Annotated in this window: 37 protein-coding genes, 2 tRNA genes and 1 pseudogene; 16 read left to right on the forward strand and 24 right to left on the reverse strand. The window is 35.8% G+C overall.

The annotated features are described in order from the left end of the window. Nucleotides 1–164: 164 nt before the first annotated feature. A complete protein-coding gene (locus CY0110_RS31455) occupies nucleotides 165–299 on the forward strand; it encodes a hypothetical protein (RefSeq protein ID WP_008277444.1) in 135 nt (44 codons plus the stop codon). A 176-nt stretch (nucleotides 300–475) separates the two neighbouring features. Here the strand turns inward: CY0110_RS31455 and CY0110_RS31460 are convergent, their stop codons facing one another. From CY0110_RS31460 to CY0110_RS20430, 3 genes are all read right to left on the reverse strand, one after another. Then, nucleotides 476–607: a hypothetical protein gene (locus tag CY0110_RS31460; RefSeq protein WP_008277445.1), complete on the reverse strand. Its 132-nt coding sequence runs from the start codon at nucleotides 605–607 to the stop codon at nucleotides 476–478. A gap of 345 nt (nucleotides 608–952) precedes the next feature. Beyond that, nucleotides 953–1,822, reverse strand: a complete 870-nt coding sequence (locus tag CY0110_RS20425; RefSeq protein ID WP_008277446.1) for an alpha/beta fold hydrolase — start codon at nucleotides 1,820–1,822, stop codon at nucleotides 953–955. Nucleotides 1,823–1,910: 88 nt separating this feature from the next. Further along, nucleotides 1,911–2,804, reverse strand: coding sequence for a sigma-70 family RNA polymerase sigma factor (locus CY0110_RS20430; protein WP_008277447.1), 894 nt, complete (start codon nucleotides 2,802–2,804; stop codon nucleotides 1,911–1,913). 330 nt (nucleotides 2,805–3,134) lie between these two features. On the opposite strand from CY0110_RS20430, the gene CY0110_RS20435 reads away from it, so the two are divergent. After that, nucleotides 3,135–6,047 carry a DEAD/DEAH box helicase gene (locus tag CY0110_RS20435; RefSeq protein ID WP_008277448.1) on the forward strand — a complete coding sequence of 971 codons (2,913 nt, stop codon included), beginning with the start codon at nucleotides 3,135–3,137 and terminating at the stop codon, nucleotides 6,045–6,047. A gap of 160 nt (nucleotides 6,048–6,207) precedes the next feature. Further along, nucleotides 6,208–7,035 carry a hypothetical protein gene (locus CY0110_RS20440; protein ID WP_008277449.1) on the forward strand — a complete coding sequence of 276 codons (828 nt, stop codon included), beginning with the start codon at nucleotides 6,208–6,210 and terminating at the stop codon, nucleotides 7,033–7,035. Between the two features lie 13 nt (nucleotides 7,036–7,048). Here CY0110_RS20440 and CY0110_RS30060 read toward each other — a convergent pair. The 3 genes and pseudogenes from CY0110_RS30060 to mtnA form a co-directional block, all read right to left on the reverse strand. Beyond that, nucleotides 7,049–7,215 (reverse strand): annotated as a pseudogene (locus CY0110_RS30060) (S-methyl-5-thioribose-1-phosphate isomerase); the annotation flags it as partial. Nucleotides 7,216–7,325: 110 nt separating this feature from the next. Next, a complete protein-coding gene (locus tag CY0110_RS20445; RefSeq protein WP_008277450.1) occupies nucleotides 7,326–7,898 on the reverse strand; it encodes a Uma2 family endonuclease in 573 nt (190 codons plus the stop codon). Nucleotides 7,899–7,926: 28 nt separating this feature from the next. Next, nucleotides 7,927–8,979, reverse strand: coding sequence for an S-methyl-5-thioribose-1-phosphate isomerase (gene mtnA, locus CY0110_RS20450; RefSeq protein WP_008277451.1), 1,053 nt, complete (start codon nucleotides 8,977–8,979; stop codon nucleotides 7,927–7,929). 507 nt (nucleotides 8,980–9,486) lie between these two features. Here mtnA and CY0110_RS20455 point away from each other — a divergent pair. The 3 genes from CY0110_RS20455 (at nucleotide 9,487) to CY0110_RS20465 (ending at nucleotide 13,536) form a co-directional block, all read left to right on the forward strand. Further along, a complete protein-coding gene (locus CY0110_RS20455; protein ID WP_008277453.1) occupies nucleotides 9,487–9,987 on the forward strand; it encodes a hypothetical protein in 501 nt (166 codons plus the stop codon). Between the two features lie 224 nt (nucleotides 9,988–10,211). Next, on the forward strand, nucleotides 10,212–11,660 hold the full coding sequence (gene cysS, locus CY0110_RS20460) for a cysteine--tRNA ligase (protein ID WP_008277454.1): 1,449 nt from the start codon (nucleotides 10,212–10,214) through the stop codon (nucleotides 11,658–11,660). A 370-nt stretch (nucleotides 11,661–12,030) separates the two neighbouring features. Beyond that, nucleotides 12,031–13,536, forward strand: a complete 1,506-nt coding sequence (locus CY0110_RS20465; protein ID WP_008277455.1) for a peroxidase family protein — start codon at nucleotides 12,031–12,033, stop codon at nucleotides 13,534–13,536. 174 nt (nucleotides 13,537–13,710) lie between these two features. On the opposite strand, the gene CY0110_RS20470 is transcribed toward CY0110_RS20465, so the two are convergent. The 5 genes from CY0110_RS20470 to CY0110_RS20490 form a co-directional block, all read right to left on the reverse strand. Further along, the gene (locus CY0110_RS20470) at nucleotides 13,711–14,373 is read right to left on the reverse strand and encodes a class I SAM-dependent methyltransferase (RefSeq protein WP_008277456.1); all 663 of its coding nucleotides are present in this window, start codon (nucleotides 14,371–14,373) and stop codon (nucleotides 13,711–13,713) included. 19 nt (nucleotides 14,374–14,392) lie between these two features. Next, nucleotides 14,393–14,611 carry a sulfur carrier protein ThiS gene (gene thiS / locus CY0110_RS20475; RefSeq protein WP_008277457.1) on the reverse strand — a complete coding sequence of 73 codons (219 nt, stop codon included), beginning with the start codon at nucleotides 14,609–14,611 and terminating at the stop codon, nucleotides 14,393–14,395. Between the two features lie 3 nt (nucleotides 14,612–14,614). Further along, nucleotides 14,615–15,634: a thiamine phosphate synthase gene (locus CY0110_RS20480; protein WP_008277458.1), complete on the reverse strand. Its 1,020-nt coding sequence runs from the start codon at nucleotides 15,632–15,634 to the stop codon at nucleotides 14,615–14,617. 93 nt (nucleotides 15,635–15,727) lie between these two features. After that, the gene (locus CY0110_RS20485; protein ID WP_008277459.1) at nucleotides 15,728–16,900 is read right to left on the reverse strand and encodes a transaldolase; all 1,173 of its coding nucleotides are present in this window, start codon (nucleotides 16,898–16,900) and stop codon (nucleotides 15,728–15,730) included. A 318-nt stretch (nucleotides 16,901–17,218) separates the two neighbouring features. Beyond that, entirely contained in the window at nucleotides 17,219–17,605 is a 387-nt protein-coding gene (locus CY0110_RS20490; protein WP_008277460.1) for a hypothetical protein, read from the reverse strand. A gap of 113 nt (nucleotides 17,606–17,718) precedes the next feature. Here CY0110_RS20490 and CY0110_RS31050 point away from each other — a divergent pair, with 113 nt between their 5' ends. The 3 genes from CY0110_RS31050 to ppsA all read left to right on the forward strand — a co-directional run bounded on the left by CY0110_RS31050 (nucleotide 17,719) and on the right by ppsA (nucleotide 21,310). Beyond that, a complete protein-coding gene (locus CY0110_RS31050) occupies nucleotides 17,719–18,033 on the forward strand; it encodes a hypothetical protein (protein WP_008277461.1) in 315 nt (104 codons plus the stop codon). A gap of 10 nt (nucleotides 18,034–18,043) precedes the next feature. Next, nucleotides 18,044–18,529, forward strand: a complete 486-nt coding sequence (locus tag CY0110_RS31055; protein ID WP_008277462.1) for a hypothetical protein — start codon at nucleotides 18,044–18,046, stop codon at nucleotides 18,527–18,529. Nucleotides 18,530–18,823: 294 nt separating this feature from the next. After that, complete coding sequence (gene ppsA / locus CY0110_RS20500) at nucleotides 18,824–21,310, forward strand: phosphoenolpyruvate synthase (RefSeq protein ID WP_008277463.1); 2,487 nt, start codon at nucleotides 18,824–18,826, stop codon at nucleotides 21,308–21,310. Nucleotides 21,311–21,580: 270 nt separating this feature from the next. Here ppsA and CY0110_RS20505 read toward each other — a convergent pair whose 3' ends face one another. Continuing rightward, complete coding sequence (locus CY0110_RS20505; RefSeq protein WP_035800194.1) at nucleotides 21,581–21,946, reverse strand: hypothetical protein; 366 nt, start codon at nucleotides 21,944–21,946, stop codon at nucleotides 21,581–21,583. Here CY0110_RS20505 and CY0110_RS30065 point away from each other — a divergent pair. The 3 genes from CY0110_RS30065 (at nucleotide 21,935) to CY0110_RS20515 (ending at nucleotide 23,125) form a co-directional block, all read left to right on the forward strand. Then, entirely contained in the window at nucleotides 21,935–22,099 is a 165-nt protein-coding gene (locus CY0110_RS30065; RefSeq protein WP_008277464.1) for a hypothetical protein, read from the forward strand. The two genes, CY0110_RS20505 and CY0110_RS30065, sit on opposite strands and share 12 nt — an antisense overlap. A 123-nt stretch (nucleotides 22,100–22,222) precedes the next feature. After that, nucleotides 22,223–22,408 carry a hypothetical protein gene (locus CY0110_RS20510; RefSeq protein WP_008277465.1) on the forward strand — a complete coding sequence of 62 codons (186 nt, stop codon included), beginning with the start codon at nucleotides 22,223–22,225 and terminating at the stop codon, nucleotides 22,406–22,408. 441 nt (nucleotides 22,409–22,849) lie between these two features. Continuing rightward, nucleotides 22,850–23,125 carry a hypothetical protein gene (locus tag CY0110_RS20515; RefSeq protein WP_157464618.1) on the forward strand — a complete coding sequence of 92 codons (276 nt, stop codon included), beginning with the start codon at nucleotides 22,850–22,852 and terminating at the stop codon, nucleotides 23,123–23,125. 13 nt (nucleotides 23,126–23,138) lie between these two features. On the opposite strand, the gene CY0110_RS20520 is transcribed toward CY0110_RS20515, so the two are convergent. Both CY0110_RS20520 and CY0110_RS20525 read right to left on the reverse strand, forming a co-directional pair. Then, nucleotides 23,139–23,210 (reverse strand) — tRNA-Thr (locus CY0110_RS20520). Nucleotides 23,211–23,223: 13 nt separating this feature from the next. Further along, nucleotides 23,224–23,308, reverse strand: a tRNA-Tyr gene (locus CY0110_RS20525). A gap of 242 nt (nucleotides 23,309–23,550) precedes the next feature. Here CY0110_RS20525 and nblS point away from each other — a divergent pair. Beyond that, complete coding sequence (nblS, locus tag CY0110_RS20530; RefSeq protein WP_408605585.1) at nucleotides 23,551–25,512, forward strand: two-component system sensor histidine kinase NblS; 1,962 nt, start codon at nucleotides 23,551–23,553, stop codon at nucleotides 25,510–25,512. Here the strand turns inward: nblS and CY0110_RS20535 are convergent. Continuing rightward, nucleotides 25,509–25,874, reverse strand: coding sequence for a hypothetical protein (locus tag CY0110_RS20535; RefSeq protein ID WP_008277469.1), 366 nt, complete (start codon nucleotides 25,872–25,874; stop codon nucleotides 25,509–25,511). The two genes, nblS and CY0110_RS20535, sit on opposite strands and share 4 nt — an antisense overlap. A gap of 87 nt (nucleotides 25,875–25,961) precedes the next feature. Here CY0110_RS20535 and CY0110_RS20540 point away from each other — a divergent pair, with 87 nt between their 5' ends. Then, the gene (locus CY0110_RS20540) at nucleotides 25,962–26,432 is read left to right on the forward strand and encodes a Mov34/MPN/PAD-1 family protein (protein WP_008277470.1); all 471 of its coding nucleotides are present in this window, start codon (nucleotides 25,962–25,964) and stop codon (nucleotides 26,430–26,432) included. Nucleotides 26,433–26,470: 38 nt separating this feature from the next. Here the strand turns inward: CY0110_RS20540 and CY0110_RS20545 are convergent, their stop codons facing one another. From CY0110_RS20545 to CY0110_RS20555, 3 genes are all read right to left on the reverse strand, one after another. Beyond that, nucleotides 26,471–27,871 (reverse strand): MFS transporter, encoded by a 1,401-nt coding sequence (locus CY0110_RS20545; protein WP_008277471.1) that lies wholly within the window; start codon nucleotides 27,869–27,871, stop codon nucleotides 26,471–26,473. A 91-nt stretch (nucleotides 27,872–27,962) separates the two neighbouring features. Beyond that, complete coding sequence (sigC, locus tag CY0110_RS20550) at nucleotides 27,963–29,219, reverse strand: RNA polymerase sigma factor SigC (RefSeq protein ID WP_008277472.1); 1,257 nt, start codon at nucleotides 29,217–29,219, stop codon at nucleotides 27,963–27,965. A 237-nt stretch (nucleotides 29,220–29,456) separates the two neighbouring features. Continuing rightward, nucleotides 29,457–30,881: a c-type cytochrome gene (locus CY0110_RS20555; protein ID WP_232285766.1), complete on the reverse strand. Its 1,425-nt coding sequence runs from the start codon at nucleotides 30,879–30,881 to the stop codon at nucleotides 29,457–29,459. Between the two features lie 565 nt (nucleotides 30,882–31,446). On the opposite strand from CY0110_RS20555, the gene miaA reads away from it, so the two are divergent. Further along, a complete protein-coding gene (gene miaA / locus CY0110_RS20560; RefSeq protein ID WP_008277474.1) occupies nucleotides 31,447–32,352 on the forward strand; it encodes a tRNA (adenosine(37)-N6)-dimethylallyltransferase MiaA in 906 nt (301 codons plus the stop codon). On the opposite strand, the gene CY0110_RS20565 is transcribed toward miaA, so the two are convergent. From CY0110_RS20565 to CY0110_RS20585, 5 genes are all read right to left on the reverse strand, one after another. Then, the gene (locus tag CY0110_RS20565) at nucleotides 32,349–33,074 is read right to left on the reverse strand and encodes a cyanoexosortase A system-associated protein (protein ID WP_008277475.1); all 726 of its coding nucleotides are present in this window, start codon (nucleotides 33,072–33,074) and stop codon (nucleotides 32,349–32,351) included. The genes miaA and CY0110_RS20565 overlap by 4 nt on opposite strands. Before the next feature lie 33 nt (nucleotides 33,075–33,107). Further along, the gene (gene crtA / locus CY0110_RS20570) at nucleotides 33,108–33,947 is read right to left on the reverse strand and encodes a cyanoexosortase A (protein WP_008277476.1); all 840 of its coding nucleotides are present in this window, start codon (nucleotides 33,945–33,947) and stop codon (nucleotides 33,108–33,110) included. A 266-nt stretch (nucleotides 33,948–34,213) separates the two neighbouring features. Then, nucleotides 34,214–34,918, reverse strand: a complete 705-nt coding sequence (locus CY0110_RS20575; protein WP_008277477.1) for a lysophospholipid acyltransferase family protein — start codon at nucleotides 34,916–34,918, stop codon at nucleotides 34,214–34,216. A 148-nt stretch (nucleotides 34,919–35,066) separates the two neighbouring features. Then, nucleotides 35,067–38,132 carry a plasmid replication protein, CyRepA1 family gene (locus CY0110_RS20580; protein WP_008277478.1) on the reverse strand — a complete coding sequence of 1,022 codons (3,066 nt, stop codon included), beginning with the start codon at nucleotides 38,130–38,132 and terminating at the stop codon, nucleotides 35,067–35,069. A gap of 685 nt (nucleotides 38,133–38,817) precedes the next feature. Further along, nucleotides 38,818–39,534, reverse strand: a complete 717-nt coding sequence (locus CY0110_RS20585) for a Cif family virulence factor (RefSeq protein ID WP_232285767.1) — start codon at nucleotides 39,532–39,534, stop codon at nucleotides 38,818–38,820. A gap of 74 nt (nucleotides 39,535–39,608) precedes the next feature. On the opposite strand from CY0110_RS20585, the gene murG reads away from it, so the two are divergent. Further along, the gene (murG, locus tag CY0110_RS20590; protein WP_008277480.1) at nucleotides 39,609–40,655 is read left to right on the forward strand and encodes an undecaprenyldiphospho-muramoylpentapeptide beta-N-acetylglucosaminyltransferase; all 1,047 of its coding nucleotides are present in this window, start codon (nucleotides 39,609–39,611) and stop codon (nucleotides 40,653–40,655) included. A 9-nt stretch (nucleotides 40,656–40,664) separates the two neighbouring features. Here murG and CY0110_RS20595 read toward each other — a convergent pair. After that, a partial coding sequence (locus CY0110_RS20595) for a YihY/virulence factor BrkB family protein (protein ID WP_008277481.1) occupies nucleotides 40,665–41,494 on the reverse strand: 830 nt, incomplete at its 5' end.

Genomic DNA, 41,494 nt, shown 5'->3' on the forward strand with positions numbered 1-41,494 from the left:
TCACGATCATCCATTCAGCATCTGTTAAATCACTTTTATAGGGTTTTCTTGGCATTCAAATAAAGCAAAAGCGGTTTGATAACTTTATTTCACTATCTTTATTCGTTTTCTAGCGTCTTTTTTATATTTACTTTATGAATGCTCTCTAATAAAAAAATTTATCAATGACTGAAACCAGACTAAGAGAAGTAGTCATCGCTTATAAAGCACTGCTCCCTGTTCTCCTTAATGATGAAACTAAAAAAGGAAAAGGGGTTAAACGTTTCCATCATTCGGTTTCTTATGGCAAAATAACCTAAATAAACTAACCTTCTTTTTGGGGTGAGGATTTTACCTTTTCATAGATATAAACCCATCCATTTACCTTGGGAAAAGTCTAGTTTCATTTCAATCAAATCAGTGACTTATTCATCCTGCTCAACCTTGCTTATATAACGTTTTAATGCTTGGCGAACGTAGCGTAGTCATGGAAACCCTACCCTAACAAGACAAAACGACTCCACAATAATAGAATAATAGCTGCACTGAGTCCAAAAGGTGTGGCTAAAAATTCTACAAAGTCTAGGATAACTAAAAAATATTTTAAAATTGTTAACGAGCTTTCCATGGGTTGACCCCCAAAAATTTAGTAAATGGATATCGTATTTTCAGGATAAGTCCAATTTTCGTCTATAGTTCTAGTTTCTCCCTTGCTTTAGTGTTAGTTCCTCATCCGTTACAAATTTTAACATAAAATTTTAAACTAAGTGTGCCAGACGAAAAAAATTATCTATAAGTTTCCTCAACTCCATACTATAAGCTAGGTTTCTACGATTCCGTATCAATAGATATCATTTAAACATTACAAAAAAATGCTTAAATAAAGTCATAAGACAGAGAAAATTATCATATTAATTTTTAAAAGTGATTAGAAGCTGAATTAATGAATTTCTTTAAATAAGATTTTTCTTTACTAATTAAGGATTGCTTCTGCTGTCAATTGTGCTTTTTCTAAATGGGGAACATGGCCACATTTTGGAATCCAAATTAATTTACTGTTAGGAATCAATGCTTTAAACTTATCGGCATCTTTTGTTCCTAAAATTTTGTCATTCTCTCCCCAGATAATAGTCGTTTCGTGTTGAAGATTAACAAGTTCTTGCTTAAAAGAACCATAACCTCCACTTTTAGTAAACGAAATTAATCCTTGACTCCATCTCTCACAGTTAAGATGTAAAGCAGCACAAAGTTGAGCATCTTTGCTAGCAAAGCTTTTATCATAATAAGCAGATTCACTAATCTTTTGTCTCACTGTAAGATTGCGTAAAAATGCCGTTGATAAATAGTCTAGAGGAGGAAACATAAATTTTCCTATCTTTGGTGGTGCAGCTAAACCAGCACTATCTATTAACACTAATTTTTTAACAGCTTCCGGGTAGGTTAACGTAAAATCAATAGCGGTTGCACCTCCCATAGAAGCACCAACCAAAATAATAGGTTGCTCAATTAAAATTTTCCACGTATAGTATAAATGAGTTTTGATATTCTCAGCACTAAATAATAAGTCACTATTTCTCTTCGTAAAACCAAACCCCAATAAGTCAATTGCCCAAGTTTGATGATGTTGCGATAAAATAGGCAAGAGACGACGATATTCTAATAAAGAACTATCAAACCCATGAATTAGTAATATGGGTGTATTTTCTTCTCCTTTACACACATAACTGGTGGTAATAGATTGACTAGATAAAGGTGTTTGAATATCTTCAAATTGAATAGAATTAACGATATCAAGGGATGTTTTTTCTGTTAATCTTTGGGCTTCAAAGGGAAGGAAAACCATAGGGAATGTCTAGGGAGAAAATAACCTTGATGGATTATATCATATTAATTATTTCTCTCCCTGAAATGACCTTCAGACATTTTAATTCTTAACCCGCTAGTCTTTCAACATGACTACTTTGTTTACGTAAAATTCTTAACGCACGACTATAAATTTGACGGGCTCTTTCATGACTAATACCACATTGTTCACCAATGGCTTTGTAACTTAGTTGTTTACCATCTCGCAAACCAAAACGTAGAATAATCACTTCCTTTTGTCGAGGAGATAAATTCTCTAACATACGGTTAATTTGAGAAATTTTCTCTTGTTGTTTCACAAAATCACTCGGAGAAACTCCCTCTTCATCAGGTAATAATTGCCCTAACTCTGTGTTATTTTCATCGATAACAATATTCAAACTTCGAGACTTTGTTTTGAACGCTGCTTGCTGTAAAAATCGTAATTTATCAACAGTGATATCCATGTTTTCAGCAATCTCTTGCTGAGTGGGTTTTCTACCCAATTTCAAAGTTAACTCTCGGATAGATTTGCGATATTTATTGAGGTTTTCATTAATATGAATGGGTAAACGAATGGTACGACTTTGTTCTGCGATCGCCCTTGTTATTCCTTGTCGTATCCACCAATAGGCATAGGTAGAAAACTTATAACCACGAGAGGGATCAAACTTCTCTACCCCGCGAATTAATCCTAAGCTTCCTTCTTGAATTAAATCTAATAAAGATAGGCCAGAATTTAGGTATTTCTTAGCGATGGATACCACCAGACGTAAATTTGCCTGGATCATTTTATCCCTAGCTCTTTGCCCTATTACGACAATTTTCTTTTCTTCTTTGTTTAACTCTTCTTTTTCTAATAGAGGTAACATTGCCTGAATTTCTTCGGCTAGTTTAATTTCTTCAGCCCCAGAGAGTAAGGGAGTTTTACCAATAGACTGAAGGTAATGACGGACGGTATCAACTTTTTTCTTGGTTGGCATTTTTAGTTAACTCTTAATTATTCGTGTTTACAGGTACAGTGATGGAAATATACGCGGACAATTATCACCTAAATCTCAATCGCAATTTCTTCTTTTCTTAGCACAATGTCACTCAGTATTGATAGGACTTATCTATACTCTAATTGTAAAGGAAAATTAATTTTTTTGCAAGTTATCACCCTGTACTAACTAAAAAATTGTTATCATTAATGTCCCAACTAAATAGTGGAACAGGAAAAAGAGAATAAATTCAACAGTTAGTAATCGGTAGCTTTTTCCTTTAAAATAGAAATAAGGCATAACCTTTGATAGCTTAATGTGTGACTTTGAGTGAAACAATCATTAACCTCTGATGAACTAAATATTCAAGACCTATTCCCTTTTCAACTTGACCGCTTTCAAGTAGAAGCGATTGCAGCGTTAAATAAAGGAAAATCTGTCGTAGTCTGCGCTCCAACTGGTTCAGGAAAGACAGTAATTGGAGAATTTGCCACGTATCGGGCTTTACATTTAAGTAAACGGGTTTTTTATACCACCCCCCTCAAAGCTCTATCAAATCAAAAATTTCGTGACTTCCAGGAAAAATTTGCCACCACAGAAGAAGGAATTGAAGAAGACAAAGTCGGATTAATCACAGGGGATATGGTCATCAATCCCAACGCGGACATTGTAATTATGACCACAGAAATTTTTCGCAATATGCTCTATGAGACCCCCATTGGTCAAGTAGGAACTTCTTTAGAAAACGTGGCCACCGTAATATTAGACGAATGTCATTATATTAGTAATCGCGGACGGGGTACAGTATGGGAAGAATCCATTATTTATTGTCCCCCCACCATTCAATTAGTTGCCCTCTCTGCAACCATCGGCAACCCAGAAGAATTAACGGACTGGATCAATGAAGTACGAAAAACCGCCCCCCACGTTGAGGCAGAAGAAACCGCTATCAGTTTATGTGAACTGATTAATTCCGATTTTCGCCCCGTTCCCCTTCGCTTCTACTTCAGTCAAAAAAACGGCCTCTACCCCCTCCTCAATCAACAACAAACAGCCCTTAACCCTCGTCTCAAACCCAAAGGCAACCGCAAAAAACGCAGACGCATCAAACGGAGTGAATGTCCCACCCCAATGATGGTGGTCACACAACTCTACGAAAAAGACCTCTTACCCGCCATTTACGTCATCTTTAGCCGTCGAGAATGCGATCGCGCTGTACAAAAACTAGAAGGCGTGGTTTTAGTCTCTCCTGAAGAGGCACACGCCCTACAATATAATCTCCTCACCTTCTTTTTAGCCGAAAACCCCAACCTACAAGAAACCCTCCTCAAAGCAGTCGCCACAGAAAATCCCCCATTACACGACCCCTTAAAAGATTTTCTCAACACCCTTTCAGCCCAGTCCCGTTTATTTCCTTATCTAGCAGAAGATGAAGACAGTAAAATACACTTATTTGGGATTTTAGCCGATCTCTGCCAGTTAGTCAGAGGCGAACAACTTGAACCCCTAACCAGAGGCATTGCAGCCCACCATGCAGGGATTTTACCCCTATGGAAAGAATTAGTCGAACAACTCTTTGAAGTTGGGTTAGTTAAAGTGGTCTTTGCCACCGCTACCCTGTCGGCCGGCATCAATATGCCAGCCCGAACTACCGTAATCTCAGCCCTGTCCAAACGAAACGACACTGGACACAGTATGTTAACTCCCTCAGAATTCCTGCAAATTGCCGGTCGGGCAGGACGAAGAGGCATGGATGAGGTAGGTCACGTCGTCGCCATTCAAACCCCCTTTGAAGGGGCAACAGAGGCCGCCTACTTAGCCACCGCAGAGTCAGAACCCCTCAGAAGTTGTTTTACCCCCTCCTATGGCATGGTGTTAAACCTTCTACAAAAACACACCATCAAAGAAGCGAAAGACCTTCTAGAAAGAAGTTTCGCCGAATATTTAGCTCAATTAAAACTAGAACCCGAACAACAAGCGATCGCTAATTTAAGTACAGAATTAGCTAAACTCGACATCGAATTAGGAGGACTACAAGAAAAAGATATCATAGAATACGAAAAATTAAACGCTCGTTTAAAAGAAGAAAAAAGACTCCTCAAGATTCTTGAAGATCAAGCAGAAGAAAAGCGCAAAAAAGAAATTTCAGGTCAGCTAGGTCAGTTAAATATAGGAGACTTAGTTTATTTAAAAGGCAAACGCTTAAGAACCTCAACTCCTCAATTAGCGGTTATTGTAGCGATGGTTCCGGGATCAGGACAAAGTTTTGACTTGCTTTGTTTAGGAGATAATAACTACTGGTATTTAGTAAAACGAGGGGATATTGTTGATTTTTATGGAGCTTCTTTACCCCTGTCTCTCATTGATCCTTTAGTCTTACCTGACTTAAGAAGATTATCCCTAGGAAGAGGGCCAAAAGGAGATGAAACCTCCAAAGAAATTACCAAACAAATTAGTGATCGCGCCTTTGGAAGAATTACTCCCCCAGAAGTCATAGAACAACAAAAACGAATTGATCAAGTCCAAGACTTATTAAACAATCATCCTCTCACTAAAGGTAGAGATTTTAAACGGTTATTGAAGTCCCATCATCGACGCTTAGAATTACGCGAACAACTCCATAACCGACAAATTAAATTTCAAAAATTACAATCCAATCAATCTTATTATTGGCAAGAATTTCTGAATTTAATTGAGATTTTACGAGAATTTAATGCCCTAGATCATTACACTCCTACCAACCTCGGCAAAGCAGCTGCAACTATGCGCGGAGAAAATGAGTTATGGTTAGGATTAGTCTTTATGTCAGGAATTTTAAATCATTTAGAACCCCATCAATTAGCGGCCGCCGTCAGTGCCATTATTACCGAAACCCTAAGGCCCGATACTTGGACTAATTATTTACCCTCTCCAGAAGTCTTAAAGTTATTTAGAGAGTCCCCAGAACAAGGGGTAAGCATTGGCGAAATGCGTCGTTTATTGAACCAAACCCAACGACGTTATCAAATTACCATTCCTGTTTGGTTAGAGTTAGAATTAATTGGCTTAGTCGAACAATGGGCGTTAGGAGGAGACTGGCAAGAACTGTGTGAAAATACCAGTTTAGACGAAGGAGATTTAGTCCGTTTGCTAAGGCGTACTATTGATCTACTTTGGCAAATTCCCCAAACTCCTGGCATCTCTAATTATTTGGCCGGCACTGCTAAAGAAGCGATCGTTTTATTAAAACGATTTCCTATTTAATATAAGTTTAATATAAGAAAATTTATGTCTAAAGTTGATTGTTTTCTCCTCACAAAACTAATTCTCTAGATAGATATAATGTAATCGAAAAATTATTATATTAAAACACAGAATAATCAAAAATCACGCAATTTTTGCTATTGAACAGGAAAAAAATTATATGTTTAAACAAAATTATCATAGTTTTCAATGGACAAGAAAAACTGCAGCTTGTCTAGGTGCGATCGCTTTGTCTTCTTCTATAATGGTTGTGTCTGGATGTACTCAACCCGAAACCACCGCACCCAATAATGTGACAAGCGAAGCAGTTGTAGAAGAAACTGAACAACTGATCGGACAAACGGTTACTATCAGAAGTGAAATAGAAGAAAAACTCGGAAATGAGGGTTATGTAGTCGAGTCTAATGAGTTTTTTGGTGGAGAAGAAATTTTAATTATTGATGCCACTGGTACACCAATGAGTCTCTCTGAGGCAGAAGATGTTCCCATACAAGTCACTGGAGAAGTAGCACAATTTGTCATTGCTGATATTGAGAGAGAGTATGGTATTGGCTTAGATCCTAATCTTTATGCTGAGTATGAACAGCAACCTGCTATTATTGCCCAGTCTATCGCATTAGCCCCTGATCCTGAAGAGTTGGCAGAGAACCCAGAAGCTTATTACAATCGAGTTGTTGCCGTAGAAGCCGAAGTAGCTGAGGTTTATTCTCCTAGTGCTTATACGGTAGGAGAAGAAGGTTGGTTTAGCGATGGTGAACTATTAGTGGTTGGTGTTACGCCAAACTCTGAACTGATGACTGAAAATGAGCCAGAAGACCGATATGTTACTGTAACTGGTGTGTTGCGCCCTTATATTACCAGTGAATTTGAGCGAGATTACGACTTGACCTGGGATTTAGATTTACAACAAGAAATAGAAGCAGAATTTCAAGAAAAACCTGTCTTAGTTGCTAGTGATGTTTATCCTTCAGCCAAAGAAGAATACTAATGTCATATTATTTTTAGGGATTTAAGGTTCTTTCTTCTGTAATAATCCCTGTAATTAAATGAGCAGGAGTAACATCGAAGGCGAGGTTATAATAATCGTCGTTCCGATTTGATAAAGTTCGGAGGGATCTCGTTCTTCGATGGGAATTCAATCTCCTGCTTCTAAACTAAAATCTACCGTTTTGGTTAGAGTTAGAATTTTTTTTTACCATTTTTAGTTAAAGTTTTCAAACCGGAAAAAGTACATTAATCAAAATATTTAGAATAGGATAAAGTACACTCATTATAGTGCTACATAAAAAAAGGCTTTAAAACAAAGGAAATATTAGTAAAATGAGGAATATTAATAATGTCATCAGGTAAATAAATTTGTTGCGATCGATAATTATATTTTCCCTTTGATAGTTGATAAGGTTGAGTATAGGTTTCTAGTTGTTTATCTCTGAGGTTAACTATCCAAAAGTCCATAATTCCGGCTTCAGCATAAAGTGGTAATTTAACATCTCGATCAAATATTAAAGTAGAATCTGCAATTTCGATTAGTAATAAAATCTCAGACGGAAAAGGATGAGATGATAAATAATTATCTTCTCTCTTTTGAGCAATAACAACATCTGGTTCTGGTTCGCTATTAGGAGGAATAAGAATGGGTTCTTGTCCCCTAACAACGGCTTTATCTTTCAGTAAAACATATAATTCTCCAAATAATAAGGAATTACAAACCGAATGAGCAGTTCTTTTCGGTGACATCGTAATAATATCCCCTCGAATTAATTCTAAACGTTCATCCGCCGTGAAAAATCCTAATTCAATGAGACGGTGATATTCTTCAATTGTGAATTGTTTGCGAGTTGTTATTATCATTGTTATAAGTCAAATTATTTTTTGTTTTCTAATGATAAGATAAATCTGATTTTAAAGTGATCAACTCTTCAGGTTTGACTGTTTTTTGTTCAGTAATAATTCCTGTAATTAAATGAGCTGGAGTGACATCAAAAGCAGGGTTATAATAGTCAACTCCATCGGGATAAATAATCGTCGTTCCAATTTGATAAAGTTCCGAAGGATCTCGTTCTTCGATGGGAATTAAATCTCCTGTTTCTAAATTAAAATCTACCGTAGAAAGGGGCGCAGCAACATAAAAAGGAACGTTGTGCATTTTGGCAATAACGGCTAATCCATAAGTGCCTATTTTATTAGCAGTATCTCCATTAGCAGCGATCCTATCAGCTCCCACAACTACCATATCAATTAGTCTTTTTTGCATACAATGGGCTGCCATATTATCGCTAATTACAGTAACAGGAATTTTTTCTTGAACACATTCCCAAGCCGTTAATTTTGCCCCTTGTAAACGAGGTCTAGTTTCATCAGCAAACACCCTTTTTAATCTTCCCTCTGTCCATGCAGCACGAATAACTCCCAATGCTGTACCATAACCTGCTGTCGCTAATGCCCCTGCGTTACAATGAGTTAATATTGTTAATTTTTCTGTTTTTTTTGGTAATATTGATAAACTATTTTGACCGATCGCTTGACAAGTTTTTACATCTTCTTCTTGAATTTGTTGCGCTGTTTGTAATAAAATTTGTTTAATTTCTTCTACCGTACCAATGCTTTCATAAGCTGTTTTTAACATTCGAGAAATTGCCCAAAAAAGATTAACCGCAGTGGGACGAGTTTGACGTAATATTTCAGCCACTTTTTCTAACTGTTTCAAGAAGATTTCTCTCTCTTTTGTTTGAATATCTCTTGCCCCTAAATACATACCATAAGCTGCTGCGACTCCAATGGCAGGCGCACCTCGAACAATCATAGTTTTAATCGCTTTTGCCATGTCTTCATAGCGACTAATTTCTACTAAAGTGTATCGACTGGGTAAAGCAGTTTGATCGATCAATAAAACTTTATTATTAGACCAAACAACGGGATAAATTGTATTCATAATAGTAGCTAGAATTAATCATTAATCTCTATCAGTTATTTTGTCATATTTTAGTATTTTTGGAAAGTTACTCTAATTCATTATTTTAATTTTTAACTCTATTTAAACTGACTCGTTATTTATCTCTATTTTTTGTGATTGATTGTTACACAAAGAAAAATTTTTTATTGTTGGCAGATTTCCCCATGTTGATGGTTATTTTCCACAGCTTTTTCAACAATACACAAAATCATTGATTCTTGTTCAAAGGATTTTAAAATCATAGGTTCAGTTATTTTCCCTATTAAAATATTAATCAACTTGGGGAAAATAAACGCTATTTTGTCCTTAATTTTACAAAATCAACCTCTTGATTTTTATGTTACAATGAGCTAAAGTAGTAAGTCCTAAAACAATAAAAATGTCTAGAAACAGATTCACGGCCTTTAAGCCAGTCAAAAAACTTAAGAAAGCATAAGTTCTTTTCTTATCTTGTGCAAAATCATTAAATTGTAAAGATTATCAGGAATGAGTAACTCTATAAATTCTCTCGAAAGATTCAAAAGTAACAGACAAAAAAGAAATCGAAATAATATTATTAATAAAACAGTTAAAACCAGAAGCAAAAATAAACAAAAAATAAGTGTTATTGATGAAATTAGGGAGCGTCGTCCAGTGCCTAATCCTTGGCGAGTGGGAGAAGTTGCCCAAATTGTTGTGAAAAAAAATCCTGATCTTAAAGGAAGAAGCGGTCAATGGTGTATTATTGAAGAAGTTTTAAATTTCTCCTGTTTAGTAAAAACTTGGGACGGAACTATTCAAGTTAAGATTGAGAACTTAAAAGATGTTTATTATTCATCGAAACAACAACAAGAAATGAAAAAAATAAGCGATCGCCTTGAACAAATTACTCAAAATCAATTAGAAGATTCTATCAAAAAGTTTTTAGAAGGATTAGGACAAATTGATCGTCCCTTTTTAACTGCCCTCGAAGATAAAATCTTAACGGTACTAGAAACAGAAAGTTAAAACAGTGTTTAGTTATTAGTTATCAGTGGGGTATTCTGAATTTTATTTTATCAATTCTCAAAATATTGTTACGATAATCAAGAAACTGTTAAGTGATCGCCTAAGATACAAAAAAGACGACCGTTATGCAACCTTATTGTAGGCAGTAATCAGTAATAATAAAAAACTGATACTTCGACAAACTCAGTAAAAGTGACTGACAAATGATAACTGATAACTGAATTATGACATTAACTGTATACAACACCTTAACTCGCAAAAAAGAACCCTTTACTACTATAGAAGAAGGCAAAGTAAAGATGTATTGCTGTGGTATTACGGTGTACGATTATTGTCATTTAGGTCATGCGAGAACTTGTATTATTTGGGATGTAGTACGACGTTATTTACAATGGCATGGCTATAATGTCACCTATATTCAGAACTTTACCGATATTGACGATAAAATACTAAACCGCGCTAGAAAAGAAAAGACAACCATGGAAGCCGTTTCAGAACGGTTTATCGAGGCGTATTTTGAAGATATGGAACGCCTGGGAGTGCAAAAAGCAGACGCTTACCCTCGCGCGACTCACACCCTCAATGGTATTCAACGGTTAGTCTCAGAGTTAGAAGCTAAGGGATATGCTTATGCTTCAAACGGTGATGTTTATTACAATGTGCATCAGTTTAAACCTTATGGTAAACTCTCTGGTCGTAAATTAGAAGACTTACAAGCAGGGGCTAGTGGTAGAGTAAATTTAGAAGATTCTGAAGCCAGTAAGAAAAAAGATCCGGCCGATTTTGCCGTGTGGAAATCTGCTAAACCAGGAGAACCCGCTTGGGACTCTCCTTGGGGAAAAGGTCGGCCAGGATGGCATATTGAATGTTCTGCTATGGTACGAGAGAGACTGGGAGAAACGATTGATATTCATGTCGGTGGCAGCGACTTGATTTTTCCTCATCACGAAAATGAGATAGCCCAGTCAGAAGCAGCAACCGGTCAACCTTTAGCCAGATATTGGTTACATAATGGCATGGTTAAGGTGGGTGGGGAAAAAATGTCGAAGTCTTTGGGGAATTTTACAACGATTCGGGAATTATTAGAGAAAATTGACCCCATGGCCGTGAGATTATTTATTTTACAGGCACATTATCGTAAACCCGTCGATTTTACCGATGAAGCCCTTGCAGCAGCTACTAATGGCTGGCAGACGTTATCAGAAGGGTTATTATTTGGCTTTCAACATGGCACGACGTTAGGCTTTAAGGGAGATATGCTTGAGTTATTACCTAAGTTTGTAAAACGGTTTAATAATGCAGTTGACGATGATTTTAACTTTGCTGGTGGGTTAGCCGTTTTGTTTGAAATAGCTAAAGAATTACGCAAAGAAGGTAATTTATTAGTGCATCAAGGCAATACAGAAACTAACTCAGAAATTTTAGAAAAACAATGGTACACTTTAAGAACTTTAGCTAGTGTTTTGGGGTTAGAAGCTGATAGAAATCAATTGCAATCTGAACCGAGTGACGGATTAAATGATACAGCAATTGAAACATTAATTGAACAACGAAAAGAAGCCAGGAAAAATAAGAACTTTGCCGAAAGCGATCGCATTCGAGATGAATTAAAAGAACAAGGTATTATCTTGGTGGATCAACCTGGAGGTCTTACCAGTTGGCATCGGGGATAAAACTCCTTAACGTTATTGAATTAAGTTCTCCAAGTAATAGCTTAAAGACGTTATAAAACAAAATGAAAGAGTATCTAGAAAATGGTACAAAATTAGGCTAGCTAATTAATCTCTAGGATAAATAAGTTAAAGTTTATCAACAAGGTAAAGAGATAACAATATTAGATAATCCGATAACTTTATCAGGAGAAAACCTATTACCTGATTTTGTAATAAATTTAGAAACAATTTGGTAAAACTAAATTATAATTATTGTATTGAGATATAGGACAGTTTATCCTGATAAATCATCCCTAATTGCTATATTTAATGTAGCTTGAAAATAGAATCAATCAATGCACCGAATCGTTTTTAATGGAGTATCAAGACAATGGGACATGGAACTGTTGGCACTTGTGCTAAAACCCCTGAAGGAAGAGCGAATGAATCCCCTTTTTCTCGTTTATTTCTCAAAGAAGAACACGAATATAACGCTCATGGAATTTCTTTGTTATCGGGTGCTTTAGGACCGATGCAAGAAGGTTCTCCCAGTGGCACTAAACCAGGCATTAAAGCAGGTTTTACCTTCTTAGGCCAATTTATTGATCATGATTTAACAGAGTTTCGGGTAGTAGATGAAGCTCTACGAATTGTAGAACGAAATCCTACCATTGGGGTCAGACAAACGGTGGCTCCCGAAGAAAATCCGACCACGGCGAACGGCAGAACGGGAAAACTTGATCTTGACTCGGTTTATGGACTCTTCGGAACCGATAACCCAGCTCTATTTGATAATGGCGGATTTTTTATTTTAGGATCAGAGTCCCGTCGCAATGGTCAAGGACCTCGTGATATCAGTCGTAATGTGGACTTTGCAGATGGTCGTTTGATTAGTGATCCTCGCAATGATGAAAATAAAGTGATTGTGCAGTTGCATATTCTCTTCATGCGTCTTCACAATAAAATTCATCGTGCTAAAGTCGGTAATCATCCTTTAGGGAGTGATGGCTTTCAAGATACGAAACAAAAGGTACAACAAGCTTATCGACGTATTGTTTTATGTGATTATCTGCCTCGCATTGTCAAAGCAGATGTGATTACTAATGTGATTAATAGTCTCAGAAATGGAACCAGTTTCTATCAACAAATGAATCGTCGGGTTAATCAAGCGATTGAATCAGAAGAACCCGTGATTGCTATGCCAGTTGAATTTTCCCATGCTGCGTTTCGTTTAGGCCATAGTCAACTCCGCGATCGCTATTTGATCCAACCTGATGTTTCTATCCGTTTGTTTGAAACCTTCCCACAACAACCCACCGACTTAGATGGTGATTTACGAGGAGGACAAGCCATTACAGAAGATAATGAAATTGATTGGACTCTATTTTTTGGGACAGATGGCAATGATGGTTTACCCTTAGATACTTTCTTACCAGCTTCTGTTTTCCGTTTACCTCGTCCGGCTGTTTCTGAACCTCCTATCTCTTTAGCAGAACGAAATATCTTACGGGGAATTGATTTTGGTTTACCCAGTGGCCAAGAAGTGGCAGTGGCTTTGCGATCGGTTTATGGCAACATTCCCATAGTCCCTGGGAATCAATTGGGTATTCCTGATGATGTTCTCGTCATTGAACCTAGTTTAGAAATTTTGACCCCGTTATGGTATTACATTTTACGAGAGGCACAAGAACTTAATCCGAGTGAACCCCAACTAGGAGATGTGGGCGGTTATATTGTCGCAGAAACTATTTTAGGGTCCATGGTTGCCTCTGGGTTCGATATTGGAACAGTGTGTGAACCCCGTGATCAACCTCGTGCCATTAATGACGTAAATCAGATCAATTCTGTGGTTGATTTATTGGTGTATTTAGGGGAAATAGATGGTCCCTTTGAATGACTTACTTGGTTACGAAAATGGTTTCGGTTTTGGAATCAAAAAAATTAGTTTGCAGATTAGTTTACGGAGGCGTAATGTATGAATATTGCGTCTTTTTTCTTTTTAGCGATAGGTGATAACATGACCAAAGAACAATATGAAGAATATTAGTAAGCGATCGCTAAGTAATTAAACCTATTTTTTAAAAGCTAATGTTAAACCATCTGCAATAGGAACTAAACTTAAAGCAATTCTAGGATCTTGATGCAGTTTTTTGTTAAAAGTGCGTATTTTTTGGGTACGATTATCTTGAATTTCAGGATTAGCCACTTTTCCTCCCCATAATACGTTGTCAATGATAATTAATCCACCTGGTTTAACTAACCATAATGCTTTTTCATAATAATTATTATAATTACTTTTATCTGCATCAATAAAGGCAAAATCAAAGGTATTATTTTCTCCTTTAGCTATTAATTGATCTAACGTTTCTAAAGCCGGGGCAAGATGCAAATTAATTTTATGATCAACCTGTGCTTTTTTCCAAAATTGTCGCGCTATTTTTGTGACTTCTTCATCAACATCACAGGCAATTACTTGACCATCGGATGGTAATGCTAAGGCAACCACTAAGGAACTATATCCCGTAAAAACACCAATATCTAGTGTCTTTTTTGCTCTCATTAACTGCACTAATAAAGCCATAAACTGACCTTGTTCTGGTGCAATTTGCATTCTGGCCATGGGATGCTTTTTAGTTTCTTCTCGTAACTCTTTTAATACCTCTGCTTCTCTGACAGAAACTTCTTGAAAGTATTGATATAAGTCTGGATGTAATCCTAAAGTTTGATTAGCCATTTTAAAATTTATTGATTATCTAACCACCACCGACAATGGTAACAATCTCTAAGCGATCGCCTGTTTTTAAGGTAGTATTTTCCCAATGTTGTCGATGCAAAATTTCTCCATTATATTCTACTGCCACTAAGCGAGGATTGAGTCCCATTTCTTCTAAAAATTGAGGTAAATTATGTCCTGATAAACAAGTTTTTTCTTCCCCATTTACTTGTAATTTTACAGTTTCTGTGCTATTCATTGATTATTTTACTGTTAATTTTTTCAATAATTCTTGTGTTGCTATTTTTGGATTAGCTGCTTCCATAATAGCACGAACAAGAGCCACTTGTGTGCCACCAGATGCCATCACCTCAGTAACATTATTGTCATCAATTCCACCAATAGCAAACCAAGGAATCGGAGACGTTTCAGCTGCATATTTCACATAATCTAAACCGGCTGCTTTTTTATCGGGTTTGGTGGGGGTTGCATACACCGGACCAACTCCAATATAATCAGGTTTTTCTGCGATCGCTTTTTCCATTTCTTGGGGATTTGTAGTCGAACATCCGATGATTTTATTCGGTCCTAATATACGTCTTGCTAGGGCGATCGGGATGTCTTGTTGTCCTAAATGAATCCCATCTGCATCAACGCCTAAAGCGATATCAACCCGATCATTAACGATAAACAAAGCGTCATATTTATGACATAATTCACATAATTTTTGAGCCATATTGAAGCGCATAATATCATCTATCTTTTTCTCCCGATATTGAACTAAAGTTAATCCTCCTTGTAAAGCAGATTCTACAATTGCTAATAAATTTTCTGTTGAAGAGGTGACTAAATATAAAGAAGCTCGTTTTAACTTTTGATAACGATCAGTTTGTAATAATTCACTTTCTAAAGTATAGACTTGATAACGAATTTTTTTACAAGCACTTCCCATTTTAGGATCATAAAGCTTGCCATATTCTTCTAATACTCTCAATGCCTCTTGAACTCGGCATAAATTAGCTTGTAAAAGTTGATTTATTGATTCTCTTTTTTCTTCTTGAGGATGGGATAATTGGACTCCTGGATCATTAGGCGTATCCCTAGACATTCGTAATTCTGATGTATGCCAATGGGCAATTTCTTGACGCATTTGTTTACAATTTTCTGCCCAATTACTATTTTCTAATCCTAACCGACACCATTCTTCAACGACTCTTAAACCTTCCCTTGCTCGATCTAAATTAGCATCCAAAATACGAGAAATTGCTAAATTTTTATCCATGTTTTCTTAATAGTATCTTTATGTTATTCTCACGGGAGAAAGGTGCGTTACAAAGTATCGCACCTTCTATGAATTAGAAGCAAAAATAAGAGATTAAGCTTCAACTAAACGAATGGCTGCCCCTAAACCAGCGGCCATTTCTTCAGGGGTAATTTTACCATCATGATTAACATCAATAGCATCAAAAACCACATCGGTTCCCGCCCATTCTTCACGGGTAATAAAGCCGTCTCCATCTAAATCATAGACACGGAAAATATCGGCAGCAGCATTATTAACTTTGGTTTCTCCTTCGATGCGAGTTAAACGTTCTTTGAGCATTTCTTCGAGGGTTTCTAAAGCTTTAGTAAACCCATTGATGCCTTCATCCAGCTTGTCATAAGCCATTTTATCCTCTTGGTGCATCTTATCAAAAGTTGCTTTATCCATAGCAATTTTTTCGATGTCCATTTTAGCAGCAGCTTCAGGATCAAGCTTACGAGGTAAAGTTTCTTCAGTGGAATTTAACTGATCTAATAACTTGGGAGAAATCGTTAATAAATCACTGCCAGCTAACTCACAAATCTCTCCAATATTTCGGAAACTTGCTCCCATAACTTCGGTTTTGTAACCGAATTTTTTGTAATAGTTGTAAATACTGGTAACGGAGATTACACCAGGATCTTCTGCAGAGGCATATTCTTTGCCTGTTTCTTTCTTGTACCAGTCTAAAATACGACCCACAAAAGGAGAAATTAAAGTAACATTAGCCTCTGCACAAGCAATAGCTTGGTGCATTCCAAAGAGTAAGGTTAAGTTACAGTGAATCCCTTCTTTTTCTAAGATTTCGGCTGCTTTAATGCCTTCCCAAGTTGAAGCAATTTTAATTAAAATGCGATCGCGAGAAACGCCAGCTTTTTCGTACTCAGAAATTAGATAACGGGCTTTTTCTAAGGTTCCTTCTGTATCATAGGATAAACGAGCATCCACCTCCGTTGAAACTCGGCCAGGAATAATTTCAAGGATTTTTAAGCCAAAGGCTACCGCTAAACGATCAAACGCTAAAGTCACCACATCCGACTCATCAACATCTTTTCCTAACTCTTTTCTAGCGGTTTTGAGGGTATCATCCACAATCGATTGATATTGTGGCATTTGGGCTGCTGCAGTTATTAAAGAAGGATTGGTTGTAGCATCACGGGGGGTAAAGGTTTCAATGGCTTGAATATCCCCTGTATCAGCAACAACAATGGTAAATTCTCTCAATTGTTCTAATAATGTTGCCATATTTGCTCCTTACGATAAAGGTAAAAATTCCAAAATTTAAGCAGATAACTTAAGCTTCATCAACCCTGATCATGCTATCCTTTTAACCTTATCAGTGACTGCTTATTTGTATGAATAATTTCAGGAATTCCTAATAATTTAAGCTTCTTTTTTTTTAATTAGTTATCAGAATTTAAGTTTTGCCGAATCAAGTATAATGTTGACTCAAATTATAAAGAGTATGCCAAAGTTTTCTAGACAAAAGTCAACCCCTGGCATACTCTCAAACAGCAAATCTAACTAGAAAAATAGCAAAAACCAATATAATTGGGTAATTTTTTATGATTCTATTCTTACCGTTTGACCCGTTTGATCAGTACGATAAATCCAAGTCGTGTCCCCATCAGTTACAGTAACACGCCATCCCTCTACTAATGCTTGAGTACACATTTCATCTGGTTTGGCTAATCCTAAACAACCATCCGGCCAAGTCTGAGACTCAGTTTGTTGTACCTGTAAATCATCAGCGTTAACTGTATTGTTTTTAGTGATATCATTAAAGACAGCATCGATCACTGCTTGAGGTGCTTCGGTGTTACTATTCATGGTTTCTTGACTAATATTAGGTTCAGAACTGGGTTGAGTTACATTGGCGTTGTTTGAAGACTGACATCCCCAAACACTAATAAGAATAACTAAACAACAACAAAGACAAAACTTTCTCATTCAATTCTCCATCAAAGCTTAGGTCTAAAAAAATTTTCCTCACCAGAAGCATAATTTTCCTACACTTTTGGGAATTCTTAAAATATACAAGACAACATCCCCAATCATCATATATGTCTTCTCCATGGTTTTCTCATCCACCACTCTTTGCACAAACCACAGAAGTTCCTTCTAACTCTTCTGTGACTACTCCTGCTGGTTCTTCTGGTTCCAGTGGACAATTTTGGATGATTAGTACCATTGGCCTTTTAGTCATCCTAGCGGTTTTCGTTGCTTACGGTCAATGGCAACTTAGACAAACAACAAAAGCTTTAAATTTTGAAAAGTTTAAAAGTCAGGATCTCAAGAAAAAGTTAAAATTAGCCCTCGTCACTATCAGAAAAATGGAAGCGATCCGGATCTTGTCTATGCTAGGGAATTTAACTTAGATTATTTACGATGCGCATGGATGAAGAGGTATTTCACTATGTCATCGTTAATCAAATTAAGATGAAGGTAACTCAATTAATTGGTGCGATTTTGCGTCCTAGTACGGATAAAGTACAAGCAGGAGTGATTGCAGGAGGACGCAATATTGATGAAAGTTTTGATGTAACCTACGAAGTAGAAACCCAAGAAGGACAGTGGAATAAAGGAGTTTTATTTCGTATTGCTATTAGATTGATGAAATTGCCCACTCAGTCAAGTGCCTCAACTGTGAGTCAAATTATTGAATGTATCGAAAACTTTTTATCTCCCATGAACACCAATGAAAATTGGCAACCAGCCATTCAAGGACAAATAGTGTTAATTAGTTGGGACCAAAAAGCGAAACCAACCCCTTTAATGGTTATAGAACAATCAGAAGAAGGTCTTAATCTTGCTCAGAAACGTCCTTTATCCTCTCATCATAGTTCGTCTTTGTCTACATCGGAGAGTGAATAATAGTGATTTTAAAAATAAGATTTGCTGATTATAATCATCTTAAGGAGGACTCTACAAAATTAGAGTTGATATTGTCTTCTACCAAATGTCATACTTAGATTTATAATAATCATAATTTTCATTGTTACTTAATCATTTAATAACTATTTCTTTATCCTAATTCTGTGTAGACAGCTAGTGCGGTTTGCTGAAAAAGTCAAGTAAAACATTATTATCTTTATAAATTTTAACAAGCTAACTCCAAAGATAAAAACTCGTTAAAATAGAGTTAGGAATTAGGGTTAAATATTGATTATGGTAACAACGACGAATGAAATAACTGCAACCAGTAATAGAGAAACAGCATTTATTTTATGGTTTGAAGAAGTTGGAAGTAAGGATGTTAGTTTAGTAGGGGGAAAAAACTCATCTTTAGGGGAAATGATTCAACAATTGAATCCTAAAGGTATCAACGTTCCTACAGGATTTGCCACAACAGCTTATGCCTATCGTCACTTTATAGAATCAGCCGAATTAGAGTCAAGATTAAGAGATTTATTTGCAGATTTAGATGTTAATGATGTTGCTAATTTACAAGAAAGAGGACAATTAGCTCGTTCTTTAATTTTGAATACCCCCTTCCCCCAAGAGTTGCAAGAAGCGATCAAAAAAGCCTATAAAACCTTATGCGATCGCTACAGTAACGAATGCGGTCAACTCAGTGAAAAATACCGCCAAGAATGTGAAATAGAAACCCAAAACCTTGATGTAGCGGTCCGTTCCAGTGCCACGGCAGAAGATTTACCCGACGCTAGTTTTGCTGGACAACAAGAAACTTACCTCAATATTCATAGTGTTAAAGGAGTCCTAGAAGCCTGTCATAAATGCTTTGCATCTTTATTCACTGATCGCGCTATTTCCTATCGTGAAAATAACGGATTTGATCACTTTGAAGTCGCCCTTTCCGTTGGGGTACAAAAGATGGTCAGATCAGACTTAGCCTCCGCCGGTGTGATGTTTTCTATTGATACCGAAACTGGCTTTAAAAATGCAGCCTTAATTACCGCAGCCTATGGGTTAGGAGAAAATGTGGTTCAGGGTTCCGTTAACCCCGATGAATATTACGTCTTTAAACCCACTTTAAAACAAGGATATCGACCCATTTTAGAAAAAAGAATCGGCACTAAAGCGATCAAAATGGTCTACGATACTGGAGGATCAAAACTGACTAAAAATGTTGAAGTCTTACGAGAAGAACAAGAAAAATTTTGTTTATCAGACGAAGAAATTTTAAAACTAGGGGAATGGGCTTCTATTATTGAAGATCACTATTCCCAAGTTAGGGACACTTATACCCCTATGGACATCGAATGGGCAAAAGATGGACGCACCGGAGAACTCTACATTGTCCAAGCTCGTCCTGAAACCGTACAAGCTCGTAAATCAGGAAATGTCCTCAAAAGCTATCATTTAAAAGATCATAGTAATATTATTGCCATCGGACGCAGTGTGGGTGCAGCGATCGGTCAAGGAAAGGCCCGTGTGATCCTTGAAGCCAGCAAAATTGACCAATTTAAACCAGGGGAAGTTCTCATTACCAACCGCACCGATCCCGACTGGGAACCGATCATGAAAAAAGCTAGTGCGATCGTCACCAACCAAGGGGGTAGAACCTGCCATGCAGCCATTATAGCCCGTGAAATGGGAATTCCAGCCATTGTCGGTTGTGGAGATGCTACGGACAAAATAAAAACCCGTCAAGAAGTCACCATCTGTTGTTCAGAAGGAGACGAAGGCAAAGTTTATGAAGGGTTATTGCCCTTTGAAGTCGAAGAAAACCAACTCGATAATTTACCCACCACCAAAACGCAAATTTTAATGAATGTGGGTAACCCAGAAAAAGCTTTTTCTCTAGCCAGTCTTCCCGCCCAGGGTGTCGGGTTAGCCCGTTTAGAATTCATTATTGCTAACCATATTAAAGCCCATCCTTTAGCCTTAATGAAGTTCGATGAATTAGAGGATGAAGCGGTTAAAGAACAAATTGCAGAATTAACCAAACGCTATGAAGATAAACCACAATTTTTTGTTGATAAATTAGCGCGAGGGGTAGCAACGATCGCTGCTTCATTTTATCCGAAACCCGTTATTGTGCGGATGTCTGACTTTAAAACCAATGAATATGCCAACTTATTAGGGGGTCAACAATTTGAACCCAAAGAAGATAACCCTATGATTGGTTGGCGCGGTGCTTCTCGTTATTATGATCCCATGTATCGTGAAGCATTTGCCCTAGAATGTGAGGCATTAAAAATGGTACGGGATGAAATGGGTTTGGTTAATGTTATCCCCATGATTCCGTTTTGTCGCACCCCAGAAGAAGGCAAGAAAGTCATTGCAGAGATGGCAAAACATGGGCTAAAACAAGGGGAGAATGATCTGAAAATTTATGTCATGTGTGAGTTACCCAGTAACGTCATTTTAGCGGATCAATTTGCAGAAGTATTTGACGGTTTTTCTATCGGATCTAATGATTTAACTCAGCTTACTTTAGGGTTAGATCGGGATTCTGCTTTAGTTGCCCAATTGTTCGATGAACGCAACGAAGGGGTAAAACGAATGGTTAAATTAGCCATAGAAACAGCGAAGAAAAAAGGCCGTAAAATTGGTATTTGTGGACAAGCACCGAGTGATTATCCAGAGTTTGCTAAATTCTTAGTTGAATTAGGAATTGATTCGATGAGTTTAAACCCTGATTCTGTCTTGAAAACCTTGTTAATGGTGGCAGAAGTTGAGAAGGGTTAACTTAACTTTGTCGGGTGGGCAATGCCCACCTTAATCATATATGATACGAAATATAACTTATATTATTGAAATGGTTATAATTTAGCCATGAAAAATAAAATGAATTATTATATCTAACACAGCACATATCATAGATAATGTTAATGTAATAACAGCTTGTCTTAAAGCTTTTTCTCTTATCTGTAAAAATTTGTTTAAATCTTCAATAGTATATTTCCAAATATTAATAATTATCGATTCTTTATATTGTGTAGTTGTTCCTTTTTCTGCTTATGAAAGTAAATTTTCTGGCTTAATAACTAATCGAATAGATTCTTTGTTATAGCCTTTCCATAAACAAATAGTAATCGATGTTATACTAAATATATAAGCTAAAGTTTTAAGAATAAAGCATGAATAACATGGTAAAGAGTCCATATTTTCACTAATCATAACGGCAAAAGATGGGCTAGGTAAATTAGTTATAAAAAAGTGTATGTATGTCACTTCAGCGGCAGCAAGTAATCTTAAGTTATTCGTCACTTCATTAAGATTTTCTCTAAGAATATCAATCGACTTTTCCACATAATCATAAATTAATGCTATATTATTATCATAGTCTTGATTATTGGGAGAATCAGAATCATGAGTGATCATCAAAATAAGCAACCTCCTGAGCAACTAGAGAAAAAGAATATCAAAGATAAAGATAAGAATGAATTAGAGGAAAGTTCAGTAACATTGGGAAAGCAAAAAAAATCTCGAAATCCAATATACTTTGATATAAACAAAACTATTACTATAGAATAGTCTAGTTTAATGATAATGTGTTTTATTTCCTAAAACTCTGAAAATATCAAGATAATTCTCGGCATAATCATAAATGAATGTTATGTTATCATTATGCTATTCATTTTAAGAAAAATAAGACTTATGAATGATAACCAAAATAATCAATCTTCTGAAAAATCGAAAGAACAAGCGACTGCTAAACTACAAAGTCATGATACAACAGAAGGTAAAGGTGATGAAACTATAAAATTCTTTATTGAAGACACTATCTCTATTAATATTAAAGCATCTTCAGGAGAAGAGTATGTAGAATTTAATGATAAGTAAAAGTATTTTGCAGAATTTTTATCAATTTTCTTCGCCTTTCATCTCGCAAACACAGAAGGAATAAAAATAGTTGCAGCTGCTACAATAATTAAACTAAAATAAAAGCCAAACTAACCACTTGTTGAGATGCTTTTTGATAAGTTTCAATACGGATATCAAATTCTTTTAGCCGTTAGTTAATATCATCTGTTTTAGCTTCAAGATGATCGAGTCTTTCTTCAATACCTCGATTATTTTTTTCAATTAATTCTTTGATTTCTGCTAATTGTTCAGATTCAGTCATGATACTTTCCTAATAATTAGATTAACTTTTGAGGGGTTAATAAAGAGTAATGCTAAGATTATTATACCCAGAATAATAAAGCTTACAGGACAATGAAAAAAATACTTTTTCTGACTTTCATTGTATCTTTTTTTTACTTATTAAAATACAACCTAGTCATGGCTTTACCCATTCCTTCCTTTTATCAAGGAATGCCCTACAATGAAGCTAGAACCAAAATGTTAGAATTAGGTTGGCAAGTTCCAATTATTAACAACTCCCAAGACTGTCAATTTATGCAGGACATTTGTAAAGATTATCCTGAAGTCAACGCTTGTTCCGAAACCGGTGTAAGTTTTTGTTTATTTATCTTTACCGATGCTAACGGAAAACAGTTCAAAATTACTACAGCAGGACGAGACCCACTTGAAATGGTAAACTGGAGAAATGAATAACTTGAATATCAAAAGCCCGTGACGAGGATTGAACTCGTGACCTCACCCTTACCAAGGGTGTGCTCTACCACTGAGCCACACGGGCGTGTGTTATTAGGTGGTGGGCCGAGCTGGATTTGAACCAGCGTAGGCATAGCCAGCGGATTTACAGTCCGCCCCCATTAACCACTCGGGCATCGACCCATTTATCTCACAATTATTAATATTAGCATAGGGATCTAACAATTTCAACCATTCAAAAAAAATTTATTTTTTCACCGCTTTTGAAGTCTATCCCTAGGCTATTGACGAGTTAATATAATATGGTAGGGAATAAATTGTATGTTACAAAATCTTAATGTAAATTAGCCTTGTTTAATCTCCTAGCCAAAATCAAAGAGATTCTCAGACGGTGGTGGTCAGAATTCACCCTGCAAACCAAGTTAATGGCAGCAGCAACCCTTGCCGTCTCATTGTTTATGAGTGGTTTAACTTTCTGGGCCGTTAATACCATCCAAAAAGATGCACAATTAAATGATACGCGCTTTGGTCGAGATTTGGGGTTATTATTAGCCTCTAATGTTGCCCCTCTCATTGCTGAGGATAATTTAACGGATGTTGCTCGTTTTTCTAGTCGTTTTTATCAGAGTACCTCTAGTGTCCGCTACATTATTTACACCGACGAAACAGGACATATTTTCTTTGGTATTCCCTATTCATCGGCCGAGGTTCAAAATTCCTTGACCATTGAACGTCGCTTACAACTCCCTAACTTCCCTGCTGATCATGATACCTTACCCCTAGTCAGACAGCATAAAAGCCCTAACGGTGAAGTCACTGATGTTTTTGTTCCTCTCAAACACGAAGGCAAACACTTAGGTTATTTAGCCATTGGTATTAATCCTAATGCTACGGTGGTAAACTCGTCTAATTTAACCCGTGACGTGACTATCGCTGTGTTTGTGGCAATTTGGGCTATGGTTATTCTAGGGGCTGTTTTTAATGCTTTGACTATTACTCGTCCCATCAAAGAATTATTGGTTGGGGTAAAAAATATTGCAGCCGGAAACTTTAAACAAAGGATTAACCTTCCCTTTGGTGGAGAGTTAGGAGAATTAATTTTTAGCTTCAACGAAATGGCAAAACGTCTTGAACGTTACGAAGAACAAAATATTGAGGAATTAACCGCCGAAAAAGCTAAATTAGATACTTTGGTGTCTACTATTGTTGATGGAGCAATTTTATTAGATACCGATCTCAATTTATTATTAGTTAATCCTACAGCAAGACGGATGTTTATCTGGGAAGGAAAAGATGTTATTGGTAAAAACATTCTTGAACTTTTACCTGAAGAGTTAACTGCTCAATTACAAACTCCTCTAGAACAAATGGTACAGCAAAATGCGACGGAGTCCCCTGAGACAGAACCAGAAAAAACCACAGAAACAACATCCATACAACAAAAAATCAATCCAGGGGAATATCGTATTAGTCTCAGTCAACCCACATCCAGAATTGTTCGAGTTCTGTTAACACAGGTATTTGACCAACACAGAGGAACTTTGAAAGGTATCGCTATGACGGTACAGGATATTACCCGTGAAGTGGAATTAAATGAAGCCAAAAGTCAGTTTATTAGTAATGTATCTCACGAATTAAGAACCCCTTTATTTAATATTAAATCTTTTATCGAAACCTTATCAGAATTTGGAGAAGATTTAACAGAAACAGAACGCAAAGAATTTTTAGAAACGGCGAATCATGAAACCGATCGCCTCACTCATTTAGTGAACGATGTTTTAGATTTATCCCGTTTAGAATCTTCTAAAACCTATCATCTTGATGGGGTAGATTTATCTCAGTTGATTGAACAAACTTTAAGAACTTGTCAACTCAATGCGAGGGATAAAGAATTAGTTTTAAATAAAGAGGTTGAAGCTAATTTACCGTTAGTGTTAGGACATTATGATTTATTGTTACAAGTAATGACTAATCTGGTGGGAAATGCCCTAAAATTTACTCCCCCCGGTGGTATTATCATGATTCGAGCTTATCATTTTAAAACAAAGTCAAAACAATTTAACGATAAATCCTGTGTAAGAGTTGAAATATCTGACACAGGAATTGGTATTGCGGCCGAAGATCAAGCAGCTATTTTTGATCGCTTTTTTCGCGTCGAAAACCGCGTTCATACCTTAGAAGGAACGGGGTTAGGATTATCCATTGTGAAAAATATTATTGATAAACATCATAGTCAAATTCATCTCATTAGTGAAGTTGGAATCGGTACGACGTTTTGGTTTGATTTAGCTCTTTATCAAGATAATTGTTCCCCTTCAGAAGGGTGTAACAATGAAACCATACTACCGAGAACCGTCGATGTCCATCCTAATAGTTTACTCTTTTAGTTAGATAAGGCGATCACTAAACTAATACCAATTAATCCAACAATGAATAAAACCCCTCGGTAACGATAACACCAACGTTTAATGACAGTAAGAGGGTTTCCTGGAGTTAATTGAACGATATCCTCTGTCACTAAAGGTTGAGTTTTATCGTGGTATAAGGTGCAAGTTCTAGCAAACGGACGTTTATCATAACTACAACTATCATCTTCATGATATAAGCAATGATCGCATAAAAATTCTGTTTGTGTTGCTTGATATAAGGGAATTCCAGGATGTCCAAATGCTTTGAGAGGTGTCCGACAATGGGGACAGTCAATGGCTTGACTATTAACAAGTTGTTGACATCGGGGACAAGTGGTCATTAATCTGATGGTTGCTCAAAATTTCCTTTTTATTGTAAATAGTCAGACCTAAATAAAACCGTAATTTGTTACGAAATGTTAACAAGCATGATTTATTTTTCTCATCAACAATTACAACAAATTCACCGCCACGCTCAAATAACTTATCCTGAAGAATGTTGTGGTTTACTATTAGGAAACCTTGATAGGGACGATAAACGAGTTGTAGAAGTCAGAGAAACCGAAAATAGTTGGACAAGTGAGATTAGTGATAACTTACCCAATAGCCCCAGTTCTAACGAGCAACCTTTAAGTAAAAAAAATCGTTTTACTATTGCTCCGTATACTTTATTGCAAGTACAAAAAGAAGTCCGCGATCGCAACTTAAATATTATCGGTATTTATCATTCTCACCCCGATTATCCTGCCATTCCATCAACATTTGATCGTGAAATTGCTTGGTCATCTTATTCTTATCTTATCGTTTCTTTAATACAAGGTAAATTTATTGAAATTAGAAGTTGGAAACTCGACAAAAATCAACAATTCAAAGAAGAAATTATTACAGTTGTTGCATAATTAATATTTATTACCTACAATGACCCATTATTTATTAGTTAACTACCAGGATTGTTTTTTTGATAAATTTTAGATACTATGTCTTGATGAATTTCTTTGGTAATAGGATATAAATAAGCGAACATAAAACTAATAAATAATAGGGTAATAGGTAAGGGTCCAATTATCATGCGAATTGCCCATAAAGCCGTATCTGGTTGTTGTCCTGTACTCCCAGGAATATAGCCAGCACTATCTAGTATTTTACCTACCATTAATAAAGCTACAGCAATACCAATTTTTTGTAATTGAACCACCAGGGCAAAAAAAATCCCTTCTCGTCTTTCTCCTGTTTTTAATTGATCTAAATCCACAACGTCGGGTAACATCGACCAAGGAACAATATAAGCCGTTGCGATACCAATTCCTGCCATAACGGCAATTATATACATTAAAGTTACTTGTCCTGGTTGTAGTAAGAATAATCCTAATTCTGCCACAATCGTAAAAGGAATTCCCATTAAATAAATAATCTTTTTTCCTAAACGATGACTAAGATGACTCCATACCATCATCATCAGTAAAGCGGTCCCTTGAACCATAATAGCCATCCGAGTAAAATGTTCTTCTGTTAATTCCATACAATTAATAACAAAATAAGGTAAAATAGCTGCTATTGTTTGTACGCTCAACCAAGAACAAAGATAAATAATCATTACACAAATAAACGGAAAGTTGGTAACAATTAAGCGTAATTTTTCCTTGACAGACAATGAAGATGAGCGACGATAATTAGGATAATCTTCTTGAACTTGATGATAACGTTTATAGGTTCCTAAAATACTAATAAAAATAGCAAAAATAGAGATTAATCCCGCCATTAATCCCAAAATTAAATATTGTTTTTGTTCATTATTAACCGAACTAAAAATAAGTTCAGCTAAAATTAAAGCAAAAATACTACCACCAATACTAAAAGCTGAACGGAAACTAATTAAATTGGTTCGATCGTTATAATCTTGAGTTAACTCAGCAGATAAAGCACTATAAGGAAGTAAAACTGCAGTAAACGCTGTATAAAAAACTAAAGCAATAATTGTATAATAAATAATCTGAAACGTTTGATTATTAGAAGGGGAAATTGTCCACAATAAAACACAACTTAACCCTAAAGGAATTGCTCCTAAAATCATCCAAGGATAACGGCGGCCAAAACGAGAACGAGTGCGATCGCTTAACCAACCAATTAAGGGATCATTAATAGCATCCCAAATTTTACCGATCATGACAATAATACCAGCTAGTCCAGGTTTTAGACCAGCAATATCAGTCAAGAAAAAGAGAAAAAAGAAAACTAAAATATTACTTGGTAACGATCCACTTAATTCTCCAATACCATAAGCTAACTTCGTCGAAAAATTCAGTTTTGTTTGCGGATTAAATTCTTGAGAAGATGACATTTGAGATATTGCACTAATATTTCTCAATATTAGCAAAATTCAGATTGTCATCCTGGACTACAACTAATTTTTAAACTCAGAAGTCTTAAGATTAAGGCAAACTTTCAAAATAATCTCGAATTTGATTCCGTCGTCGAGGTTGGCGTAATTTTTGTAAGGCTTTCGCTTCAATTTGGCGAACTCGCTCGCGGGATAAATCTAAAGTCCGTCCAATATCGGCCAAAGAATAAGAAACTCCATCTTCAAACCCATAACGTAGTTTAATCACTTCTTGTTCTCTTTCCGTTAAGTCTTCTAATAAAATTCCGATATCTCGACGTAAAGATTCGATGGCTAAATTTTCTTCTGGGGAAATATCTTCTGATTCTAATAAATCCACTAATTCTGTATCTTTTTCTTTACCAACTTTAATTTCTAAAGAAACAGAACGAGGAATTTTCATCAACACGTCTCGAACTTGTGTCGATGACATATTTAGTTCTTTGCCAATTTCTTCGAGGGTTGCACTACGTCCTTTTGCTTGGGAAATTTTACGTTGAACTTGTTTGATTTTATTAAGTTTTTCTGTAATGTGAACAGGAAGACGGATGATTCGACTTTGGGTAGCGATCGCTCTAGTTATTCCTTGACGAATCCACCAATAAGCATAAGTAGAAAAACGATATCCTTTAATGGGATCAAATTTTTCAACGGCTTTTTCTAGTCCGAGGGTTCCTTCTTGGATCAAATCTAATAATTCTAATCCTCTATGTTGATATTTTTTAGCTACAGAAACCACAAGACGTAAATTAGCTTTAATCATTTCGTCTTTAGCGCGGATTCCTGATTTTTGAATTTCATCTAATTCCTTGACATCAATATTCGCCTCAGTTGCCCATTGTTGTTTTCCTTGGGCTAATATTTCTTTTAATTCAAACACTGATACTTCACTAGCTTTTGCCCATTTTTCCCAAGAGGGACGATGACCTAAATAAGCCATTAACTGGTCATGAATGCGATGGATATCGACAAATTGCTTCATGAGTGGCTCATTTGCTTCTGCTGCTTGATTTCTGATATCTAATAATTCAACATAACGTTGAACCTGTTTAGATTTACTGACTTCTTCTTCTTTTTTTAATAAGGGAACCCGACCAATATCTTGAAGATATAAACGGACTAAATCTGTTGTGACTCGATGAGTTGAGGTATCTGTTTCTGTAAAGTCTATGTTTTGTAATTCTAATTCAAACAAATCATCTCCTAACTCAGAAGTGATCTCATTATCTTCTTTGTTTGACTCTGTGACAGGTTCAACTTGAGGAAAATTATTGTTATCAATATTGTGATAGGAAGATGTTGCTAACATAGGAATTTCTCAGTAATGATGACGAGATCAACGAGGACTTTTAACTTCCTCTGGTTAACTTTAGAATTCCCCAACTAAACTTAAAAAATATATAATCTTAATATTTATTCAAAATAGATATATCAGAATTAGTTGGTTATACGGTTTAATCGATAATTTTAATTTTTAAATAACAGTAATTTCACCCTTCGTGTAGTGATCAGTAACTGATTACTGGTCACTGATCACTGATAATTGTTAAAGGGTTTTGAGATACTCTACTAGAGCTTGTTTATCCTCAGTGGATAACTCGGTTCCATATAAATGGCCTTGATTACTGTTACCTGGGAGATGGGTATCGTATTCAAATCCTTCTTTTTGGGCTTGGGGTCCTTCGGAAATAAAGCCGACTTGATCCTGATCGTAAACATCGTAACCTCGATAAAAAACAGGAGTGCGATCACTTGGGACTTCTAAAAGCTCCTTAAGAGAGGGAACTGAACCATTATGTAAATAAGGGGCCCTTAACCAAATACCATCTAAAGCAACGGCGACGTAACCGTCTCTTTTGTGTACTTGGGTGAAATCCCATTCCTGTCCATCTCCTACCGCCAGATACTTATCAACTGCTGCTTGAGTCCACATTTCAATGCGATGGTCATCGGTTCCCACCTCTTCAACAGGAATGATGGTTCCTGTGCGATCGCCCCCAAAAGCATGACAAGAGGCACAGTTATTATCAAAAATAGGTTTTCCTTGACTTACTAAAACGGGATCGATGTCAAAAGGATAATCAGGGGGAGGAATTAAACGAATGAAGTCTTCAACCCTTTGTAGGTTTTCTAGGGGTACGTTATCAGGTTTGGTTCCTGCTGCTAAAGCACCCATAATAACGGTTTCAGTCAGACTGGTTTCTAATCCATCCCAATGATAGTCAAATCCTTTGTGTTTTCTTTCGTTCCATATCGCAGGATCATCTACATTATCAATGGTGTCATCGAGGGGTAGCCTAAAGTTAATAAATTTTACAGGGTTAAACGAAGGGATTCGCCCAGGACCTGGATCTGGACGGCTCTTGGTCCAAGCAAATCCTAATCCCAAACCCATTAACTTTTTTTGAGTGTCGGGAATAATAACGTAACGATACAGAAGTTTATCTGACCAAGATAACTGATGTTTGGCTTCAATAGCTGGTATGATATTGTCGGGAGTAAATTTTGGATCATTGCCACAGGCTGCTAAAAACCGAATATTAGCGATAGAGTCAAATGTTTGCGTCGGGGCCCCTAAGACTAAGGTGGGGGCATCTTCAGGAGTTTTACGATAGGTTGTACTGTGACAAAGGGCGCAAGTTGATCCCTGACGGGGAAACCCGACAATGCTTTTGGAAACCCCTACCGGCATTTCTTTGCCTTCTTCCCAGATAAATCCGAGAGATTTATAACCGCCGGGTCCGGGTAAATGTTTAGCAAAAAGCTCAGGTAACACTTCCCAAATAAAAAAAGGAACGCCCCCGGAATTAATAGAACCATATTTAAAGTGATCTTCTGCTGATTTATAAACAATAGGAACTTCTCGTTTAAAATTGTACCAAGCAAAATAACCTACCCCTCCTGTTATTAGTAAAATAACTAAAATAAGGGTAGTGATAATTTTTCCGACTTTACCAGTAAGTAAGATCATAAAAACTGCCATAAGATTTCATAGGTTAACCTAAAAAGGATTCAAACTCTGAGAAGAAATTACATAGGATAAGATTTTGGTTTGTCTTACCCTCCATAATTTGTTTGATAGCAGTTCTCATCTTATTGAGACATTAAAGATTATTAATAAATAAAAAGGGTTTAACTATTATAAATTAAGGGTCAAGTCTAACAATACCCTTAACTTTAAGCAATTATCAATACCTTAATATTCATTGTATTAATAAACTTTAATATTTCTTGATTGTTTAAAATAGGGAACGTTTTAACAGCGGAAAAAAGAAAATTCAAGGAGAACTCATTATTGTGAGGACTTCTATCCCTTCTCTATTTTATCCTTGTTGATGTCTAAAATAAAACAGTATTTTCTTGAGTTATTGATTGGGGTTATTTTCCAATAAAAATTGCTCAAAACTTCAAGATAGTATTATGACTATAAATCATCAAGTCTATAAACTTCAAGTCTGGCGTTAAAATTCGTCATATATTTTAATATTTAGTTGAAATTTTGTTATAATGAGATAAGAACGCGAATATTTTTCATTATGTCAAAAGGCTTAATTGTGATTTGTGGAGCAACCGCAACAGGAAAAACGGCCTTAGCTTTAGAAATTGCTAAATCTATTAATTCTATAATTATTAGTGCAGATTCTCGTCAAGTTTATCGAGAATTTAATATTGGAACAGCAAAAGCAACGCAAGCAGAACAAGAGTTAATTCCTCATTATTTGATTGATATTTGTGAACCAACCGAAACATTAACTTTAGCAGAATATCAAGAGAAAGTACAGAGTTTAATTGACAAAAATCTAACAAAACTTCCTCTTTTAGTCGGAGGAACAGGACTTTATATTAAATCTATTGTCAAAGGATTAAAAATTCCAAGGGTTGCGCCACAACCGAGGTTAAGATTACAGTTAGAAGCCTTAGGACAACAACAATGTTATCAAATATTACAGCAAGTTGATACTATAGGAAGTCAAAAAATTCATCCCAATGATCAAGTTAGAACTCTTCGTGCTTTAGAGGTATTTTATGTGACTGGAATCCCCATTTCTCAACAGCAGGGAGAAAATCCACCGACTTATCCTATTGTGCAAATTGGTTTAGATTGTTCTACCGAAGAATTAAAAAAAAGAATTGAAAAAAGAACGAAAAAAATGCTCGAAATGGGATTGATTGAGGAAGTGGAAAAGTTAGTTAAAAGATATGGTTGGGAATTACCTTTATTAAAGACATTAGGATATGCAGAAATCATCAACTATCTGCAAGGAAAATTATCTTTATCCGAAGCAGAAACAGAAATTATTTTACATACCCGACAGTTTGCTAAACGTCAACTAACTTGGTTTCGTGCTTATCCAGAAATTGAGTGGTTTGATACTACATCCTCAAACTTAGTTGAAAATGTTTTATCAAAACTCAATGATACTGTGGAGTTAGGTAATTAATAATCGGGAAAGTTATTTTTCCACCAGGAATACCAATCTAACCAAGCTGTTTCTAGCTTTTCCTCAACTTCATTTAATTCTTTATTATTGGGATCTATGTTAATAGTAAAGTCTAATTCTGATGAATCAGGTATAGACATGATACTCCATAAACAACGATATTCAACTAAATCTTGTTCTCCAATTAACCATAAAAAAGTTCTAGTAAGTCCCCAACCCCGCAAATAGCGATTTCTATTATACTGATCTAGGGTTACAGTTGCCTCTCCTTTAGCATTAATACAAGACCCTAAATAGGTTGTATTTTCGTGTTCAAATAAAGCATAATGTCCCACACCTTTTTTATAGTAGATGTCAGGATTAATAGTAGCTGCTGGCATACCCATGTCTTTGATCAAAAAGTGATTAAAACTCCCGCTATACTGTGCGTAACGAATTTCTGCTGTTAGACTTTCTTGGTCGTTTGTATATTCATAAACTTTCCCTAAAATTGGTTTTACTTCATCCTCCGTTTTCATTGATTGTAGAGGTTGAGTGTCAATTAAGTTCCAATTAGACAGGAGAACGGTATCAGGAATCGTTACAGTTTCAGTATTATCATTACTTTGTTCAGTTTTTTCTGGGACAACAATTTTATAAGTGAGAACGCCTAAAAGTCCTAAGAGTAAAAATCCTAAGAGACTGACTCTAGTTGTTTGCCAGTGGGTTTGTAATACATTCATATTTTCTTGATTTGAAATATTTTAATAGTTAACTTAATCTTGAGTTTCTAAAGTAAGAGGACGAATATAGGAAAACCAGCAAAATAAACCAAATAAAATAACTGATATCATAGCAAAAGCTAGACTCCCATCTTCTCCATGCCAATATTCAAAAGCTTCATCAGCAGACTGAGAAACAAAAAATGTCAATAAACCAATACGAATACAGTTAACTAAAAAACCAATAATTGGAGCTAAGAAAAGACACAATATTTTTTGACTGGTTTTCAAAGGAACGATAAAAAATAAGAGAATAGAACAAATAATCATCAGGGTAACAATATCAATGCCAGCACAGCTAGATAATACTTCAACCCTTCCAGTAGGTAAAATAATAGAAACTCCTTCTCGATAGGGTTGAAATCCTAGGATATATAACATAAAAGTAGAAAATATAGCAGTCCATTTTTCCATATTGATCATTCCCAAAAAACGCATGATGGCTGGATATAATAAGAACAGACTGAAGATATAAAGTTCTTGTCTATAAAACTGAAAACCTTTCAAACTGGCGGTGAGTAAGACTAAACCAATAGCGAACATAAAAGGACAAAGAAAGAAATGATAACCTGATGTAGAGATGCTTCTTAGTAAAGCAAGCACAATCAAAATAATTCCCAATATAGTTGATGGTAAATTACTTTTTAGATCAAGGTTTTTTGCTTGGTATTTATCCCATAATAAAGAAGCAGCCGTTAACCAAATCAAAAGACTAACACTGATTAGGTTTTGATTCCCTTCTTGTTCTAAGAGGGTAAAGTGAAGAGCGGTAATAGCTGCTATGATACCTAAAAGCAAATAGCTAGGTTTCCCTAGTTTTTCAAAAATTTCCATGGCCTTGGAGAACCTTCCAAAAAATCATTTTTATATAGTATCACCAAGTATAGTCTATGGTTTAATTTCCGTCACCTATTAACTTAAGTTGAAATCAAGCTAAATATTCTATAGGGTTACATCAATAATGACTAGATAATTGACTAAGTAAAGATTCAGTTCAAAAAACTGTTTACTGCAAAATATTAAACTGCGATCGCCTCAAAATCAATCACAAAAGAGCTACTTCTCGAATCACAAATAAAAAAAGAAACTAATAATTTATTTTAGCTTTGAAAAACTATTGCCTCAGATTGATGGTGAAATACTTGTTTTAAATCAGATTCTAAATCAATAGTTAGCTTTTCGGAACTACGTTTCATTTTAGTAGTGTCATAAGTAGCGACATCAAGGGGAGAACCAATATTAACCGTAACATCGGTTCCCCAACTGGGAAAAGGCTGACTGTATTCAATCCCTATGGGTAAAATTTTCATACCGCAACCGGGTTGTTGAGATTCTACGTCTAGGGCGATGCGGGCCACACCTCGTTTGAGGGGATGAACTTCGGTATCTCGGAAAATTCCGCCCTCTGGAAAAATAACGAGCATTTCTCCTTGTTTAAGCACTTCTATACTATGCTCTAAACTGCTGGGTCCTGGCCGTTTTACATCCACAGGAAACCCTCCTAAACGGCGAATAAACCACCCTTGTATTCCTTCCATTTCACTTGAGGTAACCATAAACCGAACATCTCTACCACTAACCATTCTTCCCACGGCATAGGGTATGATTAACGCATCCCAACGGGAACGATGGGTAGGGGCAATGATCACCGGGCCAGTATCAGGGATGTTTTCTTGTCCTGTTATTTTAATTCGACCAAAATATAATGGTAGTACGAGCCATGATCCCAAAGGATAAGTGATACGGATTAACCAAGGAGAAATACGAGATTTGACTTGATCGCTCTTAATGGTAGAAATATTCATAAATTAGGCTAGGCAAAACGCAACAAAATCATCTCAAAAAGAGATAAGTAATACACAAGGTCATTGTAGTTACACTATAAAACTTTTTATTATTAATGTCTTCGCAGGTACAGACAGTTATATAGCTGTCAAGTTAGGTATTCAGTTATTAGTGATCAGTCTTTTTTTTATCCTCGTAGTTTATTCCCGAAAAATCTAGACTCAACTGTATATGTTTACTATAATCTTGTGTGTCTTTATTTTGAGATTTTGGCAATTGATAAGCTTCAAACCAAGGTTCGGAGGTTCCTGGGGACTTTTGATCTTTTAATAGCCATTGTTGAAACACTGTTTCTCGGTTATCATTGGGGGTCACAACTTGATACAATCGAAACCTTTTTTTATTGATTATTTTTGTTCCACAACAGTTTAAACCATACCCTAGTTTGTCCAAAAATCGTCTAATAATTGTGATAGGACTAGCGTTTTTAGCAATCCCAATTCCCATAATTGTTTTAATATCTTGTCGATTATTAATGGCTAAATCTGCCATTATTATAAGATCAGAATCGATATTGATTAACTTACGATTAATATCTTTTAAGAGAATATTAATTCCTAAAACTTCCATTGTTCCGACAATAGCACCAAATTGACGGCTATTAAAATCAGGTAAAAAGATACTACCTTGTCCTTGTTCAATTAGTTTTTTTGCTACTATGGTATCTCTATCGGCTAAATAATTTCGTCCTATAGTTAAGAAGTAATGTAGTCTAAGTTTTTGATACCAACCTTCATTATCTAAGGCAACTAACTGAGGGGTAACTGGAATACAATAACGACGTTGTAAATCATATTTTCTTAGTTTTCTACGTTCTTTAGTTGTTTTTACTAAAGATTTTTTGATTATTTGATATTCTTCATCACTTAAATCTTGAGATTGAGCGATTTTTTTACAGTCTAACTGATAATTGCTTTGTCTGACTTCTTCAATAGTTTCTGCTAGTTCATTTGCATTTTTAGAGAATTTTTTTTTGTTTTTTTTTGTTTTTTTTGTATTATTATTGTTGTTGTTGGGTAAATTTATTTTATGATTTTCTCCTTTAATAGCACTAAGAATGCTCTCTCTATAATGAATCATTTGTGCATTAATTCGCACAGATATTTTTCCCCAACATAATAAAGATTCGGCTTGAAAACCTGTATCTAAATCATCTAAAGATTCTAAATCAGCTTGCTGTAAAAATCTAATATTTAAGTTCGTTAAACGATGACCTGATGTTAATAACTTAGGAATAGAAGTTGAACCGTTACCTACTTTATTAAACCCATAGGAAGCTAACCAAAGATAACGAGGTATATTATCTCTTATTCGTCCTAAAGATTGAACGACAGATGTGGGAGTTTGTATCCCTTGAGCTAGACACCAAACAGAAGTAAAGTGACCTTTTATATCAATACTAACCCCTGTTTCAATGGCAGGACTACTTAAAACAATATCATAATTAATTAATATCTTATTAAGTTGAGTTATACACTGATAAGCATCATGATTAGGATTGGTTAATGATTGGGAATCAATTCGTAAAATCTTAGCATCGGGAAATTGTTTTTTTAGATAGGATTCTAATGTTTGAGTTCCCCATTTGCTAGTTAGCTTTTGAGCAGATAAACAGATAAATGGTTTACCTCCTTGACGGATATACTCGACTAAATCTTTAATAAAACGTTTGGGAGTTGTTTCTGGATAGTTATGAGCTTGCCATTTTTCGTTTTGAGTAGATTTCCAGTAATTTTTGATAATAAATGGTTTTAAATCAATTCCTGATAAAGCTATTAAGTAATCTAAAGAAACATCACTTAAGTCTGCATCAGCAACAAAAATCCTGCCTCTTGTTTCTAAAACTACTTGTATTAGCTGTTTAAAACATCTCAATATAGAAACGCGGTTGTTTGTACAAGTTTCGGAATTTAAACCATGCCAAATAACTTGTTCAATTTCATCAATAATAACGACAGCATTTTGCCAGTCATGGGGATTAAATTTAGCTTGAGATTTTTCGTGGAGAGAATCAATACATAAGCCATAACCTAAGCATTTCTGACGAGGATAGCCATTGATTTCTGTAATATAAGGGAGTCCAAACCGTTGACATAATTGTTCGACTAATTTAATACGATGACCGATAACTAAAACTTTTTGACGATTAGCGATCGCTTCTTGAACCACTTTAGCTAAAGACTCAGTTTTACCTGTTCCAATACCAGATTTTATCCCCACTAATTTAGCTGTATCAGGAATCGCTAAACTAGGAAGATAACGATTATTAACTTCCAAACTTGCTTCATAGGTTAACTGGGTAAATTCTCTAGCTTTCCATATCTCCAGAGGTAAAGCTTTTTGATAACAGTCATCAAAGGCTTTTTTGCCATAATTAATGAAAAGATCATCAACGCCTTTTCCTTGTTCACAGTCCCAATGAATAACTTTAACTGTGCATCCAGTTTGATTTAATAAATAACCTAACTTTCTAATGGCATGATTAACCGCTTTGATGGTCTTGGGTTGACTATCTTGATCAAAAGTAATATAAATTTCTCGTCCACCATTGGTTAACTTATTTAACTGAGGAATTAAATAAGATTTACCGATACGATTTCCTTGTTCATCTTTGGGGGTACGATAGCCATTGTTAATCCCAGGAAGAGCGATCGCAACATATCCCGCACTTAACAAAGCCCCTGCTTTTTTGGCTCCTTCTGTAATACAAAGGGGAATCGAAGGATGATCCATCACCCATTGCCAAAATCCTCCATCGGGTTGCCTCTGATCAGCTATGTCTGGAGTAAACTCAATGTCATACTGTTGCGCTATACTAGCCCAAAGATGCAATGGGACTCTTAAGGCAAAGATGCCTGTAGGGGTTTGGGGTGGATGTTCATATTTAATTAACTTTCTCTGGTCATAACTCAGTCGTGGTTGCTTGGGTTTAAAACATCCCCATAGGTCTTGATCTCCTGTGATCACATCCACCCCTGAACACCACCACCCCCCTTGTTCTGTGTGTTCATAACGTTTTAAAATATGGTTACTGAGTCTGCCATCGTTTCGTCGGGGAAGCTCATCAGAATACAATAAATGCTCTGAAGGGGACATTCCTTCTAAGGTTGTTACATTTAATTTTATGAGTTGCTCATCAACGCCACTATTTAACCATTCTTCTCGATGGTTCATGCTCTATTCTCCCGACAATTGAATTCCAACAAACTCCATAACACAAGGCAATAAAGGGTTTAAGGTGACTCACCCTTATAACTGACCATGCTCTATGTATAGTGTTTGGATCTATAATCTTAAGCACAACACACTAAATATGGAAGAGACAAGTGAACTATTTTGCTGAAACAATGATAATTTGTCTAATTTCATAAGTTTTTATTATTATTGATTTGATTTACTTTTAAAATACAAAAGACTAAAATTTCACTGCTCTTGACAAAATATGATAATTATTTGCAATAAGTAACGAAGTCAAGTCTTTATGGTATGATGAACAAGATTAAAAATCTGTAGCCAGTATGTCTAATTTTTAAAATCGTCTCTCTAACCTTCATCGTTTCGTTATATTACTCTCTTCATCAGCTAAGAAAGTGCCATTTTTCCTAATTATTTTGAGCATTTGTACTAAAATAAGGCTAAATACAATTACTTATTGCTTGACAAATACATGAAAATATGCAGTGAGGTTAAATGAGATTATGGTACAACTGCTAACATGAACTCATAAATCATGCTTGTACCTCATAGCACGCTACAAAAAAATTTTTGCCCTCACTCATAACAACTAAAACAGTGAAGATATTAATTTACTCAACAATTCGGACACGATGAGTAACCACAGTAATACCACCACTACGAACTAAAATAGCAGAAAGCCAACGATTTTCGGGGTTTCAGCAGCAGGAACTCGTTTAAATAATCCCCCAGATTGTAATAATTCTAACTGCATAGTAGACGGATCTAAGTAGCGATCGCTTTTAACGTCTTCCGTACTAGCCATTCCAGCTAATAACTCATCACTTAAGGGTTCATTAACAATTACATCAAAATCAAAGCTTTCCCCAACTTTTACCGTTTCTGGTATATTTACCGTCACTTCTGGCGGTTCTTCCCCAGAAGTTAATTTAGTTTCTTCACTTAAAATTTCTTGGCGAACAAGTTTATCCCCTTGAAAAGTTTGACGGGATTTAATTTTGGCTTCTAGTTGAATATTGCGACCACTTTCTTCCCTATTTCCTGTTACGGTGGTTAAAGTTTCAGCTACCCAACCAGTAGCTTTTTGTTCCCAGGATAAAAGCTCTGTTGTGTAGTTTAAATTAGGATATTGTTCCCACAGTTGTTGTAACCCTTGGGTAAATTCATCGAACATCAATCCGTCCGCTGTTACATATTGCTCACTGTACAATGAGCGAATTCGTTCCATATCTTGTCGATTGGCTGCAGCATCTATCTGAGTGATCAAGGCTTTTAATTCAACTGGTGCAGTGTCAGGACTTTCTGCCCGTAGGCTTAAATAATTTCCTAAGCTTATACCCAAACCAATTACAATTGAGAGGAACCAACGGCGATACATCATTCGTCTACCTTTTGTGAACTATTCTGATTAACCATACAGGATTTTCGCTTTATTGTAACGAATATTTTGTTTTTATGGCACGTTTATTAATCGCAGCAAGTGGGACTGGGGGTCATGTTTTTCCTGCTTTGGGAGTAGCTGAAAAACTACCAGATTATGAGATTCAATGGTTAGGAACTCCCGACCGTTTAGAACAGACTTTAATCGGCGATCGCTATTCCTTTCATCCTATATCAGTTGAAGGATTTCAGACTCGTTCTCCTATTAAAAGGCTACAAATTTTATTAGGGTTAGTTAGTTCGGTTTTTGAAGTCAAAAAACTGATTGAGCAAGAAAAAATTGATGTAGTTTTTACCACTGGAGGATATATTGCTAGTCCCGCTATTTTAGCTGCCAAATTATCAGGTATCCCTGCAATTCTTCACGAATCTAATTATATTCCTGGTAAGGTAACTAAATTATTGAGTCGCTTCTGTACTACAGTAGCTTTAGGATTTGAAGGAACTAAAAAATATTTACCCAATACTTCAACTATTTGGGTCAGTACCCCTGTGCGATCGCAGTTTTATACTCCCCAACCTTTAGACTTAAATATTCCTGTTAATGTGCCTTTAATTACTGTTATTGGAGGATCTCAAGGGGCAGTTTCGGTTAATCAATTAGTGCGTCAATGTATTCCGAGTTGGTTAGAAATAGGGGCTTATGTGGTACATTTAACAGGAAAAAATGATCCTGATGCTGATAGTTTTAAACATCCTCAATATATTTCTTTACCCTTCTTCGATAACATGGCAGGATTATTACAAAGAGCCAATCTAGCGGTGAGTCGTGCTGGTTCAGGAACCTTAACAGAATTAGCCATTACTAAGACTCCAGCTATCTTAATTCCTTATCCTTTTGCAGCAGAAGATCATCAATCTTTTAATGCTGAAGTATTTGTTAAAGCAGGGGCAGCTTATTGTTATCAACAGAAGGAATTAACAGATAAAAAACTAAATAATTTAGTTTTAGATTTACTTAAAAATTCCAATAAACTCAAAGAAATGTCTCAAAAAAGCTCAGAATTAGCTGTTATGGATAGCGCAGAAAAATTAGCTAATTTGATCAAAGATTCTATCTAAGTTTTTTGTTTATTTATCTTTTCGACTACCGAATAAATGAGTATAGACATAGGTAAATTCACAACCTAAAAAGAAGATTTGACAAGTGAGAAATATCCATAATAATAGTACCATAAATCCGCCAACAATGCCGTAAGCTCTAAATTGCTCACCAATGCGAATCACTCCATTACTAACTAAACTTTGAAGGAGGGAAAATAAGCTAACAGAAATTAACGCGCCGATCCAAATATCACTCCATTTAACTTTAGTTGCCGGGAGGGTTTTATAGAGAACCATAACCACAGAAGTTAAAAGGAAAAATGTAACGCCAAGTTGTAAACTATTCCATAAAAAGGCTTCATCGACTCTGAACCAAGTAATCACCTGTTCTACGTTTTTAATAATTTTTAAAAATACTTTTAAAGCAATATTAGAAAGCAAAGAAACTAATAGTAAAGCAGTTGAACTTAATACTAATAAAAAGGCGATAATTTGATTTTGAATGAAATTGATAATTGTCCAAATCCAGCCATTTCGAGTATAATTATGATGATAAACTTTCCATATTTTATCAACGGCACGTCCTAAAGCTCGAAAAATACGACTTGCAGTAATAAATAGGATAGAAAAACCAATAATTCCTGCACCTAAACTACTTTCATTTAACTGAACTAAGGTACTTTCCACAATACGATATGCTTCTAAGGGTAAACCTCTTTTCGCAAAAACTAAAATCTGAGTATAGGCATTGGTGTCAGGCCCAAGAATTAAACCTGTTATACTCAAAATAACCAACAAGATAGGGAACAGGGAAAAAATGGCATAATAGGACAATGCTGCACCCATTTCTATACAGT

Origin of the sequence: Crocosphaera chwakensis CCY0110 (genome assembly GCF_000169335.1) — a bacterium.
In the GTDB taxonomy this organism is placed as follows: Bacteria; Cyanobacteriota; Cyanobacteriia; order Cyanobacteriales; family Microcystaceae; genus Crocosphaera; species Crocosphaera chwakensis.

Bases quoted from the DNA above. Each gene is read 5' to 3' on its own strand.
- ppsA (WP_008277463.1), top strand. From the start codon at position 18,824: ATGGTAACAACGACGAATGAAATAACTGCAACCAGTAATAGAGAAACA.
- nblS (WP_408605585.1), top strand. From the start codon at position 23,551: ATGGCAGCAGCAACCCTTGCCGTCTCATTGTTTATGAGTGGTTTAACT.
- CY0110_RS20425 (WP_008277446.1), bottom strand. From the start codon at position 1,822: ATGGTTTTCCTTCCCTTTGAAGCCCAAAGATTAACAGAAAAAACATCC.
- CY0110_RS20515 (WP_157464618.1), top strand. From the start codon at position 22,850: ATGGCTTTACCCATTCCTTCCTTTTATCAAGGAATGCCCTACAATGAA.
- CY0110_RS20430 (WP_008277447.1), bottom strand. From the start codon at position 2,804: ATGCCAACCAAGAAAAAAGTTGATACCGTCCGTCATTACCTTCAGTCT.
- CY0110_RS20510 (WP_008277465.1), top strand. From the start codon at position 22,223: ATGAATGATAACCAAAATAATCAATCTTCTGAAAAATCGAAAGAACAA.
- CY0110_RS20445 (WP_008277450.1), bottom strand. From the start codon at position 7,898: ATGATAATAACAACTCGCAAACAATTCACAATTGAAGAATATCACCGT.
- CY0110_RS20565 (WP_008277475.1), bottom strand. From the start codon at position 33,074: ATGAATGTATTACAAACCCACTGGCAAACAACTAGAGTCAGTCTCTTA.
- mtnA (WP_008277451.1), bottom strand. From the start codon at position 8,979: ATGAATACAATTTATCCCGTTGTTTGGTCTAATAATAAAGTTTTATTG.
- CY0110_RS20440 (WP_008277449.1), top strand. From the start codon at position 6,208: ATGTTTAAACAAAATTATCATAGTTTTCAATGGACAAGAAAAACTGCA.
- CY0110_RS20465 (WP_008277455.1), top strand. From the start codon at position 12,031: ATGGGACATGGAACTGTTGGCACTTGTGCTAAAACCCCTGAAGGAAGA.
- crtA (WP_008277476.1), bottom strand. From the start codon at position 33,947: ATGGAAATTTTTGAAAAACTAGGGAAACCTAGCTATTTGCTTTTAGGT.
- CY0110_RS31460 (WP_008277445.1), bottom strand. From the start codon at position 607: ATGGAAAGCTCGTTAACAATTTTAAAATATTTTTTAGTTATCCTAGAC.
- CY0110_RS20455 (WP_008277453.1), top strand. From the start codon at position 9,487: ATGAGTAACTCTATAAATTCTCTCGAAAGATTCAAAAGTAACAGACAA.
- thiS (WP_008277457.1), bottom strand. From the start codon at position 14,611: ATGAATAGCACAGAAACTGTAAAATTACAAGTAAATGGGGAAGAAAAA.
- CY0110_RS20545 (WP_008277471.1), bottom strand. From the start codon at position 27,871: ATGTCATCTTCTCAAGAATTTAATCCGCAAACAAAACTGAATTTTTCG.
- CY0110_RS20555 (WP_232285766.1), bottom strand. From the start codon at position 30,881: ATGATCTTACTTACTGGTAAAGTCGGAAAAATTATCACTACCCTTATT.
- murG (WP_008277480.1), top strand. From the start codon at position 39,609: ATGGCACGTTTATTAATCGCAGCAAGTGGGACTGGGGGTCATGTTTTT.
- CY0110_RS20505 (WP_035800194.1), bottom strand. From the start codon at position 21,946: ATGATCACTCATGATTCTGATTCTCCCAATAATCAAGACTATGATAAT.
- CY0110_RS20580 (WP_008277478.1), bottom strand. From the start codon at position 38,132: ATGAACCATCGAGAAGAATGGTTAAATAGTGGCGTTGATGAGCAACTC.
- CY0110_RS20480 (WP_008277458.1), bottom strand. From the start codon at position 15,634: ATGGATAAAAATTTAGCAATTTCTCGTATTTTGGATGCTAATTTAGAT.
- CY0110_RS20485 (WP_008277459.1), bottom strand. From the start codon at position 16,900: ATGGCAACATTATTAGAACAATTGAGAGAATTTACCATTGTTGTTGCT.
- sigC (WP_008277472.1), bottom strand. From the start codon at position 29,219: ATGTTAGCAACATCTTCCTATCACAATATTGATAACAATAATTTTCCT.
- CY0110_RS20490 (WP_008277460.1), bottom strand. From the start codon at position 17,605: ATGAGAAAGTTTTGTCTTTGTTGTTGTTTAGTTATTCTTATTAGTGTT.
- CY0110_RS20470 (WP_008277456.1), bottom strand. From the start codon at position 14,373: ATGGCTAATCAAACTTTAGGATTACATCCAGACTTATATCAATACTTT.
- cysS (WP_008277454.1), top strand. From the start codon at position 10,212: ATGACATTAACTGTATACAACACCTTAACTCGCAAAAAAGAACCCTTT.
- CY0110_RS30065 (WP_008277464.1), top strand. From the start codon at position 21,935: ATGAGTGATCATCAAAATAAGCAACCTCCTGAGCAACTAGAGAAAAAG.
- CY0110_RS20575 (WP_008277477.1), bottom strand. From the start codon at position 34,918: ATGAATATTTCTACCATTAAGAGCGATCAAGTCAAATCTCGTATTTCT.
- CY0110_RS20535 (WP_008277469.1), bottom strand. From the start codon at position 25,874: ATGACCACTTGTCCCCGATGTCAACAACTTGTTAATAGTCAAGCCATT.
- miaA (WP_008277474.1), top strand. From the start codon at position 31,447: ATGTCAAAAGGCTTAATTGTGATTTGTGGAGCAACCGCAACAGGAAAA.
- CY0110_RS31055 (WP_008277462.1), top strand. From the start codon at position 18,044: ATGCGCATGGATGAAGAGGTATTTCACTATGTCATCGTTAATCAAATT.
- CY0110_RS31050 (WP_008277461.1), top strand. From the start codon at position 17,719: ATGTCTTCTCCATGGTTTTCTCATCCACCACTCTTTGCACAAACCACA.
- CY0110_RS20585 (WP_232285767.1), bottom strand. From the start codon at position 39,534: ATGATGTATCGCCGTTGGTTCCTCTCAATTGTAATTGGTTTGGGTATA.
- CY0110_RS31455 (WP_008277444.1), top strand. From the start codon at position 165: ATGACTGAAACCAGACTAAGAGAAGTAGTCATCGCTTATAAAGCACTG.
- CY0110_RS20540 (WP_008277470.1), top strand. From the start codon at position 25,962: ATGATTTATTTTTCTCATCAACAATTACAACAAATTCACCGCCACGCT.